55 protein-coding genes (2 of these 55 cut by a window edge) are annotated in these 57,671 nt (G+C 44.4%); 29 read left to right on the top strand and 26 right to left on the bottom strand.

All coding sequences use genetic code 11. The annotated features are described in order from the left end of the window. From A3IE_RS0105340 to A3IE_RS0105365, 6 genes are all read right to left on the bottom strand, one after another. Positions 1-177: the 5' end (the start) of an aromatic/alkene monooxygenase hydroxylase subunit beta gene (locus A3IE_RS0105340; RefSeq protein ID WP_020394566.1), read on the bottom strand. 822 nt of this gene lie to the left of the window's left edge; the window shows 177 of its 999 coding nt (coding positions 1-177); it begins with the start codon at positions 175-177; its stop codon lies beyond the left edge, outside the window. 42 nt (positions 178-219) lie between these two features. Further along, entirely contained in the window at positions 220-471 is a 252-nt protein-coding gene (locus A3IE_RS0105345; protein ID WP_020394567.1) for a phenol hydroxylase subunit, read from the bottom strand. 193 nt (positions 472-664) lie between these two features. Next, a complete protein-coding gene (locus A3IE_RS0105350; protein ID WP_157832838.1) occupies positions 665-2,830 on the bottom strand; it encodes a cellulase family glycosylhydrolase in 2,166 nt (721 codons plus the stop codon). 96 nt (positions 2,831-2,926) lie between these two features. Beyond that, positions 2,927-4,351 (bottom strand): MFS transporter, encoded by a 1,425-nt coding sequence (locus A3IE_RS19975; RefSeq protein ID WP_020394569.1) that lies wholly within the window; start codon positions 4,349-4,351, stop codon positions 2,927-2,929. 81 nt (positions 4,352-4,432) lie between these two features. Continuing rightward, the gene (locus A3IE_RS0105360) at positions 4,433-5,179 is read right to left on the bottom strand and encodes an SH3 domain-containing protein (RefSeq protein ID WP_020394570.1); all 747 of its coding nucleotides are present in this window, start codon (positions 5,177-5,179) and stop codon (positions 4,433-4,435) included. 20 nt (positions 5,180-5,199) lie between these two features. Further along, complete coding sequence (locus tag A3IE_RS0105365; RefSeq protein WP_020394571.1) at positions 5,200-5,763, bottom strand: hypothetical protein; 564 nt, start codon at positions 5,761-5,763, stop codon at positions 5,200-5,202. A 140-nt stretch (positions 5,764-5,903) separates the two neighbouring features. Here A3IE_RS0105365 and A3IE_RS0105370 point away from each other — a divergent pair, with 140 nt between their 5' ends. Beyond that, complete coding sequence (locus A3IE_RS0105370) at positions 5,904-9,404, top strand: class I SAM-dependent DNA methyltransferase (protein ID WP_020394572.1); 3,501 nt, start codon at positions 5,904-5,906, stop codon at positions 9,402-9,404. 49 nt (positions 9,405-9,453) lie between these two features. Next, entirely contained in the window at positions 9,454-10,158 is a 705-nt protein-coding gene (locus A3IE_RS0105375) for a DUF4360 domain-containing protein (RefSeq protein ID WP_020394573.1), read from the top strand. On the opposite strand, the gene A3IE_RS0105380 is transcribed toward A3IE_RS0105375, so the two are convergent. Both A3IE_RS0105380 and tadA read right to left on the bottom strand, forming a co-directional pair. Then, entirely contained in the window at positions 10,159-11,076 is a 918-nt protein-coding gene (locus A3IE_RS0105380; protein ID WP_020394574.1) for a DMT family transporter, read from the bottom strand. Positions 11,077-11,157: 81 nt separating this feature from the next. Continuing rightward, entirely contained in the window at positions 11,158-11,682 is a 525-nt protein-coding gene (gene tadA, locus A3IE_RS0105385) for a tRNA adenosine(34) deaminase TadA (RefSeq protein ID WP_020394575.1), read from the bottom strand. 87 nt (positions 11,683-11,769) lie between these two features. Between tadA and A3IE_RS0105390 the strand changes: the two genes are divergently transcribed. Further along, positions 11,770-13,425, top strand: a complete 1,656-nt coding sequence (locus A3IE_RS0105390) for a hypothetical protein (protein WP_020394576.1) — start codon at positions 11,770-11,772, stop codon at positions 13,423-13,425. 25 nt (positions 13,426-13,450) lie between these two features. Here A3IE_RS0105390 and A3IE_RS0105395 read toward each other — a convergent pair whose 3' ends face one another. After that, positions 13,451-13,963 (bottom strand): Rrf2 family transcriptional regulator, encoded by a 513-nt coding sequence (locus A3IE_RS0105395; RefSeq protein ID WP_083900581.1) that lies wholly within the window; start codon positions 13,961-13,963, stop codon positions 13,451-13,453. Between the two features lie 140 nt (positions 13,964-14,103). Here A3IE_RS0105395 and nhaR point away from each other — a divergent pair, with 140 nt between their 5' ends. From nhaR to A3IE_RS0105430, 7 genes are all read left to right on the top strand, one after another. Then, the gene (gene nhaR / locus A3IE_RS0105400) at positions 14,104-14,994 is read left to right on the top strand and encodes a transcriptional activator NhaR (protein WP_020394578.1); all 891 of its coding nucleotides are present in this window, start codon (positions 14,104-14,106) and stop codon (positions 14,992-14,994) included. A gap of 12 nt (positions 14,995-15,006) precedes the next feature. Then, positions 15,007-15,351, top strand: a complete 345-nt coding sequence (locus tag A3IE_RS0105405; RefSeq protein WP_020394579.1) for a YkgJ family cysteine cluster protein — start codon at positions 15,007-15,009, stop codon at positions 15,349-15,351. A gap of 527 nt (positions 15,352-15,878) precedes the next feature. Continuing rightward, positions 15,879-17,057, top strand: a complete 1,179-nt coding sequence (locus A3IE_RS0105410) for a pyridoxal phosphate-dependent aminotransferase (protein ID WP_020394580.1) — start codon at positions 15,879-15,881, stop codon at positions 17,055-17,057. Positions 17,058-17,154: 97 nt separating this feature from the next. Then, complete coding sequence (gene purM, locus A3IE_RS0105415; protein ID WP_020394581.1) at positions 17,155-18,195, top strand: phosphoribosylformylglycinamidine cyclo-ligase; 1,041 nt, start codon at positions 17,155-17,157, stop codon at positions 18,193-18,195. Beyond that, positions 18,188-18,841 carry a phosphoribosylglycinamide formyltransferase gene (purN, locus tag A3IE_RS0105420; RefSeq protein WP_020394582.1) on the top strand — a complete coding sequence of 218 codons (654 nt, stop codon included), beginning with the start codon at positions 18,188-18,190 and terminating at the stop codon, positions 18,839-18,841. Before purM ends, purN begins: the two co-directional genes overlap by 8 nt. 98 nt (positions 18,842-18,939) lie before the next feature. Next, the gene (locus A3IE_RS0105425; protein WP_020394583.1) at positions 18,940-19,590 is read left to right on the top strand and encodes a 7-cyano-7-deazaguanine/7-aminomethyl-7-deazaguanine transporter; all 651 of its coding nucleotides are present in this window, start codon (positions 18,940-18,942) and stop codon (positions 19,588-19,590) included. A 138-nt stretch (positions 19,591-19,728) separates the two neighbouring features. Beyond that, on the top strand, positions 19,729-20,016 hold the full coding sequence (locus tag A3IE_RS0105430) for a hypothetical protein (protein ID WP_020394584.1): 288 nt from the start codon (positions 19,729-19,731) through the stop codon (positions 20,014-20,016). 257 nt (positions 20,017-20,273) lie between these two features. Here A3IE_RS0105430 and A3IE_RS19980 read toward each other — a convergent pair whose 3' ends face one another. Genes A3IE_RS19980 through A3IE_RS0105450 form a run of 4 tightly spaced genes read right to left on the bottom strand, consistent with a single transcriptional unit; the run spans position 20,274 to position 24,391 of the window. Further along, the gene (locus A3IE_RS19980) at positions 20,274-21,929 is read right to left on the bottom strand and encodes a family 2A encapsulin nanocompartment cargo protein cysteine desulfurase (RefSeq protein ID WP_020394585.1); all 1,656 of its coding nucleotides are present in this window, start codon (positions 21,927-21,929) and stop codon (positions 20,274-20,276) included. Continuing rightward, complete coding sequence (locus A3IE_RS0105440; RefSeq protein ID WP_020394586.1) at positions 21,904-22,833, bottom strand: family 2A encapsulin nanocompartment shell protein; 930 nt, start codon at positions 22,831-22,833, stop codon at positions 21,904-21,906. The genes A3IE_RS19980 and A3IE_RS0105440 overlap by 26 nt, the downstream gene beginning before the upstream one ends. 49 nt (positions 22,834-22,882) lie before the next feature. Beyond that, positions 22,883-23,863 carry a serine O-acetyltransferase EpsC gene (gene epsC / locus A3IE_RS23155; protein WP_020394587.1) on the bottom strand — a complete coding sequence of 327 codons (981 nt, stop codon included), beginning with the start codon at positions 23,861-23,863 and terminating at the stop codon, positions 22,883-22,885. 18 nt (positions 23,864-23,881) lie between these two features. Beyond that, a complete protein-coding gene (locus A3IE_RS0105450) occupies positions 23,882-24,391 on the bottom strand; it encodes a rhodanese-like domain-containing protein (RefSeq protein WP_020394588.1) in 510 nt (169 codons plus the stop codon). Positions 24,392-24,605: 214 nt separating this feature from the next. On the opposite strand from A3IE_RS0105450, the gene A3IE_RS0105455 reads away from it, so the two are divergent. Continuing rightward, positions 24,606-25,199, top strand: coding sequence for an RBBP9/YdeN family alpha/beta hydrolase (locus A3IE_RS0105455; RefSeq protein WP_020394589.1), 594 nt, complete (start codon positions 24,606-24,608; stop codon positions 25,197-25,199). 71 nt (positions 25,200-25,270) lie between these two features. Here A3IE_RS0105455 and A3IE_RS0105460 read toward each other — a convergent pair whose 3' ends face one another. The 6 genes from A3IE_RS0105460 to epmB form a co-directional block, all read right to left on the bottom strand. Continuing rightward, positions 25,271-25,738 carry an SH3 domain-containing protein gene (locus tag A3IE_RS0105460; protein ID WP_020394590.1) on the bottom strand — a complete coding sequence of 156 codons (468 nt, stop codon included), beginning with the start codon at positions 25,736-25,738 and terminating at the stop codon, positions 25,271-25,273. Between the two features lie 111 nt (positions 25,739-25,849). After that, positions 25,850-26,971 carry a carbohydrate ABC transporter permease gene (locus A3IE_RS0105465; protein WP_020394591.1) on the bottom strand — a complete coding sequence of 374 codons (1,122 nt, stop codon included), beginning with the start codon at positions 26,969-26,971 and terminating at the stop codon, positions 25,850-25,852. Further along, positions 26,972-27,982, bottom strand: a complete 1,011-nt coding sequence (locus tag A3IE_RS0105470; RefSeq protein ID WP_020394592.1) for a carbohydrate ABC transporter permease — start codon at positions 27,980-27,982, stop codon at positions 26,972-26,974. It lies immediately after the preceding gene. A 96-nt stretch (positions 27,983-28,078) separates the two neighbouring features. Further along, positions 28,079-29,452, bottom strand: coding sequence for an ABC transporter substrate-binding protein (locus tag A3IE_RS0105475; RefSeq protein ID WP_020394593.1), 1,374 nt, complete (start codon positions 29,450-29,452; stop codon positions 28,079-28,081). Between the two features lie 269 nt (positions 29,453-29,721). After that, positions 29,722-30,420: a DUF4124 domain-containing protein gene (locus A3IE_RS0105480; RefSeq protein WP_157832839.1), complete on the bottom strand. Its 699-nt coding sequence runs from the start codon at positions 30,418-30,420 to the stop codon at positions 29,722-29,724. Positions 30,421-30,488: 68 nt separating this feature from the next. Further along, the gene (gene epmB / locus A3IE_RS0105485) at positions 30,489-31,478 is read right to left on the bottom strand and encodes an EF-P beta-lysylation protein EpmB (RefSeq protein WP_033406544.1); all 990 of its coding nucleotides are present in this window, start codon (positions 31,476-31,478) and stop codon (positions 30,489-30,491) included. Positions 31,479-31,605: 127 nt separating this feature from the next. Here epmB and efp point away from each other — a divergent pair, with 127 nt between their 5' ends. The 5 genes from efp (at position 31,606) to secF (ending at position 36,425) form a co-directional block, all read left to right on the top strand. Continuing rightward, entirely contained in the window at positions 31,606-32,175 is a 570-nt protein-coding gene (efp, locus tag A3IE_RS0105490) for an elongation factor P (protein WP_020394596.1), read from the top strand. Beyond that, complete coding sequence (gene epmA, locus A3IE_RS0105495; RefSeq protein WP_020394597.1) at positions 32,175-33,125, top strand: EF-P lysine aminoacylase EpmA; 951 nt, start codon at positions 32,175-32,177, stop codon at positions 33,123-33,125. The genes efp and epmA overlap by 1 nt, the downstream gene beginning before the upstream one ends. A gap of 78 nt (positions 33,126-33,203) precedes the next feature. Further along, positions 33,204-33,536, top strand: a complete 333-nt coding sequence (yajC, locus tag A3IE_RS0105500) for a preprotein translocase subunit YajC (protein WP_020394598.1) — start codon at positions 33,204-33,206, stop codon at positions 33,534-33,536. A 70-nt stretch (positions 33,537-33,606) separates the two neighbouring features. After that, entirely contained in the window at positions 33,607-35,466 is a 1,860-nt protein-coding gene (gene secD, locus A3IE_RS0105505) for a protein translocase subunit SecD (protein WP_020394599.1), read from the top strand. An 11-nt stretch (positions 35,467-35,477) separates the two neighbouring features. After that, positions 35,478-36,425, top strand: a complete 948-nt coding sequence (secF, locus tag A3IE_RS0105510) for a protein translocase subunit SecF (protein ID WP_020394600.1) — start codon at positions 35,478-35,480, stop codon at positions 36,423-36,425. Positions 36,426-36,466: 41 nt separating this feature from the next. Here the strand turns inward: secF and A3IE_RS0105515 are convergent, their stop codons facing one another. Then, positions 36,467-37,132, bottom strand: a complete 666-nt coding sequence (locus A3IE_RS0105515; protein ID WP_020394601.1) for a pseudouridine synthase — start codon at positions 37,130-37,132, stop codon at positions 36,467-36,469. Between the two features lie 136 nt (positions 37,133-37,268). Between A3IE_RS0105515 and A3IE_RS0105520 the strand changes: the two genes are divergently transcribed. From A3IE_RS0105520 to A3IE_RS0105530, 3 genes are read left to right on the top strand one after another with little or no spacing between them, the layout of a single operon-like run. Beyond that, positions 37,269-37,628 (top strand): Hpt domain-containing protein, encoded by a 360-nt coding sequence (locus A3IE_RS0105520; protein WP_020394602.1) that lies wholly within the window; start codon positions 37,269-37,271, stop codon positions 37,626-37,628. Continuing rightward, positions 37,629-38,171 (top strand): heme NO-binding domain-containing protein, encoded by a 543-nt coding sequence (locus A3IE_RS19990; protein WP_020394603.1) that lies wholly within the window; start codon positions 37,629-37,631, stop codon positions 38,169-38,171. Positions 38,172-38,176: 5 nt separating this feature from the next. Then, on the top strand, positions 38,177-39,976 hold the full coding sequence (locus tag A3IE_RS0105530) for an ATP-binding protein (protein ID WP_020394604.1): 1,800 nt from the start codon (positions 38,177-38,179) through the stop codon (positions 39,974-39,976). Here A3IE_RS0105530 and murB read toward each other — a convergent pair. Then, the gene (murB, locus tag A3IE_RS0105535) at positions 39,912-40,925 is read right to left on the bottom strand and encodes a UDP-N-acetylmuramate dehydrogenase (RefSeq protein ID WP_020394605.1); all 1,014 of its coding nucleotides are present in this window, start codon (positions 40,923-40,925) and stop codon (positions 39,912-39,914) included. The genes A3IE_RS0105530 and murB overlap by 65 nt on opposite strands. A gap of 93 nt (positions 40,926-41,018) precedes the next feature. Between murB and A3IE_RS0105540 the strand changes: the two genes are divergently transcribed. The 3 genes from A3IE_RS0105540 (at position 41,019) to A3IE_RS0105550 (ending at position 43,636) form a co-directional block, all read left to right on the top strand. Further along, positions 41,019-42,425 carry an FAD-binding oxidoreductase gene (locus A3IE_RS0105540; protein ID WP_020394606.1) on the top strand — a complete coding sequence of 469 codons (1,407 nt, stop codon included), beginning with the start codon at positions 41,019-41,021 and terminating at the stop codon, positions 42,423-42,425. 61 nt (positions 42,426-42,486) lie between these two features. Next, positions 42,487-43,062 carry a thioredoxin family protein gene (locus A3IE_RS0105545; RefSeq protein WP_020394607.1) on the top strand — a complete coding sequence of 192 codons (576 nt, stop codon included), beginning with the start codon at positions 42,487-42,489 and terminating at the stop codon, positions 43,060-43,062. 103 nt (positions 43,063-43,165) lie between these two features. Then, positions 43,166-43,636, top strand: a complete 471-nt coding sequence (locus A3IE_RS0105550) for a DUF4019 domain-containing protein (RefSeq protein WP_083900583.1) — start codon at positions 43,166-43,168, stop codon at positions 43,634-43,636. A 217-nt stretch (positions 43,637-43,853) separates the two neighbouring features. Here A3IE_RS0105550 and A3IE_RS0105555 read toward each other — a convergent pair whose 3' ends face one another. From A3IE_RS0105555 to A3IE_RS0105565, 3 genes are all read right to left on the bottom strand, one after another. Beyond that, the gene (locus A3IE_RS0105555) at positions 43,854-45,044 is read right to left on the bottom strand and encodes an ATP-binding protein (RefSeq protein ID WP_020394609.1); all 1,191 of its coding nucleotides are present in this window, start codon (positions 45,042-45,044) and stop codon (positions 43,854-43,856) included. 157 nt (positions 45,045-45,201) lie between these two features. Beyond that, entirely contained in the window at positions 45,202-45,699 is a 498-nt protein-coding gene (locus A3IE_RS21610) for a Uma2 family endonuclease (RefSeq protein ID WP_020394610.1), read from the bottom strand. A gap of 39 nt (positions 45,700-45,738) precedes the next feature. Next, complete coding sequence (locus tag A3IE_RS0105565; RefSeq protein WP_020394611.1) at positions 45,739-45,945, bottom strand: DUF433 domain-containing protein; 207 nt, start codon at positions 45,943-45,945, stop codon at positions 45,739-45,741. A 156-nt stretch (positions 45,946-46,101) separates the two neighbouring features. On the opposite strand from A3IE_RS0105565, the gene trhP reads away from it, so the two are divergent. The 3 genes from trhP to A3IE_RS0105580 all read left to right on the top strand — a co-directional run bounded on the left by trhP (position 46,102) and on the right by A3IE_RS0105580 (position 49,422). Continuing rightward, positions 46,102-47,457, top strand: a complete 1,356-nt coding sequence (trhP, locus tag A3IE_RS0105570) for a prephenate-dependent tRNA uridine(34) hydroxylase TrhP (protein ID WP_020394612.1) — start codon at positions 46,102-46,104, stop codon at positions 47,455-47,457. A 312-nt stretch (positions 47,458-47,769) separates the two neighbouring features. After that, positions 47,770-48,105: a c-type cytochrome gene (locus A3IE_RS20000; protein WP_020394613.1), complete on the top strand. Its 336-nt coding sequence runs from the start codon at positions 47,770-47,772 to the stop codon at positions 48,103-48,105. A gap of 12 nt (positions 48,106-48,117) precedes the next feature. After that, positions 48,118-49,422, top strand: a complete 1,305-nt coding sequence (locus tag A3IE_RS0105580) for an FCSD flavin-binding domain-containing protein (protein WP_020394614.1) — start codon at positions 48,118-48,120, stop codon at positions 49,420-49,422. Between the two features lie 365 nt (positions 49,423-49,787). Here A3IE_RS0105580 and A3IE_RS0105585 read toward each other — a convergent pair whose 3' ends face one another. Together A3IE_RS0105585 and A3IE_RS0105590 are read right to left on the bottom strand one after the other, a co-directional pair. Beyond that, positions 49,788-52,085 (bottom strand): YgiQ family radical SAM protein, encoded by a 2,298-nt coding sequence (locus A3IE_RS0105585; protein ID WP_020394615.1) that lies wholly within the window; start codon positions 52,083-52,085, stop codon positions 49,788-49,790. A 174-nt stretch (positions 52,086-52,259) separates the two neighbouring features. Next, positions 52,260-52,970: a DUF4241 domain-containing protein gene (locus tag A3IE_RS0105590; protein ID WP_020394616.1), complete on the bottom strand. Its 711-nt coding sequence runs from the start codon at positions 52,968-52,970 to the stop codon at positions 52,260-52,262. Between the two features lie 360 nt (positions 52,971-53,330). Here A3IE_RS0105590 and A3IE_RS0105595 point away from each other — a divergent pair, with 360 nt between their 5' ends. From A3IE_RS0105595 to A3IE_RS0105610, 4 genes are all read left to right on the top strand, one after another. Continuing rightward, positions 53,331-54,719 carry a tetratricopeptide repeat protein gene (locus A3IE_RS0105595; RefSeq protein ID WP_157832840.1) on the top strand — a complete coding sequence of 463 codons (1,389 nt, stop codon included), beginning with the start codon at positions 53,331-53,333 and terminating at the stop codon, positions 54,717-54,719. A gap of 156 nt (positions 54,720-54,875) precedes the next feature. Further along, complete coding sequence (gene ligK, locus A3IE_RS0105600; protein WP_020394618.1) at positions 54,876-55,586, top strand: 4-carboxy-4-hydroxy-2-oxoadipate aldolase/oxaloacetate decarboxylase; 711 nt, start codon at positions 54,876-54,878, stop codon at positions 55,584-55,586. A 155-nt stretch (positions 55,587-55,741) separates the two neighbouring features. Next, entirely contained in the window at positions 55,742-57,148 is a 1,407-nt protein-coding gene (locus A3IE_RS0105605) for a DUF262 domain-containing protein (RefSeq protein ID WP_020394619.1), read from the top strand. Next, on the top strand, positions 57,141-57,671 hold the beginning of the coding sequence (locus tag A3IE_RS0105610; protein WP_020394620.1) for a DUF262 domain-containing protein. The gene runs 1,404 nt beyond the window's last position; only the first 531 of its 1,935 coding nucleotides appear in the window; its start codon is at positions 57,141-57,143; the stop codon falls past the right edge of the window. Before A3IE_RS0105605 ends, A3IE_RS0105610 begins: the two co-directional genes overlap by 8 nt.

Here is a 57,671-nt window from a genome sequence, read left to right on the forward strand (position 1 = left end):
AAATAATTGGTGCTCGGTGTCCCACGTCGCGGGATAGTGGAAATTGGTCGTGGGTTGCACATCGTAGACGGCTTCTTGATAACGTGTGGCGGGTTTATTTTCCCCTACACGTCGCGCAATGTGCGCATAATTTATGCGCAGCGGCTTTATTTCTTTGGCCGCAATACTCAATGACATAGTCTGCTCTCCTCCAATTGTAAAACCCCCTAAGCAAACACGTTAAGCACTCACACCGGGCTGGCCATAACGCCATTTCAACCGGTCATAATCGACTTGTGCTTGCTGTTCGGGTGTAAGCTCTTGAACCTGTTGGCGTTGGCAGAATTGGCGAAATTGCTCAAACGGCAAGACCAATTCAACAAACAAGCTTGGATCGCCAATGGAAAAGTCGAACTCGACAAAACGCTGGTTGCGCACGCCCGTGACGCGCACATAGCGCTTTGAAATATCTGAAGTAGTTCCAATATCCATGGCTTTGCTTTCCTCCAAAGCGAAAACCTAAGAGTCGAGCTACTTTATGCAAATACTGTGCCAAAATTATTTTTATTAATTTTCAATAACTTATATAGATTTTATTAAACAACCGGCCAGATTTTTCACCAACTCATTAACTTGATCAAATGGTGAAATGATGATTTCGTGAATTAGTTAAGCTCTACTACTTTTATGGAGCGCGAAAAACCATACCTTCACTAACGGCCTCTTGTGTACCGATTGCGGTTACCCACCACGTTGCATCGCCTTTGCCAACTGCTCTAGTAGGTGTGTAGCGGCACTCGCTTATCGAGCAAACTGAGCTAGGGATTGTTATATTAATCACACCTGCGCCTGCTGCACTATTCACCCATAAACGATAAGCTGTAGCGGTAGCGACTGGCAACCATGCATAGGTAGGCCTTTGAGTCGTTACCATACCTTCAGGCTCAATCTGAGCAGGCTTGGTTAGAAGTGTTTTGGAAGGATAAAGCGTAAACGCTTGAGTAGGTGAAATACGCTCTTGCCCGTTACTTAATACTGCCGTCACCCCCCATTTACTCGGTGAATAACCTAAATTGACACTTGGTGGTTTATAGCGGCAAGTCGTAGTCGTACAGGCCGCTTGACTTGGCGTTAAAGTGTTGGAAATCACCTGTTCTTCGCCATTTAGATCAGCACGTTCCACTCCAAATGGTTTATAGCCACGAATCCAAATCCGATAGCTTTGTGCATTCGGATAAGGTTGCCAAATAAAAGTCGGCGCATTCGCCTCAGCTATAGTTGTCACCACTACATTTTGCTTTGGGCTAATCAAAGTTGGATAAGCGGGTTCGATAAGTTTAAAACTCGCTACACTACTATCGCGGGTCGTCCCATCGGCGAAAAATGCTTTAATCCACCATTGACTTGGCACATTGCTCGCAAACGCGGTCGTATCCGCTAACCTGCAGGTATAGCCCGTTGCACAATTGGCCTGTGCTGCTGTTACATAACGATTAATCTTGCCATTTTGCACAGGATTGGTTTGATAATTTAGCCATAACACATAGCCCGTTGCATTAGGCACAGACTGCCAACTAAATTCACGGGTGTAGCTTTGCTTATTAACTTCACCGGCTGGATAAAGTTGAACAGGCACAGGTTTTGCTTTCACTTCACTTTGATAAGTGGCACGTACTGGTTTAACTGAACTATCCTCACGATATAAACCAAAAAAAGCTTCTGGCTGTGCCCACAGATTGGTGCTGTAATCAGCTTGTTTCGGGCGATTTATTAATTCATACCAAATCGCTGCTTCAACAAAATCCCAACTTTTAATCAAATGGATCATTTTAAATGCTTCGCTAGCTTGCGCTTGTTCAGAAGCACCTAAGGTCTTACTAACTCCCACCCCGCCCCAATCTGGAGTTGATGAAACACCAAACTCCGTGAACCATATAGGCTTATTATCATTATAACTCAGCATTTTCTGGCGAAAAGCTTCCACACCTTGCTTTAAACAACCGTCATAAGTTATTGCGCCAACGCTAAAGCAATCATTCATGTTGGCCGCACGCCCATAGAAGGGGTGACGCGCTGCTTGAATGATGCTTGGATAGGGATGCAAAGAAAGCGCATCAAAGTAGCCTTGTGCGCCTGCCTTGTACATCTCATCCAAGAAGTACAAGTCATTACCTGCAATACTACCCGCTAGTAATTTAAGATTAGGATTAACAGCCTTAACTGCCTTATAACCAGCTACCACAAGCTGTGTATAAGCTTTAATACTGGCGCGATCTACATGAAATGGATAACCATCATTGTATTCAAATGGCAAAGTACGTCGTTTAGCATTCGCCCAAAAAGTAATGGTATTTGGCTCATTCCACACCTCATAGGCGATCACTGTCGACTTGTAAGTGCTAGTATTGTAATGAGTGGCAAGGCGGGTTAAGGCATCAGCAAAATCGCTAGCTTTGGCAGGTGGCATATTATATTTCCATGCCCCCGTGGCTAATGTGGTAGCAGTACAATTTTTGCCACTATAGTTCACTGTAGCCCAGCAAGGCGTTGAAAAAACACTAATCAAAACTTTCTGGTTAGCGCTCTTAGCCTTACTTACCATACTATCTAAATTTGGCCAGAACCAGCTCGGACTATTGCCTTTACTATTTAACTCAAACCAAGCCCACGGAACAGGAATACGCACTAGATTGGAGCCCGTTTGCTGCACCATTGATGGCCAGTTTTCAGGTAAAGGTCGGTCGTCATTACGTAACTGCACTCCGAATAATTTAGGAGTCAGTGGCTGAGCATATAGTGTGGCACTAAAACAAAGGCTTGTTAAACCCAATAGCCAAATTAAAATACTCAAGAAAGAAATACATCTTTTACTTTGCCCCCACATAAAGCACCTGCCTAAACTTTAAACCAATATGCTTTTAAGAATAGCTTCAATTAATTAAGTTTGTTAGCTTTTATTGGAGTGGACTGTTTTTTTTGGATCACGCTCCCACGAGAAATACGCAGCGGTCAACGCAAAGCCTAATGAAACCGTGACCACCCAACGCAGTACTTGCATCAGTGCACCATACAGCTCAGGGGTAATTTTAAGTTTACCAATCGCGAGTGACATGAGTAATGTGACTAAAGCTGTTCCTAGCATCTGCCCCAATAGTCTTGAGAGATTTAATAAAGCGGAGGCCATGCCCATTTTATCGGGGGGAACCGCATTCAAGACACTATTACTATTCGGGGTGGAAAATAAACCAAAACCAAGGCCAAACGTGATGAGGGCAAGGAGAATCACCCAATAAGGCGTGGTGGGTGTGAGAAACAGGAGTAATAGCAATAAACCCGACACCATGGAAAAGCAACCTAAGGTCGCTAGCACACGAGGTCGATAACGATCAGATAAGCGACCCGCCAAGGGTGCAAGAAAAGCCATCACTAAGGCTTGTACCATTAAAACCTTGCCCGCTTCGACAGGTGTCATACCACGGTTATATTGCAAATAAAGGCTTAGAAGAAAAATCAGACCATAATTACTGGCATAGACCATGATCGAAGCAGATAAGGCTTTCGATAAGGGCTTGGACGCTAAGACAAGATTTAAACGCACTAAGGGACTGGGAGCTGTTGCGCAGTGGCGCACAAATACCACCACAAATACGCACCCTGCTACCAACCAACCTAGCCCTTCCCAACTCGGCAAACGACTGCTAGCCATAAACAAGCTGCCAATGCCAATACTCATGTAAAGCGCCCCTACGATATCTAAGCGCTCAGGGCTAGTACTACGCCATTCACCTTTCATTACCACAGCCGTTAAGAGCAACACCGCCAGTACCAAGGGCATTGGCAACAGGAAAATCGCTTGCCAACCAAAATGCTCAGTGGCCCAACCACCCAGTAAAGGTCCACAAGTGAGTCCTAGATAGACCGCAGACACTAACCAACCTAAGGCTGCACCCCGCTGTCGCGCTTCATACACCCCACCGATAATTGCAACCCCTGTCGTAAAAAACATAGCACTACCAATGCCTTGAATCACACGGCTTAGCAGTAAGATAAACAGATGATTGGCAAAACCGGCTAGGATACTGCCCAGCGCAAAAATCACTCCACCCAAGATGAAGATCCGCTTCCGTCCATAAGTGTCAGCTAAACGTCCTGAGGGCAGCATGGAGAGCAAATTACTCAGTAAAAAGGATGCAGGAATCCAACTCGCATAAATCGCATCAATATGCAAAGCCTCCGACATCGCAGGTACGGCGACCAACGAACCTGACAAAGAGAGTGGGGTTAAAAAGGCACTAATACACACCACGACCAATACAATCAATCGTGCTGTTGGGTGATTTTGGTAATACGCTTGCGTTTGCTGACTGTCCACACGCCTAATCTCTCATCATTAAGCACGGAATTATAACAAGGCAAACTAATCAACAGTTAAATTAGGGTATTCAGGACTGACTTAATTCACTTTGAGTGCACGACAACAACCACTTAAGGTATATTTATTAAAGCTGCCCTCGACTGAAAATGCCACTAAACGCCCCGAAATACTGCGGCAAGTTTTGGTGTAGCGCAAGGTTAAGACTAATTTGCTCCATTGGTTCGCGCCGCGCACTTCGGTTTTTAATGCCACGCGATGATATTTTCCATGCTCTTGATGCTTGGCCGTAATGGGCATACCTATTTTTGCGCCATCAATCGAACCGCTTAGCCATTGTGGCAATACATCCATTTTCCAACGAGGCGAACGGCCGGAGCACTCCAAAATCCACATGCCGGTTTGACGGGTTTTCTGGATGCTGGGGTCTTCGAAGGTTTTTTTCAAAGCGTCTTGGTTCGTATCGACATTGGTGGCTTTGGTGTCACTGGTTTTAGCGTCGGTTTTATCGCTCGCCGTACTTGCGCTAGTGAGATAACGTCGATTGACCCAGCCTGTCTTCCCCTGCCAGCGCGCTTCAACCCAGGTTTGGCTAGCGACTTTTTTAGTCGCTCCGGTTAATTCAATGCCTGAAGCATCAGCAGGAATGCGCACTTTCACGCTAGCCGAAGTGTTTGGCTCCGCACGCATATTTAAGATATCGCCCGCTTTAATCTGGGTGACTTGATACGTAACGGCGGCGCTGACCGAGGGGTGAAGCCACAGACTCAATACCACTACGCCACACTGCAACAGCTGCTTATTATTAAACCCAGTGTTGGTTAACATGATTAGTGTTTAAAAATGGTTTAATAAACACGCACTGAGCGGCAGCAACCTCTGACCGATTGACCGTTAATAGTCCCCTTCGCGCTAAAAGGCATACTGCGACACGCGCGGGTATAGCGTAAGGTTAAACCGATTCTACCGCCGTCGCCTGCGCCATTAACCACGGTTTTTAAGGCAACATTATTTCTGCCGTGGGCCTGCGATTTGCCAGTGATAGGAACGCTCACTTTTTGACCGCTTAACGTCCCTGAGAGCCAATTTGATAATACTTCCACTTTCCAACTCGGCGAACTCCCCCCGCAACGCAATACCCATCCCCGCGCAGGCCCACCTTTCTTAATAGGCTTCGGGGCTTTAGTGGATTTAGTTTTTGCTTTGTTATTAGCCACTTTCGTGATTTTCGCTTGGGATGACTTTTGTACTTCACGCGCGACTATTGTCCCTTGGGCACTGGGTGCGGCTTTGGTGCCATAAGGGGCTTGATTGGCGCTAAACGCGCTTGGGCTCAAGCAGAGCAAGCTAGCCAGTAGGAGGCGTGGTAGTATCCGTGCGGGGATACGCTGATAGTGAGTAAAACGCAACATAACAGCCTCTTAACTCCTGATAATTAAGAATAATTCCTTTTTTCACAGTGTAGTCAAGCACTTGCTAAATCGCTTAGCATTTACCCTAAACGGCTAGAAAACCTTAATAATTGGTTATAAGCCTAGCTGCAAGCAGGGAGATGCTTTACATTGCGGCTGGTGAATTTTTATTAAATAAAGGGCTTGGCATGGTGGTTAATACCGATTTATCCGTTCAAAGCTTTATTCAACGCTGGCAAGGTAAAACCGGTTCAGAAAAAGCGAACTATCAATTATTTCTCACCGAGCTTTGTGAATTATTAGCGGTTGACAAGCCTGAGCCTGCGCAAAACGATAATAAGCAAAATGCCTATGTGTTCGAGCGGCGCGTGGATATGTTTGATTCCAGCGGTAAATCCAATCCGGGCTTTATTGATTTATATAAGCGCGATAGCTTTGTGTTGGAAGCGAAATCAACGGGCAAGAAAGTCGGTTCGGGTGGTTTGGATGTGGCACTGGAGCGCGCTTATAACCAAGCAGAAGGCTATATTAAAAACCTGCCGAGTTTTGAAAAGAAGCCACCGTTTTTAATCGTGACCGATGTTGGGCATGTCTTGCAGGTGTATAGCGAATTCACCTGCTCGGGTTCGACTTATACCGCGTTTCCTGATCAGAACTCGTTTCGGATTCAATTAGCGGATTTAGCTAAGCCTGAAATTCGGGAACGTTTGCGCTTGATTTGGCTTGATCCGCATAGCCTTGACCCCTCCAAGAAAGCTGCGTTAGTCACTCGTGCGATTGCCACACATTTAGCGGGTTTAGCCAAATCCTTAGAACAAGCGCATACCCCCGAACAAGTGGGCACGTTTTTAATGCGCTGCTTATTCACCATGTTTGCGGAAGATGTCGGTTTATTGCCGGAAAAACTGTTCACCCAATTATTGGAGCGCTTAAAAGACAAGCCTGAAAGCTGTGCACCTGCCTTGAAGAATCTATGGAGCTTGATGGACACAGGTGGATTTGAAGGCGTAACAATGGAGCAAATTCGACGCTTCAATGGCGGTTTATTTGCGCAAGCGGATGCGCTGCCTTTGAATAAAGAACAGATTGAATTATTGCTCAAAGCCTCGCTCTCCGATTGGCGTTTTGTTGAACCCGCTATTTTCGGGACTTTATTGGAGCGTGCTTTAAACCCCAAAGAGCGGCATAAACTCGGCGCGCATTATACGCCGCGTGCCTATGTGGAACGTTTGGTGTTTCCCACCGTGATTGAGCCATTGCGTGAGGAATGGAAAAATGTGCAAGCCGCTGCGGTGTTATTGGAGCAGCAAAAACCCAGCAAAAAAACTAAAAAGCACAGTGAAGCGATTGCGTTAGTGCGTGCCTTTCATACTAAATTGTGCGGCTTGCGCATTCTGGATCCGGCTTGTGGGTCGGGGAATTTTTTGTATGTGACCTTGGAGCACATGAAAAAGCTGGAAGGCGAAATTCTCGACTTTTTGCAGCAATTAGGCTTTGCGCAAACCTCCTTGGAAATGGAAAGTGTGTCGGTCAATCCACAGCAGTTTTTAGGGATTGAGGTGAATCCGCGTGCGGCAAAAATTGCCGAAATGGTGTTGTGGATTGGGTATTTGCAATGGCATTTCCGCACGCATGGCAATGTCGCCCCGCCTGAGCCGATTTTGCGTGATTTTCATAATATTGAATGTCGGGATGCGGTATTGGCGTGGGAGGCGATTGAGCCGGAATTGGATGAATCGGGTAAGCCTGTCACGCGCTGGAATGGGGTGAGTATGAAGGTGCATCTGGTGACGGGAAAGGATGTGCCGGATGATGCGGCGCGTGTACCTGTGTGGCGTTATGTGCAGCCGCGTAAGGCGGAATGGCCTAAGGCGGATTTTATTGTGGGGAATCCGCCGTTTATTGGGAAGTTAAATATGCGCTCAGCTTTGGGAGATGGTTATGTTGAAGCTTTGCGTGATACATGGAAGGAAATACCTGATTCAGCGGATTTTGTAATGTATTGGTGGCATCACGCAGCAGAAACGGTACGTTTAGGACAAGCACAGCGTTTTGGTTTTATTACAACGAATAGCCTGCGACAAACCTTTAATAGGCGTGTGGTACAAGCGCAATTGGAAGCAAAAGAGCCGTTGTCCTTGATTTTTGCAATTCCTGATCATCCTTGGGTGGATAGTGTGGATGGTGCAGCGGTACGAATAGCGATGACGGTAGGTAAGAAAGGCAAGGAAAATGGGCTTTTATCTTCAGTAATCAAAGAATATTTACTTGATGATGAAACTAAGCAAATAGAGATTTCTACAAAACTAGGAGTACTAAATGCAAACTTAAGTACGGGCGCAGATATATCAGCTTCTCAAAAATTGCTATCGAATGCACAATTAGCTAATACAGGATTCATTTTGGGTGGCAGAGGGTTTGTTGTTGATAAAAATGAATACCAAGATTTAGTTAAAAGAAATAAAAATATACAAGCATTTATATTTCCTCTATTGAATGGAAACGATGTTTTAGGGAAGCCACGTTATTTCCATGTAATTGATGCTTACGGTTTTTCTTCTGATGAATTAGCGATCTTAGTACCTGAACTATGGCAGTTACTCAAAGAACGAGTTTATCCAGAGCGACAAATTAATCCAGATCCTAAAGTTAAAGCTAATTGGTGGCTTTTTCGACGAAGTAATGAACAACTAAGAATGTTGATCAAAAACATACCAAAATTTATTGTTACTGCTGAAACCGCTAAACATAGAGTATTTAGCTTCGTTGATGCTGGCATAAAACCAGAACACCGCTTGGTAGTTTTTGGATTTCCTGATAGTGTACAATTAGGTTATTTATCTAGCCGCATTCACTTACTATGGGCGTTTAATGCTGGTTCTACATTAGAAGATCGTCCTGTCTATAACAAAACCATATGCTTTGAAACCTTCCCCTTCCCAACGCCCACCGAAGCCCAAAAAACCCAAATCCGCAACCTAGCCGAACAACTTGACGCCCACCGCAAACGTCAACAAGCCGCTCATCCTGAACTTACTCTCACCAATATGTACAACGTCTTGGAAAAATTACGCCTTGAACAAGCCCTCAATGACAAAGAAAAAATCACCCACCAACAAGGCTTAATCACCATTCTCAAAGAACTCCACGACGAACTCGACCGCGCCGTATTTGAAGCCTATGGCTGGAATGATCTCGCCGAACAACTGGTTGGCAAAGCCGGAGCAACCACCCCGTTACCCGACAAACCCGAAGCACAAGCCCAAGCCGAAGAAGAACTCTTAAGCCGCTTAGTCGCCTTAAATGCCGAACGCGCTGCCGAAGAAGCCCAAGGCTTGATTCGCTGGTTACGCCCAGAATTCCAAGCGCCACAAGCGCAAATCGTGCAGCAAACTGAATTGCAAGTGGACAGCGAAGAAAGTAACGAAGCGCCAACACCGGAACCAGCTAGCAAATGCACATGGCCGAAAGCACTGCCCGCCCAATTCAAACTGGTACGCGACTTATTGAGCCAGCCAAAAACCTTAAGCGAACTCAATAAATACTTTAAAACGCCGCCAAAAATGCTGGAAGACGTCGTGGAAACCTTATGCGCGATGGGTAATGTTCAGCTTGAGCAAAATCGTTACAGGCTAATTTAAGCGCTATAGCCTACAGTTAAGGTGTATATAACAAGGAAGGATGTATACCATGCGCATTAACTATTTTTTGATCGCGTTGAGTTGCAGTTTACTGGCAGCTTGTGGGGACAAATCAGAGAAGACTGAATCCACGTCAGCCACCGTTGTGAATACAGCGAATGCTAGCGGCATCATGCCACCCAACACACCTGTCACCAGCCCAAGCACAACGCCCGCGACTCCGCCTGCGCCCCCACCTGTAACGCTGGATAAACCTGCAATAGCAGGTACTGCTTGTCCCGTGGATAGTGTGACATCAGAACTTCAAGCCAATCAAGACAGTTTAAAAATTAACATTCCAGAAATAGTCATCGGCATAAAACCGGGCTTATCGGGAAATGTGAACTGTAATATCGCTATTCCAGTGCGAGTTGCGCAAGGCTATCAGGTCGCAGTCATGCCATTGCGGTTTAGCGGCACTTTCAACAGCACTAATCTAAAGATCCTCATACAACGCTCTTATTTCCTCGCAGGCGATGCTGGGATCACACAAACCAGCACGCTCACAGCCGATGCCAATAAACAATTTGATATAAGCGACACGATCAATCCAGACGATGCCTCACATTGGACGAAATGCGGCGAAGACGCGAATTTGCGCGCCAATGTGCGACTGATGACACGAAGTGGGCAAGGTGAAGCGAAAGTGACTATCCAATCGACTGATACTGCCGACCCCCGTTTATTTAAACTGGTCTATCGTGCTTGTCAGTAGTTAGTGTGGCGAGGGTGGCGCTGCATTGCGTGAGCGCCACGAATACAGGAGCGACCAAAAGGAACGCCAGCGACTCAATAACACTGCGCCAAAGATCAAGCAGCAGCCGAGTATTTGCACAGCGCTCATGCTTTCGCCAAACCACGCCGCCGCCAACAATGCCACCCAAACAGGTTCCAAAGACATGATTAACCCTACATGGCTAGCAGGCGCTAAGCCTTGTGCTTTGGTTTGCAGAATGAAACGGCCACAGGTAGAAATCAGAATACTTAACGCCAACCACCCCCATAAAGCGATGGGTTGTTGAAAGTTCCACGTTTCAAGTAGCGCTGATACGGTCAGTGTAATGACGCCCACTACGATTAATTGCAGCGCGGTGAGCGCTAATAAGGGCAAACGATACGCCGCTTGGCTGTTGAGATTGAAATACACCGCAAACACAACCGCACCCAACAAATAGGCTATTTCACCCACACCTAGCGCAACATGATTTTCTAAAAATAATAACGCCATCCCCAGCAGCGCCAACGGCAAAGATAGCCAAATCATGCGATTCGGTTTTTCACCAAAAGCCAAGGCCACTACCGGCACAAGCACCACGCTTAGACTATTTAAAAACGCTCCCACCCCTAAATGCTCTGAATGTGCCAAGCCATAAATCCATAGCATCATCCCCAATGCAAACATCGCCCCAACACTGCTTAAGCGTTGAATATCCTTGCTTGAAAGCGCACGCAGCGCTGACCACGCAAATGGTAATAAAATAAAGCCCGCCACGAGAAAGCGCAGCCCAATAAATAATAGCGGCGATAAACCCGCTAGCACTTCTTTGGAAAAAATCCAACCAAGCGATGCCAAGAGTGTGGCACTTAAAATATAGACATCAGCACGCCAATGCGAAGGGGAAGTGGAACTCATGAAGCAACTAACCTGTCGGAAAAGCCGCGCATAGTGCGCCGAATGCGCGGCTAATGCGAGTACTGAATGAATACACTAGAATTAAGCCTCTGGTGCGTTGGAACCCAGCGGCACGCGTGCAAGACGATGCTCAGCGCGTCGCTCGCGGAAAAAAGCTTGTAATTGTGCCGCACACTGCTCCTCTAACACGCCCCCTTCAATGTGCAATCGATGGTTATGGCGCGGATGCTCTAGCAAATGAAAAACCGAACCGGCGCCGGTTTTTGAATCATAAGCACCGAAGACAATGCGTTCAACACGGGCATAGATCAATGCGCCCGCGCACATAAGACAAGGTTCTAAAGTCACATATAACGTTGCGCCGGGTAAGCGATAATTACGGGCTTGTTTGCCCGCTTGACGTAATGCAATCACTTCTGCATGTGCGGTAGGGTCATGACCACTAATCGGTTGATTCCAGCCTTCACCCAGATTGATATTGTCGCGTACCACTACCGCACCAACCGGAACCTCTCCCTGCTGGTAAGCCCGCTCCGCTAAGCTCAGTGCATAACGCATCCATTGCTCATCATGTGTCGAACTATTTGTCACAAAGCCTTCTTTCATAACATTGTCTAAACTTAATCGGCAAAACTATACTCTATATTAAACTATTTACCACGAAACCCACGATACTTAGCATCAGGAGGATGTATGCCGAACGGTTCGGATGCCAATAACGAAGCAGCGCTTAATCAACGCTTAGCAGCTTTTGATAATAACCCCGTTGCATTCATGAACGAAGCGCCCCCTAAATACGATGAACATGGCAAGGCTATTGCGGGTAGCTCCTTGTTTTCCGCCAAAGCGATTCAGCAAAAAGTCTATCTTAGCGCACGCGACCAACAGCGCGAACAAGCTTTAGCGGATGGGCCCAGAATTGGGACACGCGCAGCAGCAGCATCGAATGATTTAGCCGCGAATCTGGTGGATGAATTACGCTACAAAAAACTGCAAGACATGGAAAGCGCCAAACTTAAGACTGCTAAATTAGCAGAGCAACCGTGGTCGGATGATTATTGGGCGATTTATAAAGGCAGTTTGGGCGCACGCTATGGCGATCCACGCTTTCCCGATACGGAAAACTGGAAGACTAATTACACTTATATTCAAACCAATAAAGCAGCGGATATTCTGAAGAGTGGAAGCGCAGCACGCATTAATCAACTCTCCCCGTCTGAAAAGTACGATGCGCTGATTGGCGACAATACTGGCACACTCACGAAGCTGATGTGGGCGGAAGGTCAATCATTTTATGATGCAAATGGCTCAGTAGAAACGTGGATGGGCTTATGTCACGGTTGGGCAGTCGCCGCTTATATGCTACCACGCCCCAAAACTAGCGTTACTTTATTCACGCCCAGCAATATAGCGATTAAATTTTTTCCTGCGGACATTAAAGCCTTAGCCACTTTACTGTGGGCGAATGTACCAGGGACTTCGCGCTTTATTGGTGGGCGTTGCAATGATCAAAATCCCAAAACCGACCCCGCCACGGGACGCATTACCTCAGAACAGTGTTTTGATACCAATCCGGGCACTTGGCATTTAGCTGTGGTCAATCAGATTGGCTTAGGCAAGCGTAGTTTTGTATTGGACGCTACTTTTGACTATGAGGTCTGGAATCAGCCTATACTGGGTTATAGCTATACCTACTTTAATCCGCAAACCCGCCGCGCTACGAATACGCTTGCGGAAGCGAAAGTTGCTGTTAATGCTTTCACGAATGACAAATTTAAACGTTTCCGTAGTGCCAATGCTCGCGCTATTGTCGGTATATCAATGACTGTTTCTTACATGGTGGAAACCACTCCACTACAGCGAGATACCGATGCCGCCACTATGGATGCCATTCAGCAAGTTGTTTATGAATACGATTTAGAACTGGATGCGAGTGATGTCATTATTGGTGGAGAATGGTATCGCAATCGTCATCCGGATTTTTTATGGACACCCGTGAAGAACGTGAAGGCACAAACGCGCTTTGAGAATAATGCGAGTGGAACTTGGAACACACGCCAAGCACTACCTCAAGCGTGGCGCACCGCTGCACTACAGGCAGCCAATCAACAACGTGCTCCCTTGAGTAAGATTGTTGAGCAATTACTAAGCTTATCGAAAGAAACTAGCACTAGCCAACCGACTCCGCCTCCCTTACCTACCCCACCAAATCGCGGCACAGGCAGCTCGACACCGAGTACACCCCCAACAACAGGTGGCTCTAGCAATTCTACAACCACCCCAACACGCCCAAGCACTTCTGGAAATAGCTTTTTAGATTGGCTCAGAAGTTTTCTGAATAGGCGCTAATACTATTCCGAAAGCCTGTAGGGACTTAAATCCCTACGGGCTGCGGCATCCCTAAACCACGAGCAGGGAACATACGCGCAATTAAGCTGGCTGTTGTGCCAGCACGATAAGCAGGTTCTACTTTCTGATGCTTACGCGTTAAACTATCTAACGTAATACCATCTAAAAATTCAAATACCTGTTCATCCAAACTATCTAGCATCATGGAAACCGCCAGATTTTCTGCGCCTTCTTGTTTTTTACTACCCGCTTTAGCGACTAATTCTTCTTCATCTTCGCCCGTTTCAATAGCCTGTACAATCTGTGCAATGGTAATGCGGCTAGCTGGGCGGCCTAAACGATAACCACCGCCAGGACCACGAATACCCTCAACCAAACCGGCGTGGCGCAGCGCATAAAACAACTGCTCCATATAAGACAATGAAATACCTTGTTCCTTGGCTAGATTACTCAGCCGCAGCACATTGCGATCATTGTGCAATGCGAGTGCCATCATCGCCATTACCGCGCGTTGGCTTTGCGTTGTCAGTTTCATCATAACCTCCTACTGTAAGAACCTTCCCTTGAAATCAATGAAGCTACTATACAAAACTGCTATCATAAGAAAAATTCGAATTTTTATAGATAAAACTTCGTAAAATACGAATAATTTTACTTGAACTTTTTGGCTTTATTACCATGATTAATTACAAACACCTCAATTACTTACGCGAAGTGGCCTTAGCGGGCAGCCTAGCGCGTGCCAGTGACCGTTTACATCTCACGCCACAAACCATTAGTGCTCAATTGAGTCTCTTAGATGAGGCATTTGGCGTCGAATTATTCCGTCGCCAAGGACGACGACTGGAACTGACAGAAGCTGGAGAAGTAGCTTTAGAATACGCGAATGAAATCTTTCAACTCGGTGATGAGCTAGAAAAAACCTTTCAGAACTTTTCTACCAAAGGAAAAACGCGCGTGTTCAGGGTTGGCGTTTCAGACTTAGTCCCCAAAGCCATCGCTTACCAACTGCTACAACCTGCCATGGCATTAAAAGGTTTACGCATTGTTTGCATGGAAGGTAAATTAGCGGATTTGCTCGGCGAGCTGGCCGTACAACGCATGGAATTAGTCTTAGCCGATAGCCCGATGCCCGCTAATTTAAACGTCAAAGGCTTTAATCATGAATTAGGTTCGAGTAGTGTTAGCTTTTTTGCCACACCAGAACTGCAGCAAACGCTGGTTACTGCATTTCCAGCTTGCTTAAACAATGCACCGCTTTTATTACCCAGTGAAGGGGCTGCCGTACGTAAGCAACTCATGCAGTGGTTTACTAAGCAAGGGGTACGCCCTGTAATTACCGGAGAGTTTGATGACAGCGCTTTATTACAAGCCTTTGGTCAAGCGGGCAGTGGTATTTTTATCGCCCCTACCGTGCTACAAGCCCAGTTAGAAGCGGAAGGCAAGGCACGCGTTTTGGGGCACGCACCCAAAATTAAAGAACATTATTTTGCAATTTCCATTGAGCGGCGCATTACTCACCCAGCAGTCAAAGCCATTACGGAACATGCACAAGGCTGGCTCAATTAGAGAGAAAATTTTATGGCTGAAATGAATGCTTGTATCACCTGTGGTGCGTGTTGTGCGTGTTTTCGGGTCTCGTTTTATTGGGGTGAGACGACTGCTAGTCCAGAAGGTATTGTACCCGTGGCCTTAACTGCGCCTATTGCAGCACCGCATCGGGTCGCCATGCTGGGCACAGATCAAGCCAATCCACGCTGTGTCGGACTGGACGGCGAATTAGGTAAACAGGTAGCGTGCCGTATTTATGAACAACGTCCATCACCTTGCCGCGAGTTTCAAGCCTCAGGCGAACAGGGAAAGATCAATCCAGACTGCGACAAAGCCCGCGCTAAATACCAATTAGCGCCCCTAGTAGCGAGTTGATTAAAAAATAACTAGCCAAGGGCAAAAAAGTAAAATTAAGCTCTTGTTTATTTATAAAAATAACTTATAATAACTTACATGCAATAAAAAAAGGGATATGAAAACATATCCCCTCTATATAAAAGATGACTCAAAACCCCAAAGTGTTAGCTTTGGTCGGAATAAGACAGGTAATCCCAATAACCATCTTATTCCTCTTACCCAACAACCAGCTCCCCAATGAATGGCCGGTTGAAAGGCAAGTAAAAAGCAACTTCAGCTCGCGTCATTCTGAAACCTTTAAGCCATTGAGTGTCAGAACGGCATGAAACTTATTTTTTCTATTACAGCATCGTCTTGACGACAGAACCGCTACCACAAACCCCAATTTTCGCGATTCCTGCTGAAGTTGTTGCTTATTTTAGGTACGATGCACTGAATCGAACCTGAATGTTAGGGCGATTTTTTATTCAATAGATTTTTTTAAGCAGAAAAACGTAGTCTAATATTATAACTTATTGTTTTAAAAAAAATTTATGAATCAAGTCATGATGGATCAGTTCAGCAAGCCAACACTTGCTACCCGCATGGAAGCAATTCAGGCGTTTCATGTCATGGAAATCCTAGCGCGCGCCAAGCAATTAGAAGCTCAAGGACGTTGCATCTGCCATTTAGAGGTCGGAGAGCCCGATTTTGCTACCCCGCAACCGATTATTGAAGCTGGTTTAAAAGCCTTGCAGGCTGGGTACACTAAGTACACGCCAGCTTGTGGTATTCCTCAACTGCGTGAAAAAATTGCCCAGTGGTATCAAGACCAATTTCACATCACGATAAAACCTGAACGCGTCATTGTCACACCCGGTGCTTCAGGTGCTTTGCAACTCGCTTTAGGTGTGTTGGTCAATCCAAATTCAGAAATTATCCTCACGGATCCGGGTTATCCGTGTAATCGTCATTTTGTACACTTATTTGAAGGCAAAGCGATTAATCTTCCAGTGGATGCGAGCACCAACTACCAACCGAGTTTGACTGCTGTACAACAGGCTTGGACTGAAAGCACACGTGCGGCTCTTTTTGCATCACCCGCTAATCCTACTGGTACTTTATTAGCGCCCCAGACCATCAAAGCATTACACCAATTCATTCAACAACAATGCGGCGATTTATTAATTGATGAGATCTACCAAGGCTTAACTTACGGACAAGCCCCAAGTACAGCACTAGCTTGCGCTGATAATATTTGGATTATTAATAGTTTTTCGAAATACTTTGGGATGACTGGCTGGCGTTTAGGCTGGTTAATTGCACCAGATTATGCCCTAGATGCTATTAATCGTTTAGCGCAGAATTTGTTTCTGGCTCCTCCGACACCAGCACAATATGCAGCATTGGCTGCTTTTGAGGCGCACACCTTAGAAATTACCGAACAACGTCGTAATATTTTTGCAGAAAGGCGCAATTTCTTATTGCCTGCTTTGCGAGAGCTGGGCTTTCAGGTGCAGGCTGAACCACAGGGTGCATTTTATATTTATGCCAATTCAGCATCTTTACATGACGATAGCCAAGCACTGTGTTTAGCCTTATTAGAAAAGGCAGGTGTCGCCGCAACACCTGGCATTGATTTTGGTATGCATCACGCACGCCAGCATGTGCGTTTTGCCTATACCACGGATCAAGCAAGCTTGGAAAAATCTATTGAGCGCATTCGTACCTACCTACAAAACTAACAGCCCGAACTGAATTTTAAGGCGTGGAAAAGCAGGCAGTGGCTAAAAACTCATGGTAAAATCACGCATTCCCCAATTTTGTATAGAGACTTAGATCATGGCAGCAGGTGACTCATCACTGACCTACCGCTCTGCGGGTGTCGATATTGATGCAGGCAATGAATTAGTAAAACGCATTAAACCAATTGCTCAAAAAACCAAACGCCCTGAAGTTCTCTCTGGCATCGGTGGCTTTGGTGCTTTATTAGCCATTCCACCGCAATACAAACACCCCATTTTGGTGTCAGGCACGGATGGCGTTGGGACTAAACTCAAACTCGCTATTGATACCGGCATCTATGACACGATTGGCATTGATTTAGTTGCTATGTGTGTCAATGATATTATTGTCAGTGGGGCAGAGCCTTTATTTTTCCTTGATTATTACGCAACGGGCAAATTAGATGTCGATGCGGCTGAGCAAGTGATTAAAGGAATTGCGGAAGGCTGTATGCAATCTGGTGCTGCTTTAGCAGGCGGTGAAACGGCTGAAATGCCGGGTATGTATCATGGCTCGGACTTTGATTTGGCAGGCTTTTGCGTTGGCGTCGTCGAACGCGACAAAATTTTAAATAATTCCAGTGTGCATCGCGGTGATGTGCTGATTGGCCTAGGCTCAACAGGCCCTCACTCTAATGGCTATTCGCTCATTCGTAAAATTCTCGAAATCAGTGAAACGCCATTGGATATGCCATTTGCTGAGTCCACTATTGGACGCGTTTTGCTCGAACCTACTCGCATTTATGCCAAATTAGTATTGAAACTATTAAAGCATCATCCTATCCATGCCATTGCGCACATTACCGGCGGTGGTCTAACTGAAAACCTCCCGCGCGTGTTGCCAACAGGTGTTGAAGCGCATATAAAACTAAATAGTTGGGAACGCCCTGCGGTTTTCCAATGGCTACAAGAAAACGGTAATGTCTCAGAGTCCGAAATGCTACGCACTTTCAACTGCGGCATTGGCATGGTATTAGTCGTCCCCGCTCACCAACACGAAGATATCTTAACCGCCTGCCGTTTAGAGCATATGCCAGCTTGGGTCATTGGCGACATCGTAAGTTCCGACGAAGCCGAACCTTGCGTTAAATATGTCTAATGTCATGCGTTTAGTGGTCTTGCTGTCAGGTAATGGCAGCAATCTGCAAGCTATTATAGATGCCTGCGAAGAACAAACCATACAAGGCCAAATCGTCGGTGTTATTAGCAATCGTGCCGATGCTTATGGCCTTGAGCGCGCTCGTAAAGCGAAGATTCCAACCCACACCATCGATCATACTTTATTTAAGGCGCGCGAAAGCTTTGACCAAGCGCTCATCAACATGATTGACTCTTACGAAGCGGATTTAATCGTACTAGCGGGCTTTATGCGCATTTTGACAGAAGGCTTCGTACAGCACTATCAAGGCCGTTTAATTAATATTCACCCGTCCCTGCTTCCTGCCTATAAAGGCACTAACACCCACGAACGTGTATTGGCTGAGGGTGCCACGGTACATGGCGCTAGCGTACATTTTGTCACTGCTGAATTAGATAGTGGCGCGGTAGTGGCACAAGTTAAAGTACCGGTTGAAGCCTATGATACCGCCAGTACACTCGCTGAACGCGTATTACGCTATGAGCATGTGCTTTACCCGACCGTACTGCAATGGTTTTGTACTGGACGCTTGCGCTTAGGCAAGGATGGCGCCTATTTAGATGGCGAGTTGATCGACACTCCCCTTCAGTTAGTAGTTGAACCTTAGGCTGATAGCTGACTATAATCGCCGCGTTTAAATGCCCGCTTGGGTTTTATGAACACTTGGGTTCCCTCACCCCCAACGACAAAAAGGAAACAAGATTAATGACCTTTCTCACAACGCAAAATACCTCTATGAAGCGCATCATGCTCATTTTGGTAAGTTTTCACTTAGCCGTTATTGCACTCAGCAATTATCTTGTCCAAATCCCCATTGAAATTTTTGGTGTAACCACGACGTGGGGAGCGATTACTTTTCCTTTTATCTTCTTAGCGACTGATCTAACGGTTCGTCTATTTGGTTCGGATTTAGCGCGGCGCATTATCTTAGTAGCGATGCTACCTGCCTTAGTAACTTCCTATCTACTTTCAGTATTATTTGATGGAGGCCAATTTCAAGGCTTCATGGCACTCAGTGAATTTAATATCCATTTTGGACGTATTGCCTTAGCCAGTTTTCTAGCTTATTTATGCGGTCAGCTATTGGATATTGCCGTCTTTAATCGCTTACGCCAACTACCAACCTGGTGGATAGCACCGGCTAGCTCTACCATTATAGGCGGTTTACTAGATACCATTATTTTCTTTGGGTTAGCCTTTTATCGAAGTACCGATCCAATTATGGCTGCCCATTGGCCAGGAATTGCAGCGACTGATTATGCTTTTAAAATTTTTATTAGTTTAATTTTATTCGTTCCGGCTTACGGTTTGTTAATGAGTGTATTGGTTAAGCATCTACAAACGCAAACTAACTGACCTTTGGTCTGTTCAAGTCATATTTTCTAACGAATCTAGCAAGAAAAACTCGCTTGAGCTTGGGTTATGAACGACGTAGCCTAAGCTTATCTTAAATTTTACAGAAATAATAAGCGTTAACCCCGCTACGAGTTTTTTATGAATATCCTGCATTATATTAGCCTAGCTGGTCAGCAGTTAGCTGCTCACCGTCAAAAAGCCAAAACGCTCCAACAATTACGCGAATTAAACGAAGATAATTTGGTAGATATTGGTATTTCCAGTGCTTTATTGCGCCAAGGGGTATCAGCCTACCCATGGACTTTAGATCAAGCGGTACAAGATACGCCGCACGTTACCTACAACGCGTTGTTAGCTTTTAATAATTTGTACAGCACTGCTTTGAATGCTGCCAATCAAGATACTGAAGAGCGTAGAGCGGCTTAGGCACCATTGGCCAAATAAAAATTTCATGAGAAAGACAAGCCTTTCTTATGAATGCTACCTTAATAATACAACACCTCTAATGTATTTGCAGGCACGCCCTTAAGAACCAATCCAAAACAGATTTAACAGCGTTAAGTCTTATCTTTTCGCAGTATGACACTAGGGTATGCAACAGTTGGCTAAACTCATATGATAGGGACATGCTTAGTGGCTGGGACAAGAAAGAGCCATTCATTCAGAACGACTCTTATAAAGGCTTACCCCCGTTGACTTAAGTGTTTCACCACGTCAATGAATGTATCGATTTCCTCAAAGGTATTATAAAACGCCAAAGATGGACGTACTGTGGTTTCTAGACCAAAACGACGCAAGATCGGTTGAGCACAGTGATGGCCTGTTCGGACCGCAATACCCTGTTCATTTAGGGCTTTACCGACTTGTTCTGTGCTATAACCATTCAAAATAAACGATACTACACTGGCTTTTTCGGCGGCAGTTCCAATCAGTTTAACCCCTTTTATGGGACGTAACCCTTCGGTTGCATACTCTAATAAAGCATGCTCATGGGCTGCAATAACGGGTAATCCTAGATGAGTCACATACTCTAAGGCTGCTCCTAGGCCCACAGCATCGGCGATATTGGCCGTGCCTGCTTCAAAGCGGAGTGGTGGTTTGCGGAAGATGGTTTTCTCAAAAGTGACATCCTCAATCATATTGCCGCCACCTTGCCAAGGCTGTAGCGATTCCAGCACCTCTGCTTTACCGTAGACTGTTCCTATTCCTGTCGGGCCAAAGATTTTATGCCCTGAAAATACATAGAAATCGGTATCCAGCGCTCGTACATTAACTGGCAAATGCGAAATACCTTGTGCGCCATCAATTAAGGTCTTAGCACCAACACTTTTGGCTAAAGCAATGATTTCAGCAATTGGTGTCACCGTACCCAGCGCATTCGAGACTTGGGTAACCGAGACTAATTTAGTGCGCGGTGATAACAGTTTACGGTATTCATTGAGCAGGATTTGTCCCGTCTCATCCACAGGAATCACTTTGAGAACAATACCAAGGGTTTCGCGTAACTGTTGCCACGGCACAATATTGGCATGATGCTCGAGATGCGAAATAATAATCTCATCACCAGCCTTGAGGTATTGCTGCCCCCAAGACTTGGCAATCAGGTTAATCCCTTCGGTGGTACCGCGTACAAAAATCACTTCTTCAGAGGATTTAGCCCCAATGAAATGAGCCACTATCGAACGAGCATGATCATAAGCATCCGAAGCACGTGCTGCTAATTCATGCGCGGCACGATGCACATTGGAATTCTCGTGTTCATAGAAATAAGTCAGCCGATCAATGACCACCTTGGGCTTTTGGGTGGTCGCGGCATTATCAAACCAAATCAGCGGCTTGCCATTCACTTTTTCTTGCAAGATAGGAAAATCTTGGCGTATTTGGTGTATGTCAAAGCCTGTGCGTTTACCCCCTAATCCTAGAGGTTGCGGTTGATACCACTGTTCTGCTCCCAATGGAAAAGTGGGAATATTGAGAGCAAGCGGCGCTACCCGTTCAAACGACGAATCGAGGAAATAGAACTGTGGCGTTGAAGCGGTTTGATGGAATGAGGGTAGATCCCCATGACGTGGCAATCCTGTGAGATCAGGGTAGGTATAAGGTACAGTTCCTGTGGCGAGACTACTACTGACAAGCGCAGGTGCACGTTGTGCGAGGGCAGGGTAATTGACTACTTGGTGTGCTTGTGTCTCAGGCAATTGTTTCAGCGTGGTTGGCAAGGATTGTCCTAACGCATTATCGGTTTGCAACGTACCATAAAGCGTTGAAGCTAGCTCGGCGAGGGTGGCTTCATTCCAATTTGTTCCGAATGAATCACTTATAGGTGTCTGGGTAGTCATGGTATTTCCCTACTTCCACATCGTCTAAAACCGCTAGTGCATCATCCGTCAGCACCGCGAGCGAACAATACAAAGACACTAAGTACGAAGCAATCGCACTGCGATTAATGCCCATAAAACGTACTGATAAGCCTGGACTTTGTTCACCGACTAAACCAGGTTGGAATAAGCCTACGACCCCTTGGCGTTTTTCACCTGTGCGTAATAAGAGAAATTTGGTTTTGCCATCATCTAACGGTACTTTGTCTGAGGGAATAATCGGAATACCGCGCCATGTAATGAATGGTGAGCCGAATAAACTCGTGGTGGGCGGTGGTACACCACGACGAGTACATTCACGTGCAAAGGCATTTAAACCAAGTGGGTGCGTTAAGAAAAATGCAGGTTCTTTCCACACCTTACTTAACAAATCGTCCAAATCATCGGGGGTTGGCGCACCTGTTAACGTGGAAATACGTTGTTCATCACTCACACTAGCCAGTAAGCCGTATTCAGGATTATTAATTAGTTCACTTTCTTGACGTTCTTTAATCGTTTCAATCGTCAAGCGTAACTGTTCACGAATCTGATCATGTGGGCTGCTATACAAATCAGAAACACGCGTATGCACATCTAAAATCGTGGATACACCATTTAAGAAGTATTCGCGTGGTTGCGTTTCGTAATCGACAAAGGTTTCAGGTAGATGGGCTTCGTCACGCTGGGTACAAGCTACACGCACTTGCTGTGGATTACTGACCTGATTGACGCGATAAATACCTGCTTCCACAGGTACCCATTGCAATAATTGCACTAACCAACGTGGGGTGAGGGTCGATAATTGTGGGGCGGTTTTGGTAGCATTAGCTAGTTGACGCGCAGCTACATCACCCAAGGCTCGTTGAGCTTGAGTTGTTTCAGCCATGTCGGCACTCCTTTATGAAAATAAAAGTGAATAGTATTGTTGGAAACTGTCAAAAAGACTGTGGTTGTGTGGTTTTTACGGGTAGATTTTCCTGTAGTATATGACTGTGTGCGGGGACGCTATGCGTGAGCCAGACATTGCCGCCAATAACGGAATGATGCCCGATCGTAATATTGCCCAACACAGTAGCACCTGCATAAATCACCACTTCATCCTCAAGCGTGGGATGACGTTGCAAACCTTTTTGTAAATTGCCGTGCAGATCACGCGGGAAACTCTTAGCGCCCAGTGTAACCGCTTGGTATAAACGCACCTGTTTGCCGATAATGGCGGTCTCGCCGATCACCACACCAGTGCCGTGATCAATAAAGAAACCTTCACCAATCGTGGCTCCAGGATGAATATCCACACCTGTTTCGGAATGAGCTACCTCACTAAGCATGCGTGCTAATAAAGGTAGTTCTTGTCGATACCACTGGTGTGCAATACGGTGATACAACACTGCTTTGATACCGGGGTAACACATGAGTACCTCGTCCACACTGCGTGCGGCCGGATCACCTTTAAACGCGGCTAATACATCCTGATCTAATAAACGACGAATAGTTGGCAATTGCACCGCAAAGGCTTGGGTGCGTTTAATCGCTTCTTGCTCAATAAAAGGATAATCAATAACCGCAGGCGGTTGATTTAAATAAGCCTGATAAATTAACTCTAGGCGTACTTGGCTTAATAATTTGTTTAGAGCAATATCTAACTGCAAACCGACATAATAATCTTCCGCTTCTTGATGTAAATCCGCCGAGCCTAAACGCATCGGAAATAAAGCATTAGATAAAATTTTTATAATTGACTGTACTATTTCCAAGACTGGCAAATTCCGTTTGCCTAAAAACTGTGGGCGCTGTTGGGAATGACGCCATTGGGTTCTTAATTGATTTAATTCCGCAACAATAGTGGCTAGATGCCAATTAGCATTTTGATGTAATTCAGGTAGTAATTCAGAAAAATTATTTAAGGGTAAACTCATGATCCATATCCTTATAGATTAAGCTTGAGACCATGGCAGACCTGTGTAACGCCAACCACCACGCTTACCGCGCTGCTGTTGCTCATTCATTTCACCTTCAAAACCTTCACTAATATTAAAGACATGTTTAAAACCTGCTTTAGTGGCAGCTTCCGCAGCTAAGGCAGAGCGTTTTCCGCTACGACATAACAATAAAATAACCTTATCTTTAGCGGCTTTTTGTTCTAATTCGCGTGTAAAACGGGGATTGCGCGTTAGGCTAGTTCCTGTCGCCCAAGCGACGTGTAAACTATTAGGGACTTGACCGACAAAAATTAATTCTTCTTTGGTTCGAACATCAATTAAAACAGCAAACTGCGACACTACTAATTGCCATGCTTCTAAGGGTGTGATATGCCCCGCAAATAATAAACCTTGCTGTTGAGCTTCAGCACGTACCTGATTTAAAATCTGCTCAGCTTTTTCTTGATTTACAATTTCGACAGGTTTGGTATAAAAAACATTGCTAAGTGAATCGGCATTGCTCACGGCGTATTTTCTCCGATTAATTGATGCACACACCTTAACAGGCTTTGTTTCAATAAAAAAACAACTTAAATTGCTTTGCTTATCGTGAAAAAGAATATTGAGTAGGCTATTCGTTCTTTTTAAGAATAAGTATATATAAACCATTTTTTACTATTTTTCTGACTCAGCCCAACCGATTTATAGTCGACATTCTATTTATCTAAGTACACAGTTCATGGAAAATATTCTCATTGTTCCTGGTCTATACGGTAGCGGCTTACAACACTGGCAATCGTGGTTTGAGCATAAGGTCAGAAATTGTGTGCGTGTTGAACAACCTGATTGGGATAATCCGATTTTGTCTGAGTGGGTGAACACCTTCAATCGCTACATGGAGCAAGTACAAGGCAGGATTTGGATTGTCGCACATAGTTTCGGCTGTTTAACCACCATGGCAGCAGCACAGCAATATACCAACCGTATTGCAGGCGCCATGTTAGTTGCTCCTGCCAATCCTGAACGTTTTAATAGTGATGGCTTTCAAGAGAGCATTTTTTATATCTCGGCTCAGCGTTCGCTGACTTTGAAATTACCCCAACACTATCCGCAATTCCCCACGTTAGTTATTGCTAGTACTAATGACCCGTGGATGCCTTTAGAACAGGCAAAAAAATGGGCAGAACGTTGGGAAAGTGGTTTTATTAATGCAGGCGCAGTAGGCCATATTAATATTGCTTCTGGTCATGGCCCATGGTTAGAAGGTTTAGAATATTTTCAGCGCTTTAAAGCAGCACAACAGTATATCGTGCGAGGGGATATTGTATTCTAAGCTGCATCAGCTACTAAAAACGCCGTGCTTAGTAGCACTAAACGCGGCGTTTGCTATAAAGTCTATACAAACTAATTAAGATTGGGTTGCTTCCAATAGGAACGCTCTTTCCAGTAATCTTGGCTAGAAAATTTAGGGCGGAACATATCTTTAGTAGGACGCATAATGGGTTCGGCATCCTCAGTCATTCGTGTGTCAACGGCATCAACACTCGCCTTTGCCCCATCACTCATAGGCTTTAAGAACTGAGCATTCACCCAGCCTGTTTGCCCCATCCAAAATACTTCCGCCCAATTACCTTTGCGGCGACCGGTGGCAACAATAGTCAAACCATTGTGAGGAATTTTGGCAACGACTGGATGCTGCATACCTGCACCGGCACGCATATTTAAGGTATCGCCTTGTGCAACATTAACGACTTTTTGCAAATTGGCCGACTGTGGCTCATTTAGTTCAAGCGGTGCTGCATAGGCAGTAGCATTCAACAAAGCTGCAAATAGCAAAGTAGCAAAGGGTACAAAAAAGCGGTTCTGGCTCATAAAAAACTCCGTTTAAATAAAGCTGGACAGACGAGTGGAGCATTAAGTTCCCTACGCTCGTGCCATTTAAGTCTACCGCACCTGCTACCGTTAATCAGCTAATCTCCACCATTACTTCACTGAACCTGCCAACATACCTCGTACTAAGTAGCGTTGTAGGCCAAAGAACACCATTAATGGTACAAAAATAGTCACAAATGCGGAAGCAGTTAGAATTTCCCAGTTCCCGCCTAAAGTACCTAACATGGCACGTAAGCGCGCAGTTAAGACTAACTGATCGTCACTACTACTTAAGAACACAATAGCCACTAACAAGTCGTTCCAAGTCCATAAGAACTGGAAAATAGCAAAGGATGCCAACGCTGGGAAAGATAAGGGTAATACAATGCGCTGAAAGATATTAAAGTGGGTTGCACCATCAACGCGCGCTGACTCCATAATTTCCTTCGGCAAGCCGACGATATAATTGCGCAGCAAATAAATCGCTAATGGCAAGCCAAAGCCCATATGGGCGAGCCAAACCCCTAAATAGGTCTTGGCCAGACCCACTTCATTATATAAGCGCAATAAAGGAATCAGGGACATTTGCAGCGGCACGACTAATAAACCGACCACCATTGCAATAATCAAAGAACGGCCAGGAAAGCGCATCCAGGCCAATGCGTAAGCGGCGTAGGCCGCCACTAAGATCGGAATAATGGTTGACGGAATTGCTACTGTGAGTGAATTAATAAAAGAGCGACCTAAGCCTTGTGCACTTAAGACTTCACGGTAATTATCAAGGGTAAAACGGGGTGGGACTTCGGTAGTATAGAAAATACGTTTACCACGCCCTGCTTCAAAGGCAGTGGGTGAACTTAAACTATAAGAACCATCCGCATTAACCGTCATGCTCTGATTATTACCTAAATCAGCAGTCTGCCCTGCTTGGAAAGCTTTAGGCTCTTGAGAGCGCACACCAAAAGCAGAAATAGGATGAGTGGTTTCTATCTTGCCTTTAAGGACATACTTGTCATCGATTACTTGCTGCTTATCAAGGTCATCGGTACGCGCAATTAAGGATTGTTCGGTAGTAGTTAGCGCTTTCCACCAACCATTCACCGAAATCTGGTTTTTGTCACGCAATGAAGACACTAATAAGCCAAAGGTTGGCACAACCCAAATAACGACTAACAATAGCACACTGAGTTGCATGGTGATATTGAGCAATTTCCCTTGCTTAGACCTAACCATTTACTGCCCCTCCATTTCTTGATTAGCGCGGCGAATATTCCAAATCATGATGGGAATGACCAGCAGCATAATAATCACCGCAATCGCAGCACCACGCCCAAAATCACCACCACCACGGAACATCCAGTCATACATCATATTCGCCAGTACTTGGGTATTCCACTGACCATTCGTCATGGCTAAAACAATATCAAATACCTTCAGAACGGTAATAGTAATGGTCGTCCATACGACAGCAATGGTTCCCCAAATTTGTGGAACCATGATGCGAAAGAAAATCTGCATCCCATTAGCGCCATCAATCACAGCTGCTTCTAAGGTTTCCTCAGAAATACCCCGTAAAGCTGCTGACAAGATCACCATTGCAAAGCCAGTCTGAATCCAGATCAAAATAACCATTAAAAAAAGGTTATTCCAAAATGGCAAGGTGATCCACGGTTCTGGTGTACCTCCAAAAAACTGCACAACAGCATTTAATAGGCCAATTTGCTCGCCTTCAGCCCGATAATCATAAACAAACTTCCAAATAATCGATGCACCCACGAAGGAAATTGCCATTGGCATAAACACTAGACTTTTAGCGATATTGCCCCACCAAATACGATCGGTCATGGCAGCAATAATCAAACCGAAAAAGGTTGATAAGGCTGGAACGATTAATAGCCACAACATATTGTTTTTGAAAGCGCGCCAAAACTCAGCATCACTTAATAGCCACGTATAATTGCTGAAACCTACAAAATGCTCGCCATTGCGGTCGTAGAAAGAGAGGCGAATTGAGTCAACAGCGGGATAAACTAGATATAAGCCTAGGGCTAATAAAGCGGGTCCCAAAAAAAGCCAAGGGCGAATAGCATTGGTAATGCGTAGATTACGCGCCGTTTTCGCGTGGCTATCAGTGGTGAGTGGAAAAAGTTTATCAAGTAGTAAGTTGGAACCGTAAAAATAAAACGCTGCACCAAATAAACCTAATGCAACGGTGATAAAAGCGTAGAAAAGCTGTAGTGCCATATGCCTCCTCCTTTAGGTAAAGTCGTCTTAAAACCATCTCAATTCTAGACAGGAATTGAGATGGTGAAAGGACTTTATATCATCCAACTCATGGATCTATTTCTTAAGCGCATCCCATGTTTTTTGGATACTAGCACCGACTTCTTTAGAGTCCTTGCCACCCACATAATCAATCATGCCAGTCCAGAATGCACCAGCACCGATTTTACCCGGCATTAAATCTGAACCGTCAAAGCGGAAGGTAGTCGCATCTAATAGAATTTGACCTTGCTTCTTCAAGGTATCATTGGCATAAGCATCCGCATTCACACCTTTAAACGGTGTTAAGAAGCCCGATTGTGCCATCCACACTTCATGCGCAATTGGGGTTTTCAAGAAATCAATTAAAGCTCGTGCGCCCTTAGACTCTTTAGTAATCGCAAATAGCGTACCAGCACCTAATACGGGTTTACCGAGGTCTTTTTCTTTATAAGCAGGGAAATAGAAGAAATCTGCATCTTCACCCAATTTTGTGCCTTCAGGAAAGAAGGTGGAGACGAAAGAAGCTTGACGATGTAAATAACACTTAGGCGGTGAAGCAAATAGACCTTTAGGGCTATCGCGGAAATCCGTAGACGCTACACCACTTGCACCACCATCAGCAAACTTTGGATTACGTGCAAACCAACCAAATTCATCAATTGCGCCTGTCACAGCAGCGTCATCGAATTTGACCTCATTTTTAACCCACTTATCATACACATCTGGTTTTTGAGTGCGCAGCATGAGGTCTTCAACCCAATCTGTTGCTGGCCAGCCTGTTGCATCCCCAGAACCCAAACCAATACACCAAGGTGTATGCCCATCAGCGACCATTTTTTCGGTTAATGCTTTCAGGTCTTCCATGCTTTCTGGAACTTTATAACCCGCATCTTCGAAGTTCTCTGGCGAATACCAAACCAAAGACTTCAAATCGACTTTAAAGAAAAAGCCGTAGAAATCATCCTTGCCTTCTTTATTTTTATAGGTACCTAAATCAACCCATGATTGGCCTGCTGAGTAATTATCCTTCACCCAGTTTTTGGTGTCATCACCTAAGGGGGTCAATAAACCTTTAGCGGCCAAGTCAGATGCCAAGCCGGGCTGTGGGAAAATAGCAATATTTGAAGCACTACCGGCTTGAGTATCAATCACAATTTTTTGCTCAAAAGAGTTCGAGCCAGTGTATTCAACCTCAGCGCCAGTCGCCTGACGGAAATACTCTAGAACACTTTCGATTAAATCTTTATCTGCACCTACCCAAGGACCAAAAACAGTAATTTTTTCCCCTTTCAGATCGGTCTTTTTTAAAGCCTCATAACTATCCCAGTGAAAACGCTTTGTATCCTCGCCCGGCTTAAACTTCAAATCAGCTGCCTGTGCACTAACGCCTAGACTCAGCATCGCTGCCAAGCAAACGCTTAACAAAGACTTCTTGGGAAACTTGCCCATTGTGACTCTCCTCACTTTTAAAAAACATTGACCCGCGACACGACACTCAAAGCGCTTTGAATTTTTGCATTAGGTGTTGGTGCATAAATCTAAGATTAACCAATTTAGCAACAATAGGTCAACGTGTTTTATCAAGCCTGACTTTGATAAAATAGAAGATTCCAAGAAGAGAGCAACTTAAAACGATTAGATTAAATTTTAAACACCTGCTTAGTCCTAAATTGAAGCGCTTTGGAAAAATTATTAGTAAAGCGCAGAAGACTTATAAACTATTTTTTACGTAGCAGCTCTTGATAAGCCTTTTCTACCTCATCTTTTTCGCGTGTTTTCTCGGCTAAACGCGCCTCACGCTGCTTCAACAAGAACTCCAAACGCTCACGACGTTGCATGAACTCGGTCTGCATTTTATACTCTTCTTCGAAGTTCTGCTGGATGGCCGTCGCATACGTTTCTAATTCTTTCTTTTTTTCAGCAATTAACTCTTGCAGCTTCTTTTTATTACTTTCTGAGGGGGTTTTAGCCAATTGCTGTTCAGAAACCTCGATTTCTTTATTCAGCTTAGGTTTGAACGCTTCCAAGAGTTTACGACGATCTCTGACCAAATCGATACGCACATTATAAAACTCATCCAATTGCTCTAAGCTTTCATAAGTGCCTAATAAACCGGAATCCTCAATGCGTAACTGATCATCCGCTAAACGTCGCGCCGTTGCTTGATCTTTAAGATATTTTTCCTCAGCAATCTCCTGCGGCGTTTTATTGGGTGCAATTTGTTTGACGACATAGCCCGTTGGTGACAACTCAACATGGCCTGTTGTTTTTAGCTGACTAGGGATGTCATAGGAGTAATTTACCCTACCATTTTCATCCACCCAACGTAACAAGGGGCCAGCATAAGCGCTAGTGATAGATGCGCCAAGCACCAAAGTAACGGACATAAAACGGAGTGCTATAGAATGATTTTTCATATTATGTGCCATTGTTAGCATTGTTATTTTTCTTTGTTTTTTATCACGTTAGCTTTAAAAAAACCACTTTAATCGCCAGTCGGTATAGGTGTTTTAGCAGGCTTACCTGCCTCTTCTACCACCAGTTCAGGAACGAGATAACCCGAAATTTGACTGCGTAATTGCCGTATAAGTTGCTGTGCCTCGACCAGCGGTAGTGCAAAATGTGCCGCACCTTGCACCTTATCTAAATAATGTAAGTAATAAGGCAGAATCGAATGCGCTATTAACGCTTCACTCAACGCCTTTAGCGCCACTACTGAATCATTCACACCGCGCAATAAGACACTCTGGTTCAGCAAAATCACACCGGAACGCCGTAACCGCTGAAAAGCAGTGGCAATGGCCTCGCCTTCTAACTCTTGTGCATGATTAGCATGAACCACGAGCACTAGCTGTAACTGCAAAGCTTGTAAGCCATTGATAAAACTCTCATCAATGCGCTCAGGCAAAACAATCGGCAAGCGCGAATGAATCCGAATCCGCTTTAAGTGTTTAATAGTCTCAAGTTTGTGGCACAAATCGAATAGCCTTTGATCGGATAGCACTAAAGGATCACCGCCACTTAAAATGACCTCATCTACCTCGGGGTGTGCAGCCAGATAATCCCAAGCAGCCTGCCAATGATTCCGACTGGCGGTAGCTTCGCTATAGGGGAAGTGACGGCGAAAACAATAGCGGCAATGAATGGCACAAGCGCCGGTAGTAACTAATAGCACACGGTTATAGTATTTATGTAGCACACCTTCACTTACTAAGGCGTGCTGATCACCCACCGGATCGACTCCGTAATCAGCAATACTTATTAGTTCCTCCGTTAAAGGTAAAACTTGGCGTAATAAAGGATCGGACCAATCGGCTTTACGCATCCGTGCTAGATAACTCTGTGTCACTAGCGTGCTAAATGATTGTGCTGCCTCACGGCTGACCCACGGCGCTGGTGGCAACTCCAACAAACGAATCAGTTCAAGCGGATCACGCACCGCATTGGCTAATTGACGTTGCCAAGCGCTAGGCATGTCACAACCTGAAGGAATAGCATCACTGAAGAGAGGAAAGGTTAAATTTTTTGTCTGATTTTTTTGAGCAATTCCGGTTATCATACACGCCTTTTAAAATTGAGTAATTTTTGGAGCAAGCTTAATCATGGCCAGTTATAACACTAGCGAATTCCGTTCGGGGCTAAAACTGATTATTGATGGTGATCCTTATACCATCGTTGAGAATGAATTTGTAAAGCCTGGTAAAGGCCAAGCCTTTAACCGCGTTCGGGTACGCAATCTTAAAACAGGCCGCACGGTTGAGAAAACATGGAAGTCAGGGGATAGCGTTGAAGCGGCTGATGTCATGGATCGTGAAATGGAATTTCTCTATCACGACGGTGAATTCTGGCATTTCATGGCGACCGATGGTTCTTTCGAGCAAGTAGGCGCAACCGAAGCAGCAGTGGCCGATTGCTCAAAGTGGCTCAAAGGCAATGAAATCTGCATGGTTACCTTATGGAATGATGCACCTTTAACGATTACACCGCCTAACTTTGTTGAGCTGAAAATCGTCGAAACGGATCCGGGTGTGAAAGGTGATACGGCCAGTGGAGGTACAAAACCAGCGCGTTTAGAAACGGGTGCTGTGGTTAAAGTACCTTTATACATGGAACAAGACGAAATTTTGAAAATCGACACTCGTACTGGCGAATACGTTTCTCGCGTTAAGTAATGCCGAATCCTAGCTGGCGTCCTTCCGCCACTTTTCATGCACTCAAAGCGCGCGCTTGCTTAAATGAGCAAATACGCGCGTTTTTTGCTGAACGGGGAGTATTGGAAGTCGAAACGCCTGCACTCTCACAAGCGGGCACAACCGATCCCGCCTTAGCCAGTTTTAGTGTAGTGTTACCCGAGGGTAGGCGCTATTTGCATACTTCGCCTGAGTATCCCATGAAACGCTTATTGGCCAATGGTAGTGGTGATATTTATCAGTTATGCAAAGTATGGCGTGACGATGAATATGGACGCCGCCATAATCCAGAATTTACCATGCTGGAATATTATCGCGTCGGCTTCACTTATCAGCGTTTAATGCAGGAAGTGGCTCAGCTACTACAGCTCTTAATTCCGCATTTGCAGCCTGAACCTGATATTTTAACCTATCGTGAGAGCTTTCTACATTATTTAGCTATCGATCCCTATACAGCGAGCGATACAGCATTAGCCGCTTGTGCCAAACAACAAGGCCTAGAGGTGCAAAGTGATTTGTCGCGCCAAGCTTGGTATGACCTGTTATTTACACACTGTATTGAACCCAATTTCGCCCCCGATCGCTTAAGCTTTATTTATCATTACCCCGCCGAGCAAGCCGCTTTAGCGCGTGTAAAACAAGAACAAGGCTATTGGGTGGCAGAGCGTTTTGAGGTTTATTGCGGCGCAATGGAGTTGGGCAATGGCTATCAAGAACAGCAGAACCCTGTGGCTAATCGGCACACCCTAATCCACGGCAATCAGCAGCGTAAGACCGCGGTGACAGTGGATGAGCGCTTTTTAAGCGCACTTGAATTAGGGAAATTACCCTTCTGCGCAGGCGTTGCGATTGGCGTGGATCGCGTCTTGCTATGCCGTTTGCGCGAAAAACACTTACAACACATTATTAGTTTTGCGTGGGAACTGGCATAATAGCGCGCGCTTGCGGCACACTGCGTATCAATTAGGCAGAAACCGCCTCTTGTTTTGATGTTTACACGGAGTAATACCATGAGTTTTTTGATTTCGGATGCTTATGCGCAACAAGCAGGTGCGGGGCCCGTAGGCGGCGGCTTGGAGCTAGTACTTATGATGCTGGTCTTCTTCGGCATTATGTACTTTATGATTATTCGCCCCCAGCAGAAACGCCAAAAAGATCATAAAACTATGTTAGCAGCCTTAAATAAAGGGGATGAAATCGTCACCAATGGCGGCGTATTAGGCAAAATCGCACAGGTTGGGGATAACTTTATCCAACTTGAAATTGCTGATGGGGTACAAGTAAAAATACAAAAGAACGCAATTGCCAGTGTCATGCCAAAAGGCACGATCAAGGGCGCATAATTTTTTCCAACGTTTCCCCTAAGCTTGTGTCACACCGCAAGCTAGGGGCTTGTTGCAATGGAACATAACAATGAATCGCTATCCTTTATGGAAGTACGCGCTTGTTTTCGGCGCTTTCTTTATTAGCTTAATTTACGCACTTCCGAATCTTTATCCTTCTGATCCGGCGTTGCAAATTAGTCCGGTGCACGAACGTCCTCTCGATCAAGCAGTGATCGACAAGCTCACACAGGATTTGACTGCGCAAAAACTCCTGCCCAAAACGACTGAATTTAATACCAAGCAAACACTCATTCGCTTTAATGATACGGAAACCCAATTACGTGCCGCAGAAGAGGCCAAAAAATCCTTGGGGAATGAATATATTGTAGCGATGAATTTAGCACCCTCTACCCCAAAATGGCTAAGCGCTTTAGGGGCAAAGCCGATGTTCTTGGGCTTGGATCTACGCGGTGGGGTGCATTTTCTTCTCGAAGTGGATATGCCTGCAGCACGGCAAAAAGCGTTGGCGCGTTATGAGGAAGAGTTTCGGGATGTCATGCGCGAAGCTAAGCTCGCCTACTTAGGGGTAGCCATTGAAAATGATGCAGTGAATGTCAAATTCAAAACACCTGAAGATCGCACGGCTGCTTTGAAAGAACTGCAAAAAACTTATCAGTCGGATTTAATTTTCCAAGATGGCACCGCTAGCGATACCGTTAGTTTAGTCGCCACCATGTCGCCTACGCACTTAGCTAATATTGAAACCTTTGCACTACAACAGAACATTACCACCCTCCGCAAACGGGTTAATGAATTAGGGGTATCTGAGCCTATTATTCAGCAACAAGGTGCAGGTCGTATTGTCGTGCAATTACCCGGCATTCAAGATTCGGCACAAGCGAAAAATATTCTAGGCGCGACAGCGACCTTAGAATTTCGCTTGGTCGATGATTCGGGAGCAAGCGCCACTGAAGCGGCTGCGACAAAACGTATTCCCATGGGCACACAATTGTATAAAGAACGGAATGGCAGTCCGATTTTATTGAAGCGCCAAGTGATGCTCACCGGTGATTCGATTACCGATGCTAGCGCGGGTTTTGACCAAAATAACCGCCCTTCCGTTAATGTAGTGTTGGATGCGCAAGGCGCCAATCGCTTTAGCAAAGTTACGGGTGAAAACGTACAAAAACCCATGGCGGTGGTGTTTATTGAAAGCAAAATTCAAGAAACCCAAGTCGAAGGGAAAACCGTTCGGACCCCAATTAAAACCGAGGAAGTCATCAATGTTGCGACCATTCAAGAGCAATTAAGTAAGCGCTTCCAAATTACCGGTTTAGATTCGCCCACCGAAGCCAATAATTTAGCACTTTTATTACGTGCAGGTGCCTTGGCTGCGCCTTTATACATTGTGGAAGAGCGCACGGTTGGCCCTAATTTAGGTCAAGAGAATATTGATAAAGGCTTTATCTCTGGCTTAATTGGCTGTGGCTTAGTCATGCTCTTTATGGCAGTGGCTTATCGTATGTTCGGTTTAATTGCGAATGCAGCTTTAATTATCAACGTGGTGATGTTGATTGCTGCCATGTCGATTATTCAAGCAACACTAACGGTTCCCGGCATAGCGGGTATTGTGTTAACGCTGGGTATGGCAGTGGATGCCAATGTGTTAATAAATGAGCGTATTAAAGAAGAGTTAGCGAATAAAGTACCGATACAAACCGCGATTAGCCGTGGTTATTCGCAAGCCTCTGATACCATCTTCGACGCTAACTTGACCACCTTGATTGCCGCGATTGCTTTATTCGCCTTTGGTACCGGACCGATTAAAGGCTTCGCAGTTACGTTAGCGATTGGTATTTTCACGACCATGTTTACAGCAGTCATGGGTAGCCGTGCCATTGTGAATTTACTGTATGGCGGTCGTCGCCTCGATAAATTGAGCATCTAGGAGATTACGCTATGCTAACTAAGAAACTTATTGATTTCATGGGCTTGCGTAATCGTCGGATTGCTGCCGCCCTTTCGATATTTTTTATTATTGCGTCACTAATATTAATTGTAGTGCGCGGCCTCAATTTAGGTATCGATTTCACGGGCGGCACGGTCATGGAGGTTGCCTACCCAAGTAGTAAAGCGCCTGATGAAGTACGTCAATTGCTTGCAAAGAATGGCTATCAGGGCATTGTGCAAAACTTCGGTAGTAGCCGTGACATTATGATTCGCCTCACCCCTAAAAAAGGTGAAAATAATGAATCGCCCGAAGCACGTGCAGCGTTAAGCGAAAAAATGACGGCCATTCTAAAAAGTGAAACGCCGAATGTTGAAGTAAAACGTGTTGATTTCGTGGGTCCGCAGGTCGGCGATGAATTACGTGAGCAAGGTGGCTTAGCCTTTTTAGTGACCTTGGGTGGCATTATGCTCTATGTCGCCTTCCGTTTTGAGTATCGTTTTGCGGTTGCAGCTATTGCCTCCTTATTACATGACGCTGTTGTGACTGTTGGCTTCTTTGCTCTCACTCAACTCGAATTTGATTTATCTGTCCTTGCGGCTGTATTGGCGATTCTGGGCTATTCGATTAATGACACCATTGTTATTTTCGACCGAGAACGAGAAAACTTCCGTAAGCTGCGTACTGAAACCGTGACTAATGTCTTGAATATCTCGATCAATGAAACCTTAGTGCGTACCATTATGACCTCCTTCGCTACTTTGATTGTAGTGGTCGCCATTTATGTTTTTGGTAGTGATGCTACGCGCAATTTCTCTTTGGCTTTAATCGTTGGTATTATTAGTGGTGTTTACTCTACCATTTATATTGCCAGCAGTATGTTGATTACGATGGGTATTAGTAAGGAATCCCTCATTCCGCCTGAGCGCAAAGATGAAGAATTGGATGCTATGCCCTAAGCATTAGCATGTCCTACAAAGCCCAGCTTGCTGGGCTTTTTTTATGGCATGAAAAAATCTTGTGCCGGTGCATAAAAACTTAAGAAGTTGGCTGTGATTGGATGAGTAAAACCTAAATAATAAGCGTGGAGTAATAAGCGTGTAGATTGCTGATAAACTTCAGGTATTGCATACAATTCATCCCCCAAAATCGCATGACCCAAACTTGCTAAATGCACGCGCAATTGATGAGAACGTCCCGTTAAAGGCTGTAAATCCACCCCACTTATATTTCGATCTGGATCAAACCACTGTTTTTGATATAAAGTTTGTGAAGGCTTGCCGTTTAAAAAATCAACTTTCTGGCGTGGTCGATTAGGCCAATCAGTCAGTAAGGGCAAATCAATCGCGCCCTGACTAGGATAAATATTACCCGTCACAAGCGCCTGATACTTTTTGCTCACTAAGCGTTTTTGAAATTGGATGCTTAAAGCACGCTCCATCTCAACACCCCGAGCCAACACCACTAAACCCGAAGTCCCCATATCTAAACGATGTACGGTGCGTACATCCGTGTAGACCTCACCCACCCTACTCCATAAACAATCTTGCTTTTCAACACCCCGACCCGGCACTGACAATAAACCAGCCGGTTTATTCACTACAATAAGAAAATCATCAACATAGACGCAGTTGAGACCATGATTAGGAGGGGGCTGATAAGACATGTGAATTTATAACATAGAGTATGGGGCGCTATACTAGCTTGAAACAGGTGCAACCGATAGTCTTATGGCTATAGTCATTTAATACAACTATGGTAGTATAAGTTACAAATATAACAAATTCTATCTGGCTGACGCTATGCACCCATTTAATACCGAAACCTATACCGCACTCCAAGAAGCTTTAGGTGAAGAAGGCTTCACGGCTGTTTTAGCAAGTTTCCAAAGCGATACCGAACACTTAATGAAACAAATCGGTACGGCTTTAACCGCTCATCAGGCAGAACAAGTTGGTCAATTTTGTCACCAACTCAAATCTACCAGTCAAGCCCTCGGTGCCATGTCTTTCGCACAGGCTATTATTCAATTAGAGAACTATCGTCATCACCAAGATCAAGCACGCGCACGTAAGGATTATCTGCAGGCTTTGGAAGAATTTCATCTCCTTAACCAGTGGCTAGCGCAAGCATCCAGCCCAGCAACTAGCGCGACACCCTAAATGAAAGGTATTTTCTTCACAACATTTCTCGAAATGGTAGAACAACTTTATTCAGCGAATATGGTTGATGATATTATTGCAAAATCGAATTTACCCTCTGAAGGGGCTTATACTACTGTTGGAAGTTATCACCATAGTGAACTCGTTTCATTAGTGCATACCTTATCTACGTTAACAGGCGAATCATTAAACTACATATTATCCCAATATGGCGCTCATATTTTTCATGAGCTATTTAAGCTAAACGCGCATTTTTTCAAAAAACGTGAAACTGCTTTCGATCTATTGGAATCACTAAATATTTATGTTGAAGTAGAAATATTAAAGCTCTATCCGAATGAGCGAATGCCCTCATTTCAAACTAAACGCCTAGACACGAATCGCCTTTTATTCACTTACCGCTCTCCTCATGCTTTTTTAGTGGTTATTGAAGGTTTTTTACAAGCTTGTTTTAAATACTACAATACGAGTGCCCAAATGGTAGTCCACGATCACAAGCCGCTTAATGGTGCACATGCTGACTTTGAAATCATCTTACAATAGTCATCATGGATCAAAGCGACGCTATTAAACGCCTACAACAACGCTTATATCGCGAGCGTAAAGCGCGCCAAGAAGCTGAACGGCTATTAGAAGATAAAAGCCGTGAATTGTATTACACCAACCAAGAATTACGTCAGCTTGCTGAATCTTTGGAAGAAAAAGTCGTTCAGCGTACTCAAGAACTAGTGTCAGCACGCGATACTGCCTTAAAGGCAGATCGTGCTAAAACTAATTTCCTAGCAACCATGAGTCATGAGATCCGTACTCCGATGAATGGTATTATTGGAATGGCTACTTTATTAAAAGGCAGCCAATTACTACCAGATCAAATACGCCAAGTCGATACGATTTTAAATACTTCCTTATCACTACTTAGCCTCATTAATGACATTCTCGACTTATCGCGCCTCAATGCTGATAGGCTTGAATTAATTCAGGAGGAATTTGATCTTTGCCAACATATCTCTGCTATTTTAGAAACCCTAGATGGTATTGCTAGCCAAAAACAATTAGAGCTAGTCAGTATTATACACCATGATGTGCCCGCTATTTTATATGGTGATTCGGCTCGCTTACGGCAAATCCTTACCAATCTAATTGGAAATGCGCTGAAATTTACCAAGCAAGGTTATACTGCTCTACGTATTAAACGTTCTAAACACGCGCAGATGTTGCGCTTTGAAATAGAAGATAGCGGCTGTGGTATTCCAGAAGATCGCATGAATGATTTATTCAAGACCTTCAGCCAAATAAGACCAGAAGATCAGCATAATCAAAGTGGTACTGGTTTAGGTCTCGCCATTACTCAAAAATTAGTTAATTTAATGCACGGCAAAATTGGCGTGTATAGTGAACTGGATAAAGGAACAACCTTTTGGTTTGAATTACCCTTACTTAAGACTGAAGCTAAAGTCGTTCAAGCGTTGGCTTTAAAACCCTGTCCGGAAATCCGCTGTATTATATTAACGGACTCACCTTTACAAGGGCGTCTTTTATTCGAGCAACTCCAACAATTACAATTAAAATCTATTGAAATTGCGTTTGATTTAAAGACTGTAGAGAAACTTATCCAACAGCAAACATATGATTGGTTATTATCTATCCCACAAAACTGCACAGACACACAATGGAATCAATGTAACCAATTACATTCTCTAGCCCAACGCTTCAAAGATCGTATTAAACACCTTGCGCATTTAACTGGACAATCTGTTTATTGCCCCTGCCCCAATGGGTCGGCAAATTTTAAACATTATGCTAATGATTACCACATTCTACATAAACCGGTCACACCGCTAAAACTATCTCAACTTTTTCATAACGAAGGCGTTCAAGCCAACACGCAGCCCAACGATAACGAAAAATTTCAACAACAAAAACGTTTAAATATCTTGGTGGTAGAAGATAATAAGGTGAATCAGTTAGTAGCAAACGGCTTATTAGCGCGCTTGGGTCATCATGTCACTATATTAGACAATGGCGCAAAAGCACTCACTGAACTGGCCGAGAACAGAAGCTTTGACTTGATTTTGATGGATGTACAGATGCCAGTCATGGGTGGCGTAGAAGCGACGATGAAGATTCGCAGCACCTATGCAGATTGGCCAATACCCATTTTAGCGTTAACGGCCAATGTCTTGCCGGAAGATCAAGAACACTATATTCAATCGGGCATGAATGCGTGTTTATTAAAACCTATCCAATTGAAAGAACTGGAAAAAGCCATTCAACGCTGGGGTTCTACTCAATCACTCGAGGTTCTGGCTCAAGCGCCAGCCCAAAGCGCACCTGTACTGACTGAATGATTTCCTGCGCAAACGCCCAAAGCTCTGTACCTGTTGCAGTACCATGATTGACTAATACTAAAGCGTGCTTCTCATAGGTTCCGGCATCTTTGACACGCTTCCCTTTCCAACCCAGTTGATCAATGAGCCAGCCGGCTGATAACTTCACTAAACCATCCGCTTGTGGCCAAGCAGGCATGTTGGGGTAAGTTACTTTCAACTGCGCATAGTGCTCAGCACTAATTAAGGGGTTTTTGAAGAAACTTCCGGCATTACCCAACACCGCAGGATCGGGCAATTTAGCTTGGCGGATAGCCATAATGGCATCGCTAATCAAGCGCGCACTTGGTTCTTGACCTTTTAAATACTCCGGCACGCCTGCATAATCCAAGTGCCACACCGGCTTTTTCGGTAAACGAAAGGTAACGGAGGCAATCAACCAACGATTCGGCTCAATTGACTTAAAATAACTATCCCGATAAGCAAATTGGCAAGCTTCTAAACTAAAATGACGCAATTCTGCGGTTTGCCAATCCAGCGCTAGCAACTCATGAAAACAATCTTTTAGTTCAACCCCATAAGCACCTATATTCTGCATGGGCGCAGCGCCGACCGTCCCCGGAATGAGCGATAAATTCTCTAAACCCGCATAACCTTGCTCAATCGCCCAACGCACGGTTTCATGCCAATTCTCGCCCGCCCCTGCACGTACATAGACATAGTCTTGATCTTCTGCTAATACGCTTCGTTCGCGCAAAGCTACCTTCACCACTAAACCGCGAAAATCCGATACAAACAGCATATTGCTGCCACCGCCCAGAAATAGCACTGGCAAATCCGGATAGGTTTTACGCCACTGCAAGACCGTGCGCAAACCACCTAAAGTTGCGAGTGTACAAAAGTAACGGGCTTTGACATCCAAGCCGAAACTATTAAGCGATTTAAGCGATATATTTTCTAGGATTTTCATGCGGCGCTATTGTGCGAGCTTGCACGAGCTTTGGCAATTCTTGCACGCAGCAATCTGCTATATTGAACTGCTTCAAAGCAATTAGGCTTGCATATGAATCCAGAAATTCTCGGCCGTCTTCACAACCTACTCGGCGATCAAGGCTTGCGTACTGATCCCCTAAGTTGCCAAACCTACGGGCGTGATTGGACCAAAACGTATGAGCCAGCCCCGTCCGCCATTGCTTTGCCCACGTCCACGGCACAAGTCCAAGCGATTATTCAATTAGCCAATCAAAACGGTTTTAAACTGGTCCCTTCTGGTGGGAGAACAGGCTTAAGTGGTGGAGCCGTTGCTGCCCAAGGCGAGTTGGTCGTATCGCTAGCACGTATGAATAAAATATTAGCTTTCCATGCGCAGGATCGTAGTCTGGTTTGTGAGGCAGGCGTAATTACCGCACAGCTTCAGCAGTTTGCGGAAACTAAAGGGCTTTTTTATCCTGTCGATTTTGCCTCCGCCGGTTCTAGTCAAATCGGCGGCAATATAGCGACTAATGCAGGCGGCATTAAAGTGATTCGCTATGGTTTGACTCGTCAGCAGGTATTAGGTTTAGAAATTGTCACTGGCAAAGGCGAACTGCTTAAACTCAATCATGGCCTTGTAAAAAATGCGACAGGCTACGATTTACGCCATCTGTTTATTGGTTCAGAAGGCACCCTGGGGATCATTACCCAAGCCACTTTACAGTTGCTTCGTGCACCGGAAAATCTCACCGTGTTGGTATTAGGTGTACCCGAATTTGCAGCGTTGATGCAGATCTTGCAACGCTTTCAAGCGAACTTGGATTTAACGGCTTTCGAGTTTTTCTCAGATCGCGCGTTGCATTATGTGGTGCAAGATAAAGGACTAGCCAAACCTTTTGTGACACCCGCGCCCTACTATGCTTTGCTGGAATTTGAAAATGACAGTGCGCAGCGCGAACAGGCGGCTTTGCAAGCATTTCAGGATTGCATTGAGCAAGGCTTCGTGTTGGATGGTGTGATGAGTCAAAGCCAAACTCAAGCGAAAAATTTATGGCGTTTGCGAGAAATGATTTCCGAAACGATTGCGGTGTATACGCCTTACAAAAATGATTTGTCGGTGCGCGTTTCACTGGTGGCTGAATTCTTAAAGGCTGTCGACCAGATTGTGACCGAGCGCTATGCGGCATTTGAAGTGATTTGGTATGGGCATATTGGTGATGGCAATCTGCATTTGAATATCCTCAAACCTGCCACGATGGACAAAGCTGAGTTCTTCGAGCATTGTGCCGCCGTCAATGAGCAAGTGTTCGTTTTAACGCAAAGTTTGCAGGGGAGTATTTCGGCGGAACATGGGGTGGGTTTATTGAAACGCGACTATTTAGCTTATAGCCGTAGTGCCGAGGAAATCGCTTATATGCGCGCCTTGAAAACCTTGTTTGACCCCCATTGGGTGTTAAATCCCAATAAATTACTCAGCATTGATACCTCATCACTTTAGTGTAATAGCATGTACTGCCCAGCCGCTCTACACTAAGTCCAGATAATACTGAGGATTAGCTATGGCACGTACACCTTCAACAATGTTAGCTCTGGGCACGACTGCCCCTGATTTCTCCTTGCCAGAACCAGCAACAGGCAAAACCGTTTCCTTAAATAACTTTCAAGGCCAACCTTTATTAGTTGCTTTCATCTGCAACCATTGTCCTTATGTGTTGCATATTCAAAACGTGTTTGCGCGTTTTGCTGAAGAATATCAAGCCAAGGGTGTTGCCGTTGTTGCGATTAATGCAAATGATGTGGCCAATTACCCTGATGACAGTCCTGAAAAAATGATTCAGCAAGTCAACGATGTCCCTTATACCTTCCCCTACTTATTTGATGAATCTCAGCAAGTAGCAAAAGCTTATCAAGCCGCCTGTACGCCGGATTTCTTCTTATTTGATGCGCATCACAAGCTTTATTATCGCGGTCAATTCGATGGCTCACGTCCACGCAATGACGAACCAATCACAGGTCAAGATATGCGTGATGCTGTCGATAGTTTGTTGGCAGGCATGGCAGCACCAGAGAATCAGGTAGCTTCTTTGGGTTGTAATATTAAATGGAAGGCTGGGAATGCACCGAGATATTTTTAGCTTTTATGAGCGTGATTAACTGAACATCAATTTCATAATGTACACTTTATAGAAATTACTATAAAATTTGCTATACCCAATTAAATTTAAAGCTAGGTATTTAATGAAGAAGCTCATAATTTTTTTTATTTCGGCTTTTCTTTTAGCAGGTTGTGTCGTTAAAGCCCAAATTAAGGAGTCTCCTGAAATGCGACGGGGCACTGTTGAAGAACAAAAACTGGTCGCAAAAGCATCTGGTACTTTCTTAGAAAAATTGGATAAGGGGAAAATAGATGAAACATGGGAGACTGTGAGCCCATTACTACAGCAAAGCTTAAACCAAAAGAATTGGTTCACCACCCTGCATCAGATGCGTGATGCTGTTGGCATGGTTAAACATCGCAAAATTGTAGCTATTGCTTTCATGAATACTGTTGATGACGCACCGGTGGGCGAGTATGCCATGCTTGGAACAGAAACTCATTTCCAAAATTTAAGTGCCAATGAAAGAGTGGCTTTACATAATGATCAAGGCACTTGGAAAATTATGGGATATTTTATAGAAAAAACCTATAAACTAAAGCTTAAGCCTTAAATTTATAGGCCTCTCTAAACAAGAAGCTATTTTTCATATACTTAGAATCGCTTAAAATTATTGATTTCAGTTTTTCTAAAATTGAAATAATTCAATAACCGATTAGCTCCTCAGATCGATATTTTTTACAGTGCTAACAGATAAAACACCGGTAATTAAACAAGGTAATTTACTAGCCTAAATATTGGCTCAACTTAACCCCAAACCGTAATAAACACTAATACAACATCCCAAACATCCATAAAGGTACACGCCGCCCATCACCCACTACCACATCATCCAGTATCGCATAGCTTTGCGCTTGTCCTTTGAGTTGCTTCAAACTTTTATTTGCCCCGCCAATCTCAAAAATCCAGTCATCATCAACGCTAAAATCCCCTTGATCGTGGTAATGCACTTGATGTTGATAGCTTAATTGAGAAACAAAAAAGGTTTCACGTAAAAAACCGCTATTAGGTGCAGCACACAATACTTGAAAGAGATTAGCGTTATCCAATAATAATTTATCCGGCTTATTTACCGTGCGCATTCCAGAACCAGCACGCACTATATGAATTAGGCTACCCGCTTGCATGCGCTCTAAATATTTCGCTAAGGTTGCCCATGATGTGCCAACCGCTGCACTCAGTTTGGAAATATTCAGCTCAACAGGGTCAGTGCTACACAGCATATAGAGCAACTTTTTTAATTTATCGAGCTTGCTAGTTTCAATCGAATAAATGCCTGCTAAATCCGAGTCTATGGCTTGATTAATCACTTCTAATAATTTGCGCGGGTAATTATCCAAAGACTCACGATAAAATGGATAAGCGCCATAATTTAAATATTTTTTAAATTGCTCAATCGGGCGAACTTGACGCATGATCTGCTGCGCAAGATTCACATGCTGGTCTAATAATTCCGGCAAGCTCATAGCAGCAAATGTTTGTCCTGTCTCAATCTCCATAAACTCACGCAAGGATAAAACTGGCAAGTGGTAGACCACCGCACGGCGTGATAAATCGCCTAACTCATGTTCAATTCGTAAGGCTGACGAACCTGAAAAGATCACTTGCAAGTCAAAGGTGTCACGAATGGCTTTGAGGTGAGCCGCAAAATTTTTGCTTTTATGAATTTCGTCTAATAACAAGAGTTGCCCGCCTTCTTGGTAGAAAGTTTGGGCTAGCTCATACAAACTCACATCAACCATCGCGGGATGATCACAGGCAATATACAAGATGCGTGCAGGTTCAATACCAGCATTTAAGGCATGTTGTAGCAGTAAAGTGGTTTTACCACAGCCTCGCGCGCCTTTAATACCAATCAAAGCTTCTTTAAAATCAATTTTTTGGAGCAAAAAGCGCTGATAGTTTGGCTGCGGACGAGCCAGAATAAAAGCCGAAGCTTGGCGTAGGATGTTGGGGATCATAATTAGATTTACTCCATCAGCTATGAAGTAGAGTTTAGAGTAAATTCGTTATTATTAGTATTTCTATTTTATAGAAAATAGAGTTTTCTTCTCATTTTAGAAACTGATACAACTCATCCACACTCACATCCAAACCCACTGACTCCAAGCGCGCGCTTTACCCAGTGGTAAAATATTCCATGCTCCACTCATTACGCCGCCGATAGATTTCTACATAAGGCGAATCTTGTGAGCACAATAAATACTCTTGCAAAGCCGGAATCAGTCGATAGCCACTGAGCTTTTCCGCACGATCTTTTTGCACAGTACTGACTGATAACACTTCAATGATTAAACAGGGGGCTTTATTCGCATAAGTGTCGGTTTCTTCTTCGCAGCTCACTTGTACATCAGGGTAATAGACGCGCGTATCACCCAAGGTTTCGATAGCCACTTTCATATCGGATTGGAAGACTTGGCAGCGTGAACCTGCTAAATGGTTAAACAACACGTTTGCCAGTTTCATGCTAAGAATATTATGGTTCCGACTAGCACCCGCCATCGCATAAACCAGCCCATTATTGTATTCGCAGCGCATGCCCTCATCAGCACGATCATTTTCTAGGCGCAAATAGTCCTCAGGGGCAACATAGTTGGTTTGTGGTACTGCACCCATTGGAAAATATCCTTTTCTAACCAGTAATATTTTTCATGCTTAAGCTGCCATTTTTTCAAAAGCTACTTCCGCACCTTGTAAAACATGACGTACTTGCTCAAAGGAAACCGTGGGAAAGTCTTCTAAAAAGTCCTTCACGCTATCACCAGCTAATAAATAATCAAATAAGTTTCTAACGGGAACCCGCGTCTGACTAAAGACTAAGACTCCGCCTAAAACCTCTGGGTTACTACTGACCATCGACATACTGAGTTACCTTAGAGAACAGGGTGGTTAGTGATTATATCAAAGATAGTTTAGTGTTTAGACCTAGTATTAGTGATTTATAGACAAAGCCGCTAGAATACTCCCCCATCTCTAACTCCCAACAACTAGACCTGCAATCTGGTTAAGGAACTCAACATGAAAAAGCCAGAATTACTCGCGCCTGCGGGTAGCCTAAAAATGATGCGTTATGCGCTTGCTTATGGCGCTGATGCGGTCTACGCCGGACAGCCACGCTACAGCCTTCGAGTACGCAATAATGATTTCCAAAACGACGTACTCGCACAGGGCATTAACGAAGCGCACGCCATGGGCAAACAGTTTTTTGTTGCTGCCAATACCATGCCGCACAATAGCAAAGTTAAAACATTCATTCGCGACCTTGAACCCGTTGTCCAAATGAAACCAGATGCTTTTATTATGGCCGACCCTGGTTTAATAATGATGGCTCGCGAAACGTGGCCCGATTTAACCATTCATTTATCCGTGCAAATGAATACGGTGAATTACGCCAGCGTCAAGTTTTGGGGAAAAATGGGGGTAAAACGTATTATTTTATCCCGTGAATTATCGTTGGATGAAATTGCCGAAATTCGCCAAGAATGCCCTGACATGGAATTAGAAGTATTTGTGCATGGCGCACTCTGTATTGCTTATTCAGGACGCTGTTTATTGTCTGGTTATTTTAATCACCGCGACCCCAATCAAGGCACTTGCACCAATTCCTGTCGTTGGGATTATAAAACAACGGCTGCTGCTGAAACACCTGATGGTACTTATGTACCTGCTGAAGCGATTTTATCCATGGATGCGTTTAATCAAATTGCAAGTACTGCCGATTGTGGCAATCAACAGCGTCATCCCTTAGCCGACCGTGTGTATTTCTTGGAAGAGGCCAGCCGCCCGGGTGAATTATTGCCGGTGATGGAAGATGAACACGGCACGTATATTATGAACTCCAAGGACTTACGCGCGATTGAGCATGTGCAGCGCTTGTGTGAAATTGGCGTGGATAGCTTAAAAATCGAAGGGCGTACTAAATCACATTATTATGCTGCCCGCACAGCACAGGCATATCGGCAAGCCATTGATGATGCGGCTGAAGGTCGTCCATTTGATCCTAAGCTCTTGGGTATCTTAGAAAACTTGGCAAATCGTGGTTATACCGATGGCTTCTATGAGCGCCATCATACGCATGAGTATCAAAACTATATGCAGGGTGCTTCGCAATCTCACCAGCAGCAATTTGTTGCAGAAATGACTGGCTATGATGCAGCAAATGGCTGGATGGATGTGGAGGTGAAAAACCGTTTTGCGGTGGGTGATCGTTTAGAGTTAATTGTGCCCAATGGGCAAAATCAAGAATTCACTTTGGAAGCTATGCGCAATAAGCACGGCGAACCGATTGAAGTAGCACCAGGTAGTGGTCATTTTGTGAAGATTCCAGTGCCGAGTTTGCAGACGGATAAAGTCTTGGTGAGTCGGTTTTTGTAGCCTTCTTACCTGCCCTCTTGCACTTTAGATGGCATAGCTTGCGCTAAAGAACTCTCTATTCTTTAGCGTGTTCCTAGCCTCTAAACTTAGACACCTGCTTCATAAAGTACGGTTGTAAAATCAGCATAGCCTCAAATAAATCATCATAATTCGGCATAAGCATTTCGGTTTTTGTTATTTCAATTCACAAACGCTTTTATCTACATTAGCGTTTACTCAAAACACTCAAACGTTTTTATCAGGTCTTATGCAAGCACGACTATTAATTGCGACTCGACGCTCTTCTGCGTCTTCAAGGTGGAGGATAACTCAATGAAGCTTACTGTTGTGTCGAGCACACTAGCACTTTTGCTAGCTTGCCAAGCGTTTGCCTATGCGGCTGAGGAGGTGAAAATCACCCGCGCCTCACTACTCACACAACCTTGCTTTGCCTGCCATGGGGTTAACGGGAATAGTGTTGGATTACCTATTCCTAACATCACTGGTCAAACGGAAGCTCAACTTTATGAGGTATTAATGGCTTTAAAAAAGGGGGAGCGACCGTCTACCTTAATGACACGCATCACCAAAGGCTATTCAGATGAGGATTTAAAACTCATCGCTGGCTATCTCGCTACCCCAGCTGCTGACACTAAACCGGCCAACTAAAGGAGTTCCTGTATGACACAGTTTTCACGCAGACATTTTCTCAAACTGGGAGCTGGCTTAGGGGCAGTAGGTTTAATGGGCTTTCCCCTTATATCGTTTGGCGCAGCGGCAAAGGTTGTCGTTATTGGCGGCGGTAGTGGTGGCGCCACCGCAGCACGCTATATAAAGCACTACGATCCCAGTATCGAGCTTACTTTGATTGAGCGTAACCCGACTTACCATACTTGCTATATGAGCAACGAAGTCTTAGCTGGCGATCGTACCCTAGAGCAGATTAGTTTTGGCTATGAGGGTCTGAAAAAAGCAGGTATCAATGTCGTGATTGATGAGGTCACTACAGTTGATCCTGCTGCTAAGAAAATTGCCACAGCAAAAGCTGAATTCAATTATGACAAATTGATCGTCGCGCCCGGAACTGATTTAAAGTGGGACGCGATTGAGGGTTATAATGAGGACGCTGCGAAAGAGATTCCTCATGCTTGGAAAGCCGGTGAACAAACCACACTATTACGTGCCCAACTCGAAGCCATGCCTGATGGGGGCGTAGTGGTGATTACTGCACCGGCCAACCCCTTCCGCTGTCCGCCAGGGCCTTATGAGCGCGCCAGCCTCATTGCCCAATACCTTAAGGAAAAGAAGCCAAAATCTAAGCTGATTATCCTAGATGCTAAACCCTCCTTCGCCAAACAAGACTTGTTTATGCAAGGCTGGGAAAAGCTCTATGGCTATAAAACGGATAATAGTTTGATCGTATGGAAAGGCTTAGAAGATCAAGCCAATGTTACTAAAGTCGATGTGAAAACCCGTACCGTCACTACCGATTTTGGCGATACTGTAAAAGCAGATGTTTTGAATATTATCCCTGCCCAAAAAGCAGGAAAACTAGCTTTTGACTTAGGATTGACCGGTGATTCAGGCTGGTGTCCGGTTGATTTCAAAACCTTTGAATCCACCAAGCACAAGGATATTTATGTGATTGGGGATGCTTGTATTGCAGGGGCTATGCCTAAGTCCGCTTATTCCGCGAACTCACAAGCCAAAACCGCTGCTGCCGCTGTCGTTGCTGCTTTGCGCTCCATCGAATTGCCGGAAACCTCGCATATCAATACTTGCTACAGTTTAGTAGGCAGGGAATATGGCATTTCCGTTGCAGGGGTTTATAAAGTCGGTACGGGCGAGGATGGCAAAACCAGCATTATTGCCGTGAAAGATTCCGGCGGTGTTTCGGCCAAAGACGCTGACGACACTACACGCCGCGCCGAAGCGGCTTATGCACACGGTTGGTATAAAAACATCACCGCCGAAATGTTTGGCTAAAACGTTTAGCGCACCCACCCAGCAATACGCTTATCAGCGCGTGTCCATTTTCTACAGTAAAATTGATCGATAAGCGTATTTTTCTTGGCAAACCTGCCGCTTTTGGTGTGGCGGGTATCATTTTAAACCGCTTTCGCTGAAACCCCTTGCTTTTTAAGGAGCGTTAACTGTCGTGCCGCAGAAATGTGAGTTAGTTTGGGCGAGTGGTAGCGCTAAAAATAAAAGACTGGGAAATATAAGTTGCTTTTCCTGCGATGAAATCTATGCCTTCACTAATAACACCTAAATTTTTAATGGTAATATCCATACACTACTAACGGCGACTGATAGTTAAGACCTGAAAACTGTAACACAATATTAGTGCATTAACGTGACTTCGATTTTGATTTACCCTGTACACGTGGCGGCAACCCCGTATGCTGCGTCAACACTGTCCCCTTTTTCGGTTGTGGTGGCTTTGCAGTAACGTTTGGCTTTTTCGCTACTTGAGCCTGATTCAATTTACCTTTCTGCTCCACCCGCTTCTGATGCGCCTTATCACTATTCTTGCGGCGGTGTGAGACGTATTCCAATTCTTCCTCACCCTTTTTATAGTGTGGAATCAATTGGTTTTCGCCATCGCCGATCAGTTCTTGTCTGCCCATTTTGGCGATGGCTTCGCGTAATAACGGCCAATTTTTCGGGTCATGCCAACGTAAAAAGGCTTTGTGTAAACGGCGTTGTTCGGGTGATTTGGCGGTTTGTACTTTTTCGCTTTTATAGGTGACAGGACGCAATGGGTTTTTGTCGGTGTGATACATGGTGGTGGCGGATGCCATCGGCGAGGGATAAAACGCTTGTACCTGATCAGCACGAAAACCATTTTTCTTCAGCCATAGCGCCAAATTGAGCATGTCCTCATCGCGTGTGCCAGGGTGAGCGGCGATGAAGTACGGGATTAAATACTGTTCTTTGCCCGCTTCTTTGCTGAATTTTTCAAACAGTTTTTTGAACTCATCATATGCACCAATCCCTGGTTTCATCATCTTGGATAAGGGTGCTTCTTCGGTGTGTTCGGGCGCGATTTTGAGATAACCACCGACGTGATGGGTGACTAATTCTTTAATGTATTCAGGGTCTTTTACCGCCAAGTCATAGCGTAAACCTGAGCCAATCAATACTTTCTTAATGCCTTTGAGATTGCGCGTTTCGCGGTATAACTGTTTTAAGGCATCGTGATCGGTATTGAGATTTTGGCACACATCAGGATACACACAGGCAGGCTTGCGGCAAGAGGCTTCGATTTTGGGGTCTTTGCACGCTAAGCGATACATATTCGCGGTAGGGCCACCCAAATCGGAAATCACGCCCGTAAAGCCAGGTACTTTATCGCGGATTTCTTCCACCTCACGAATGATGGATTCCTGCGAACGGTTTTGAATAATGCGTCCTTCGTGTTCAGTAATCGAGCAAAAGGTACAGCCACCAAAGCAGCCGCGCATAATATTCACCGAGAAACGAATCATTTCATAGGCAGGAATGCGTGCGCCCTGATAAGCAGGATGCGGCAAACGCGCATAAGGCAGACCAAACACATAATCCATTTCGGACGTGGTGAGCGGAATCGGTGGCGGGTTAATCCACACGTCTTGTGTGCCGTGTTTTTGCACCAATGCACGCGCATTATGCGGATTGGTTTCCAAATGCAGCACGCGGTTCGCATGGGCGTATAACACCTTGTCTTTACTGACTTTTTCAAACGACGGCAGGCGAATCACGGTTTTGGATCGGTCTAAACGTGCACGCGGATGGAAAGTGAGTTTATGCTCATCAGGACGCTTAGAACGCGGGTCTTGGTAGTCGATCCATTGCGCATTACGCTTCTCCATCTCGCACTCGTCCATTTCGGTGGTATTGAGATAGGGATTGATAATACGGTCAATTTTGCCTGGCTGATCGACACGGGTAGAGTCGATTTCCATCCAACCTTCGGGCGAACCACGACGAATAAATGCCGTACCACGTACATCGGTAATATTCTGGATTTTTTCACCTGCGGCAATGCGATGCGCCACCTCAATTATTGCCCGCTCGGCATTGCCATACAGCACCAAATCCGCCGAAGCATCAAGCAAAATCGAGCGGCGCACTTGCTCCTGCCAGTAGTCAAAATGCGCAATACGACGCAGGGAAGCTTCAATTCCCCCCAAAACAATCGGCACATCAGGATAAGCTTCTTTGCAGCGCTGTGAATAGACAATCGAGGCACGATCAGGACGCTTACCACCTTCATTATTGGGGGTGTAGGCATCGTCAGAACGGATTTTGCGGTCGGCGGTATAACGATTAATCATCGAGTCCATATTGCCCGCCGCCACCCCAAAAAACAGGTTGGGCTTGCCCAATGCCATGAACGCCTCTTTGGACTGCCAATCAGGTTGCGCAATAATGCCGACCCGAAAACCCTGCGCCTCCAACACCCGCCCAATCACCGCCATACCAAACGAAGGATGATCGACATAGGCATCGCCCGTGACAATAATAATGTCACAGGAATCCCAACCGAGCTTGTCCATCTCCTTACGCGACATGGGCAAATACTCGGCAGTACCATAGCAGTCCGCCCAGTACTTAGGATAATCAAAAATCGGTTTGGCGCTTAACGGGGTAATGGCTGCTGACATGGTGGTGCTACTACTAAAGACTGTGTGAAAAGGTGGGGTATTGTAGCAGGTTTGTGAGCTAGTGAACTAATAAGCTGAAAAAGCTGAGCCACTCCCTATTTGATCAGTAGCTTAGCCTAAAAGATCAGTGCAATTTGTATACTTTCGAGTAGTGTTTAATTAAACCTACCTATGCTACTCTCGATACATATACTCATTCTCGAAACTGGTCACTAATGCCACAGGGTTATTTTGATCATCCAACCCCCAATAGGAAGGATAAATACCATCACCTATCCCTGAGGAAAACAAAGCAAAGTGTAAATCAGAATGAGGGGCGACCTTAACTAATGAACTATACGCTACCGTATCTGCCTCCTTACCACCTAGGATCACATCATTATAGTAATCTTCATTGGGTTTTTTCTGCATATAATCTTTTAAAGTATTATTAAATTGCTGTGCAGTGTCCTTATCAAAAAAAGCCCCTAATCCTGAATCAACACCATACTTACTTTTAAACATTACATCTTCTTTTACTACCTCTGCTTGTTCCCACTTAACCACTTTCTTATTTTGCAAAACAAGATAAGCTAGAATATTTCGCTCACCTACCGTCGGTATATTAGCTTTAATAACTCCTGCCACATACTTACCACTTTTGATTTTTTGTTTAAAAGGAGCCGCCAAGTCAGCATTGCCTACATAAAAAGGATCACATGCTACAACCACACCACTTGGAAAATCCATTTTCCCTAAACTTACTTGACTATATGCATAACTTTTTAACCGCTCTGGAATAAAGCTTACGATAGAATTCATGACTACTCTATTATCTTCACTATGAGCTAGAAAGCTGCTTAACAATATAAGCGCAGCTAGCAAACCTAAAAATAGTTTTTTCATTTTTTGAAACTCCACTTATATATTTGCTTAAAACTAAGAAATTAACGATTCTAAAGCATCCTTAAAAAGCTTACTAGCACTTAGAGTGATGATCAGTGTCGCTAGGGTCTAGCACTAAAGGCCAAAGTTAAGGCTTTTTAACAGGGTCTGCAATATTAATAGAGATAATGCTTCTGCTAGAAATTTTTATGTCACAAACCCATATAGCATTTGTCATTTATATAAAATATATTTATATAATCACAAAATATCTGTCTAAGTTCGACTATATTTTATCCAAAGCCCTACTCTATTAAAAAACTCCTGTTGTGACAATTTCATTCCTATACTAAGCTCATTTAAAAATAATGATGGATCACAATGATGAAAAATAGTATTAAAAGAATTTATTTATTAAAGCGTAGTCTTCTTCTAATCCTTGGCTTAAATACTTTTATATTAACAGCACTACCAATTCATCCCGTTCGGGGGGAAACGCTCACACCTAGCATGATGATTCCTAATCTTAATGCGTTAGATGAAAAGCAGGCCAACGAGGCGATGATGCGCTTTGAAGTACAAGCATTGCTGCAAAGTATGCCACTCAACACGGAACGCCTCAAACAAGCAGCCAACCATTTTAAGTCCAAAGAAGATGAAAAAGCGCGTGCCGCTTTGGATATTAATGCTATCACACAAGAGCAAAATAATTTATTAGAGCAATTAGCTAAAAAACCAGAAGTTCAGGCGCAATTAGATGATTTAGCAGTTGAATTAGTTTTATTAGCGCGATTAACAGAAATTAATTATGCATTAGGCGATGAAAGAATCAGTAAAGCGGGGAGTTATTTTGAACAAGCACTGAAATCAGGACGTAATTCTGAAGTGCTCTACCAATATGCACAATTCGCACAACACAATAAGCAAAATAAATTGGCTGAAAACTTACTCAGTGAATTAGTAGCCGAAGCACGCAAGCAAGCTGCCACTAAACCCGAGTCGCTGGGCTATCTGACGATGCTGCTAAGCGAGCTGGGTTCAATGAAGCAGGCTAACGACCCTCAAAGTGAGGAAGGCTATCAACTTCAAGTCGAGGCATTAACGAATACCCGCCAAGTCCTTGCGAGTACACCCGAGGCTTTAGAACAATTAGCGCTAAGCCTCAGTAATTTGTGGATGGCCTTTGATAGTACTACGACGCATCGTGACGATATTATTAAACATTATGCCGAGACGATTGAGACACTGCGCCCACTAGCCGCTAATCAAGCGATCTATGCCCCTGCCTTTGCTAACACCTTAAACATTCAAGCCATCATGCTGCAGCAAAGCGACAACGCCAGTACCCAACAGGAGACCATAGAAAAGCTGTACACCGAGGCAATCGCCTTAAACCGTAAGCTAGCCTCAGCCAAACCTAATGAGCATCTTCCCAATGTCGCGATGACACTTGCTGGGTTGGGGAGTTTTTTAAGTAAAAAAGACACGCGGCACGGTGAAGCGGAAAAACTCATGAATGAAGCCCTAAGCATCAACCGCCAGTTAGCTGCTACCCACCCCGACCCTTATTTGCGCGACCTGTATCAAGGTCAAGTCATTAGGACCTTAGAAGGTTTGGCCGATGCTTATATTGACTGGAAGCAAGCTGACAAAGCTCGTAGCGCCCTTGAAGAAGCCTTGACTGTAGCGCAAACCTTAGCAAAGGCAAAACCTGATCAATACGGAATGCAAGTGACCAGTATTCAAGAAGCGTTAAAGAAATTGAATTAAGCCTCCGCTGAGCTATTGCTACTCCTGTAGGTGGCAATAGCGCTCTCAACAGTCTTACACTCAAAAAGTACAAAAACACCTGTCGTTTATCCATGCCCTTCCAATAAAAAAGTACCTACACTATTCGCTATACCAGCAGTTTTTCTAGGAGGAGACATGATTACTCACACTATCCAAGGTGTTGCAGTGAAGCATATTGAACGCGCTGATCCAAGCACGATTGATGGGCTTGCCAAACTCGGCGCTGCGACAGTGCATGAAGCCCAAGGGCGGATTGGAAATTTAAACCCCTATATGCGCCCCATTTATGCGGGTGTACGAATTGCGGGTAGTGCTGTCACGATCCTCGCCCAACCCGGGGATAATTGGATGATTCATGTCGCCATTGAGCTATGCCAAGCAGGGGATATTCTTGTAGTAGCCACCACCACTCCTTGTACCGATGGCTATTTTGGTGACTTACTGGCTACCTCTGCCCAAGCACGCGGGGTACGCGGTTTGATTATTGATGCAGGGGTGCGGGATGTGCGTGATCTGACTGAAATGAACTTTCCCGTGTGGTCAAAGGCTATTTCGATTAAAGGCACAGTGAAAAACACTTTAGGCTCAGTCAATGTGCCAATTATCTGTGCAGGTCAGCATATTATGCCAGGCGATGTGATCATAGCAGATGATGATGGAGTCTGTGTTGTACCGCGTTTAAATGCCACTAAAACATTGGTTGCTGCGCAAAAACGTGAAGCCTTTGAAGGTGAAAAACGCGCTAAACTCGCATCCGGTATTTTAGGATTAGATATGTACAATATGCGCCCCGGTTTAGAGGCAGCAGGCTTTAAATATGTCGAGCGCTTAGAAGATTTATCCTAGTTTCCCGAAATGCTGCTAGGTTATTCGCCTAGCAGTTGATGCGAACCTACTAAGCTGTTTATCCCGCTATTTTGCTAATTAACTAAGCACCTGCTAGTGTTCTAAACATAGCCTTAAAGCCTAAATTCTAAAAATAAATTATTAGGGCAAATACCATGAGCGTGGTCTTAAATAACCATACCAAATCACAACAAATAACTAAGAAAATTATCAGTGTGCACGAGCTGCTTAGTGATTCTAGTTTGAGTCTCCCTATTTACCAGCGCCCTTATAAATGGAAAAGTCAACATGTAAACCAACTGATTAATGATATTAAACGCCATCAAAACAAATCCTCTTATCGCTTAGGAACTTTAGTTCTGCACGAGCAAACATGGGTTGAGCAGGGAATCACTTCAGTTAGAAAAAATATTGTTGATGGGCAGCAGCGTACACTGACCCTGTTATTGATTGCTCATGCATTAATCCAAGTCCATAAACATATATTCAATGATGAGGTTATTGATCAGCTAAAAGCCTTAGAAGCAACCATGATCAATCCTCAATTTGAAAATGATATTTCAAAAAATAACCTATATCAGAATTACCTAGAAATTAGTCGTTTAGCCTCTCGAAACACATTTGATAGAGATCTAATCGATTTCTTATTAAATAAATGTACATTTGTCAGTTTTACACTGCAAGACATTGCTGAAGCCTTCCAATTTTTTGATACACAGAATGCACGTGGACGCGATTTAGCGCCACATGATCTGCTCAAAGCTTATCATTTACGCGAATTTGTTGAGGCCGATGAGGTATTAAAATCCGCAACAGTTGCTCATTGGGAGAACTGCCAAACGGAAGAACTAGCTGATTTATTTGCACAGTTCTTGTATCGCATCCGTTATTGGGTGAAAGGCAATTCAGCACGTTACTTTGATAAAAGAGATGTAAGTGTTTTCAAGGGAATTAGTGTTAATCAACTAAGCTCCTACAATTACACTGAATCATTAAATATAGTTCACTATTTTATAGATTACTATAACCATCAGCAGGAAGGTAAAATTGATAAAAAAATCAAGGAATTTCCCTTCCAGTTAGATCAAACCATTATTAATGGTCGACGCTTCTTTGAAATGATTGCACATTACCAACAGCAAGTTAAAAATTTAGAATACCTCAGTGATTCAACGAATCAACTAAGTGAAATAGCTAAAAGAATTTTAAAAGACATTAACGATTATGAGGGCTCCTATCGTACCGGCGATAGGTATGTACGTGCTTTATTTGATTGTTTATTGCTATATTATATTGATCGCTTTGGTCAGCATAAAATCTCAGAGGCTATTGAAAAGATTTTTATCTGGGCTTACAGCTTACGTCTAACAATGTATGCAGTCTCTATTCCAACCATAGATAATTATGTCTTAGAAAATAATTTATTTAAAATAATCAATCATTCCATTAATCCAGAGACTTTTTTAAATCACTCATTACCTATTATTTCAGTAAATGAGATTAAATCAAACAAGGTGGATTTAATTCAAAACTTATTTAAGGATATGCACTACTGTGGATAATAATGCTGCAATAACACAGCTTTCAGTCAGAGAATTACTGGGCCATTCGGATAGTTACGTGATTCCGATGTATCAGCGTAATTATGCATGGGGAGAAGCTGAAATTACTCAACTTATCCTAGATATCATGGATTACGCAAAGAGTGGAAATGACTACTATATAGGTAGCCTGATTGTTTATCTGCGCCCTGAGCAAAATCAAAGGAAGGTCTATGAAACTATTGATGGACAACAACGATTCACTACCCTTTCACTACTGGCCTGTTACCTCAAAAACGAAACAAAACTCGATTTAAGCTGGTATCAGGCAGGTAACTTTCATTTTGAAAGTCGTGGTAACTCAACTCAGACCTTTAATGCCATTTTTAATCAGCAGCTTGACAAGCTTCGCACCCAAGCTGAGCAAGCAGAAAACTTTAACCCAGCACTATGGAATGGCTATGAATTAATTAGAAGGCTTTTACCACAAAAGCTCAAAGAGTGTGAAGCGCTAAGCTTGGAAGTCTTTTCTGACTATCTTCTA

This window comes from Thiolinea disciformis DSM 14473 (assembly GCF_000371925.1).
GTDB classification, from domain to species: domain Bacteria; phylum Pseudomonadota; class Gammaproteobacteria; order Thiotrichales; family Thiotrichaceae; genus Thiolinea; species Thiolinea disciformis.

Excerpts from the sequence above, each read along its gene's own strand:
- A3IE_RS0105345 (WP_020394567.1), bottom strand. The coding sequence starts at position 471 with ATGGATATTGGAACTACTTCAGATATTTCAAAGCGCTATGTGCGCGTC.
- A3IE_RS0105360 (WP_020394570.1), bottom strand. The coding sequence starts at position 5,179 with ATGTTAACCAACACTGGGTTTAATAATAAGCAGCTGTTGCAGTGTGGC.
- A3IE_RS0105365 (WP_020394571.1), bottom strand. The coding sequence starts at position 5,763 with ATGTTGCGTTTTACTCACTATCAGCGTATCCCCGCACGGATACTACCA.
- A3IE_RS0105370 (WP_020394572.1), top strand. The coding sequence starts at position 5,904 with ATGCTTTACATTGCGGCTGGTGAATTTTTATTAAATAAAGGGCTTGGC.
- A3IE_RS0105375 (WP_020394573.1), top strand. The coding sequence starts at position 9,454 with ATGCGCATTAACTATTTTTTGATCGCGTTGAGTTGCAGTTTACTGGCA.
- A3IE_RS0105380 (WP_020394574.1), bottom strand. The coding sequence starts at position 11,076 with ATGAGTTCCACTTCCCCTTCGCATTGGCGTGCTGATGTCTATATTTTA.
- tadA (WP_020394575.1), bottom strand. The coding sequence starts at position 11,682 with ATGAAAGAAGGCTTTGTGACAAATAGTTCGACACATGATGAGCAATGG.
- A3IE_RS0105390 (WP_020394576.1), top strand. The coding sequence starts at position 11,770 with ATGCCGAACGGTTCGGATGCCAATAACGAAGCAGCGCTTAATCAACGC.
- A3IE_RS0105395 (WP_083900581.1), bottom strand. The coding sequence starts at position 13,963 with ATGATGAAACTGACAACGCAAAGCCAACGCGCGGTAATGGCGATGATG.
- nhaR (WP_020394578.1), top strand. The coding sequence starts at position 14,104 with ATGATTAATTACAAACACCTCAATTACTTACGCGAAGTGGCCTTAGCG.
- A3IE_RS0105405 (WP_020394579.1), top strand. The coding sequence starts at position 15,007 with ATGGCTGAAATGAATGCTTGTATCACCTGTGGTGCGTGTTGTGCGTGT.
- A3IE_RS0105410 (WP_020394580.1), top strand. The coding sequence starts at position 15,879 with ATGATGGATCAGTTCAGCAAGCCAACACTTGCTACCCGCATGGAAGCA.
- purM (WP_020394581.1), top strand. The coding sequence starts at position 17,155 with ATGGCAGCAGGTGACTCATCACTGACCTACCGCTCTGCGGGTGTCGAT.
- purN (WP_020394582.1), top strand. The coding sequence starts at position 18,188 with ATGTCTAATGTCATGCGTTTAGTGGTCTTGCTGTCAGGTAATGGCAGC.
- A3IE_RS0105425 (WP_020394583.1), top strand. The coding sequence starts at position 18,940 with ATGACCTTTCTCACAACGCAAAATACCTCTATGAAGCGCATCATGCTC.
- A3IE_RS0105430 (WP_020394584.1), top strand. The coding sequence starts at position 19,729 with ATGAATATCCTGCATTATATTAGCCTAGCTGGTCAGCAGTTAGCTGCT.
- A3IE_RS19980 (WP_020394585.1), bottom strand. The coding sequence starts at position 21,929 with ATGACTACCCAGACACCTATAAGTGATTCATTCGGAACAAATTGGAAT.
- A3IE_RS0105440 (WP_020394586.1), bottom strand. The coding sequence starts at position 22,833 with ATGGCTGAAACAACTCAAGCTCAACGAGCCTTGGGTGATGTAGCTGCG.
- epsC (WP_020394587.1), bottom strand. The coding sequence starts at position 23,863 with ATGAGTTTACCCTTAAATAATTTTTCTGAATTACTACCTGAATTACAT.
- A3IE_RS0105455 (WP_020394589.1), top strand. The coding sequence starts at position 24,606 with ATGGAAAATATTCTCATTGTTCCTGGTCTATACGGTAGCGGCTTACAA.
- A3IE_RS0105460 (WP_020394590.1), bottom strand. The coding sequence starts at position 25,738 with ATGAGCCAGAACCGCTTTTTTGTACCCTTTGCTACTTTGCTATTTGCA.
- A3IE_RS0105465 (WP_020394591.1), bottom strand. The coding sequence starts at position 26,971 with ATGGTTAGGTCTAAGCAAGGGAAATTGCTCAATATCACCATGCAACTC.
- A3IE_RS0105470 (WP_020394592.1), bottom strand. The coding sequence starts at position 27,982 with ATGGCACTACAGCTTTTCTACGCTTTTATCACCGTTGCATTAGGTTTA.
- A3IE_RS0105475 (WP_020394593.1), bottom strand. The coding sequence starts at position 29,452 with ATGGGCAAGTTTCCCAAGAAGTCTTTGTTAAGCGTTTGCTTGGCAGCG.
- A3IE_RS0105480 (WP_157832839.1), bottom strand. The coding sequence starts at position 30,420 with ATGAAAAATCATTCTATAGCACTCCGTTTTATGTCCGTTACTTTGGTG.
- epmB (WP_033406544.1), bottom strand. The coding sequence starts at position 31,478 with ATGCCTAGCGCTTGGCAACGTCAATTAGCCAATGCGGTGCGTGATCCG.
- efp (WP_020394596.1), top strand. The coding sequence starts at position 31,606 with ATGGCCAGTTATAACACTAGCGAATTCCGTTCGGGGCTAAAACTGATT.
- epmA (WP_020394597.1), top strand. The coding sequence starts at position 32,175 with ATGCCGAATCCTAGCTGGCGTCCTTCCGCCACTTTTCATGCACTCAAA.
- yajC (WP_020394598.1), top strand. The coding sequence starts at position 33,204 with ATGAGTTTTTTGATTTCGGATGCTTATGCGCAACAAGCAGGTGCGGGG.
- secD (WP_020394599.1), top strand. The coding sequence starts at position 33,607 with ATGAATCGCTATCCTTTATGGAAGTACGCGCTTGTTTTCGGCGCTTTC.
- secF (WP_020394600.1), top strand. The coding sequence starts at position 35,478 with ATGCTAACTAAGAAACTTATTGATTTCATGGGCTTGCGTAATCGTCGG.
- A3IE_RS0105515 (WP_020394601.1), bottom strand. The coding sequence starts at position 37,132 with ATGTCTTATCAGCCCCCTCCTAATCATGGTCTCAACTGCGTCTATGTT.
- A3IE_RS0105520 (WP_020394602.1), top strand. The coding sequence starts at position 37,269 with ATGCACCCATTTAATACCGAAACCTATACCGCACTCCAAGAAGCTTTA.
- A3IE_RS19990 (WP_020394603.1), top strand. The coding sequence starts at position 37,629 with ATGAAAGGTATTTTCTTCACAACATTTCTCGAAATGGTAGAACAACTT.
- A3IE_RS0105530 (WP_020394604.1), top strand. The coding sequence starts at position 38,177 with ATGGATCAAAGCGACGCTATTAAACGCCTACAACAACGCTTATATCGC.
- murB (WP_020394605.1), bottom strand. The coding sequence starts at position 40,925 with ATGAAAATCCTAGAAAATATATCGCTTAAATCGCTTAATAGTTTCGGC.
- A3IE_RS0105540 (WP_020394606.1), top strand. The coding sequence starts at position 41,019 with ATGAATCCAGAAATTCTCGGCCGTCTTCACAACCTACTCGGCGATCAA.
- A3IE_RS0105545 (WP_020394607.1), top strand. The coding sequence starts at position 42,487 with ATGGCACGTACACCTTCAACAATGTTAGCTCTGGGCACGACTGCCCCT.
- A3IE_RS0105550 (WP_083900583.1), top strand. The coding sequence starts at position 43,166 with ATGAAGAAGCTCATAATTTTTTTTATTTCGGCTTTTCTTTTAGCAGGT.
- A3IE_RS0105555 (WP_020394609.1), bottom strand. The coding sequence starts at position 45,044 with ATGATCCCCAACATCCTACGCCAAGCTTCGGCTTTTATTCTGGCTCGT.
- A3IE_RS21610 (WP_020394610.1), bottom strand. The coding sequence starts at position 45,699 with ATGGGTGCAGTACCACAAACCAACTATGTTGCCCCTGAGGACTATTTG.
- A3IE_RS0105565 (WP_020394611.1), bottom strand. The coding sequence starts at position 45,945 with ATGTCGATGGTCAGTAGTAACCCAGAGGTTTTAGGCGGAGTCTTAGTC.
- trhP (WP_020394612.1), top strand. The coding sequence starts at position 46,102 with ATGAAAAAGCCAGAATTACTCGCGCCTGCGGGTAGCCTAAAAATGATG.
- A3IE_RS20000 (WP_020394613.1), top strand. The coding sequence starts at position 47,770 with ATGAAGCTTACTGTTGTGTCGAGCACACTAGCACTTTTGCTAGCTTGC.
- A3IE_RS0105580 (WP_020394614.1), top strand. The coding sequence starts at position 48,118 with ATGACACAGTTTTCACGCAGACATTTTCTCAAACTGGGAGCTGGCTTA.
- A3IE_RS0105585 (WP_020394615.1), bottom strand. The coding sequence starts at position 52,085 with ATGTCAGCAGCCATTACCCCGTTAAGCGCCAAACCGATTTTTGATTAT.
- A3IE_RS0105590 (WP_020394616.1), bottom strand. The coding sequence starts at position 52,970 with ATGAAAAAACTATTTTTAGGTTTGCTAGCTGCGCTTATATTGTTAAGC.
- A3IE_RS0105595 (WP_157832840.1), top strand. The coding sequence starts at position 53,331 with ATGATGAAAAATAGTATTAAAAGAATTTATTTATTAAAGCGTAGTCTT.
- ligK (WP_020394618.1), top strand. The coding sequence starts at position 54,876 with ATGATTACTCACACTATCCAAGGTGTTGCAGTGAAGCATATTGAACGC.
- A3IE_RS0105605 (WP_020394619.1), top strand. The coding sequence starts at position 55,742 with ATGAGCGTGGTCTTAAATAACCATACCAAATCACAACAAATAACTAAG.